The sequence below is a fragment of the Streptomyces sp. NPDC058145 genome (assembly GCF_042884245.1).
Lineage (GTDB): Bacteria > Actinomycetota > Actinomycetes > Streptomycetales > Streptomycetaceae > Streptomyces.
This window is the reverse complement of sequence record NZ_JBHVUH010000008.1, coordinates 392,895-438,022: the sequence shown is the minus strand read 5'-3', so window position 1 is coordinate 438,022 and position 45,128 is coordinate 392,895. Positions and strand designations below refer to the sequence as shown.

At 73.3% G+C, this 45,128-nt stretch carries 34 protein-coding genes (1 of these 34 only partly in view); 16 read left to right on the top strand and 18 right to left on the bottom strand.

Annotated elements, in window-relative coordinates; all coding sequences use genetic code 11:
- Positions 1 to 415 precede the first annotated feature (415 nt).
- Together ACFVVO_RS20945 and ptsP are read left to right on the top strand one after the other, a co-directional pair.
- Positions 416 to 865 carry a PTS glucose transporter subunit IIA gene (locus tag ACFVVO_RS20945; RefSeq protein ID WP_390056873.1) on the top strand — a complete coding sequence of 150 codons (450 nt, stop codon included), beginning with the start codon at positions 416 to 418 and terminating at the stop codon, positions 863 to 865.
- Positions 866 to 941: 76 nt separating this feature from the next.
- On the top strand, positions 942 to 2,612 hold the full coding sequence (ptsP, locus tag ACFVVO_RS20940; RefSeq protein ID WP_390056872.1) for a phosphoenolpyruvate--protein phosphotransferase: 1,671 nt from the start codon (positions 942 to 944) through the stop codon (positions 2,610 to 2,612).
- A 70-nt stretch (positions 2,613 to 2,682) separates the two neighbouring features.
- On the opposite strand, the gene ACFVVO_RS20935 is transcribed toward ptsP, so the two are convergent.
- Together ACFVVO_RS20935 and ACFVVO_RS20930 are read right to left on the bottom strand one after the other, a co-directional pair.
- Positions 2,683 to 3,576 (bottom strand): hypothetical protein, encoded by an 894-nt coding sequence (locus tag ACFVVO_RS20935; protein ID WP_390056870.1) that lies wholly within the window; start codon positions 3,574 to 3,576, stop codon positions 2,683 to 2,685.
- A gap of 160 nt (positions 3,577 to 3,736) precedes the next feature.
- Positions 3,737 to 5,704: an acetoacetate--CoA ligase gene (locus ACFVVO_RS20930; RefSeq protein WP_390056869.1), complete on the bottom strand. Its 1,968-nt coding sequence runs from the start codon at positions 5,702 to 5,704 to the stop codon at positions 3,737 to 3,739.
- Positions 5,705 to 5,918: 214 nt separating this feature from the next.
- On the opposite strand from ACFVVO_RS20930, the gene ACFVVO_RS20925 reads away from it, so the two are divergent.
- Positions 5,919 to 8,279, top strand: a complete 2,361-nt coding sequence (locus ACFVVO_RS20925; protein ID WP_390056867.1) for a TIM-barrel domain-containing protein — start codon at positions 5,919 to 5,921, stop codon at positions 8,277 to 8,279.
- Positions 8,280 to 8,288: 9 nt separating this feature from the next.
- Here the strand turns inward: ACFVVO_RS20925 and ACFVVO_RS20920 are convergent, their stop codons facing one another.
- Positions 8,289 to 8,825 carry an NUDIX domain-containing protein gene (locus ACFVVO_RS20920; protein ID WP_390056866.1) on the bottom strand — a complete coding sequence of 179 codons (537 nt, stop codon included), beginning with the start codon at positions 8,823 to 8,825 and terminating at the stop codon, positions 8,289 to 8,291.
- Between the two features lie 201 nt (positions 8,826 to 9,026).
- Between ACFVVO_RS20920 and ACFVVO_RS20915 the strand changes: the two genes are divergently transcribed.
- The 3 genes from ACFVVO_RS20915 to glpK all read left to right on the top strand — a co-directional run bounded on the left by ACFVVO_RS20915 (position 9,027) and on the right by glpK (position 13,397).
- A complete protein-coding gene (locus ACFVVO_RS20915; protein ID WP_390056864.1) occupies positions 9,027 to 10,676 on the top strand; it encodes an EAL domain-containing protein in 1,650 nt (549 codons plus the stop codon).
- 364 nt (positions 10,677 to 11,040) lie between these two features.
- Positions 11,041 to 11,790 (top strand): MIP/aquaporin family protein, encoded by a 750-nt coding sequence (locus tag ACFVVO_RS20910; protein ID WP_390056862.1) that lies wholly within the window; start codon positions 11,041 to 11,043, stop codon positions 11,788 to 11,790.
- A gap of 86 nt (positions 11,791 to 11,876) precedes the next feature.
- Positions 11,877 to 13,397: a glycerol kinase GlpK gene (gene glpK / locus ACFVVO_RS20905; protein ID WP_390056860.1), complete on the top strand. Its 1,521-nt coding sequence runs from the start codon at positions 11,877 to 11,879 to the stop codon at positions 13,395 to 13,397.
- 128 nt (positions 13,398 to 13,525) lie between these two features.
- Here the strand turns inward: glpK and ACFVVO_RS20900 are convergent, their stop codons facing one another.
- From ACFVVO_RS20900 to ACFVVO_RS20880, 5 genes are read right to left on the bottom strand one after another with little or no spacing between them, the layout of a single operon-like run.
- Positions 13,526 to 14,131: an ATP/GTP-binding protein gene (locus ACFVVO_RS20900; protein WP_390056859.1), complete on the bottom strand. Its 606-nt coding sequence runs from the start codon at positions 14,129 to 14,131 to the stop codon at positions 13,526 to 13,528.
- Positions 14,112 to 17,750 carry a hydantoinase B/oxoprolinase family protein gene (locus ACFVVO_RS20895; RefSeq protein ID WP_390056857.1) on the bottom strand — a complete coding sequence of 1,213 codons (3,639 nt, stop codon included), beginning with the start codon at positions 17,748 to 17,750 and terminating at the stop codon, positions 14,112 to 14,114. Before ACFVVO_RS20895 ends, ACFVVO_RS20900 begins: the two co-directional genes overlap by 20 nt.
- 24 nt (positions 17,751 to 17,774) lie before the next feature.
- Complete coding sequence (locus ACFVVO_RS20890; RefSeq protein WP_390056855.1) at positions 17,775 to 18,170, bottom strand: DUF742 domain-containing protein; 396 nt, start codon at positions 18,168 to 18,170, stop codon at positions 17,775 to 17,777.
- Positions 18,171 to 18,179: 9 nt separating this feature from the next.
- The gene (locus tag ACFVVO_RS20885) at positions 18,180 to 18,614 is read right to left on the bottom strand and encodes a roadblock/LC7 domain-containing protein (protein ID WP_390056854.1); all 435 of its coding nucleotides are present in this window, start codon (positions 18,612 to 18,614) and stop codon (positions 18,180 to 18,182) included.
- The gene (locus ACFVVO_RS20880; RefSeq protein ID WP_390056852.1) at positions 18,611 to 21,445 is read right to left on the bottom strand and encodes a nitrate- and nitrite sensing domain-containing protein; all 2,835 of its coding nucleotides are present in this window, start codon (positions 21,443 to 21,445) and stop codon (positions 18,611 to 18,613) included. Before ACFVVO_RS20880 ends, ACFVVO_RS20885 begins: the two co-directional genes overlap by 4 nt.
- A gap of 399 nt (positions 21,446 to 21,844) precedes the next feature.
- On the opposite strand from ACFVVO_RS20880, the gene ACFVVO_RS20875 reads away from it, so the two are divergent.
- Complete coding sequence (locus ACFVVO_RS20875) at positions 21,845 to 22,393, top strand: hypothetical protein (RefSeq protein WP_390056851.1); 549 nt, start codon at positions 21,845 to 21,847, stop codon at positions 22,391 to 22,393.
- Positions 22,394 to 22,456: 63 nt separating this feature from the next.
- On the opposite strand, the gene ACFVVO_RS20870 is transcribed toward ACFVVO_RS20875, so the two are convergent.
- From ACFVVO_RS20870 to ACFVVO_RS20855, 4 genes are all read right to left on the bottom strand, one after another.
- Complete coding sequence (locus ACFVVO_RS20870) at positions 22,457 to 27,127, bottom strand: hypothetical protein (protein WP_390056850.1); 4,671 nt, start codon at positions 27,125 to 27,127, stop codon at positions 22,457 to 22,459.
- A 37-nt stretch (positions 27,128 to 27,164) separates the two neighbouring features.
- Positions 27,165 to 28,043, bottom strand: a complete 879-nt coding sequence (locus ACFVVO_RS20865; protein WP_390056849.1) for a hypothetical protein — start codon at positions 28,041 to 28,043, stop codon at positions 27,165 to 27,167.
- Between the two features lie 31 nt (positions 28,044 to 28,074).
- Positions 28,075 to 29,601 (bottom strand): hypothetical protein, encoded by a 1,527-nt coding sequence (locus ACFVVO_RS20860; RefSeq protein WP_390056847.1) that lies wholly within the window; start codon positions 29,599 to 29,601, stop codon positions 28,075 to 28,077.
- Positions 29,602 to 29,737: 136 nt separating this feature from the next.
- Complete coding sequence (locus tag ACFVVO_RS20855) at positions 29,738 to 30,439, bottom strand: GntR family transcriptional regulator (protein ID WP_390056845.1); 702 nt, start codon at positions 30,437 to 30,439, stop codon at positions 29,738 to 29,740.
- Between the two features lie 148 nt (positions 30,440 to 30,587).
- Here ACFVVO_RS20855 and ACFVVO_RS20850 point away from each other — a divergent pair, with 148 nt between their 5' ends.
- From ACFVVO_RS20850 to ACFVVO_RS20830, 5 genes are all read left to right on the top strand, one after another.
- Entirely contained in the window at positions 30,588 to 31,907 is a 1,320-nt protein-coding gene (locus ACFVVO_RS20850) for an MFS transporter (protein ID WP_390056844.1), read from the top strand.
- Between the two features lie 5 nt (positions 31,908 to 31,912).
- Complete coding sequence (locus ACFVVO_RS20845) at positions 31,913 to 32,743, top strand: putative hydro-lyase (protein ID WP_390056842.1); 831 nt, start codon at positions 31,913 to 31,915, stop codon at positions 32,741 to 32,743.
- Between the two features lie 74 nt (positions 32,744 to 32,817).
- Complete coding sequence (locus ACFVVO_RS20840) at positions 32,818 to 33,576, top strand: LamB/YcsF family protein (RefSeq protein WP_390056840.1); 759 nt, start codon at positions 32,818 to 32,820, stop codon at positions 33,574 to 33,576.
- Positions 33,577 to 33,581: 5 nt separating this feature from the next.
- Positions 33,582 to 34,199: a 5-oxoprolinase subunit PxpB gene (gene pxpB, locus ACFVVO_RS20835; RefSeq protein ID WP_390056891.1), complete on the top strand. Its 618-nt coding sequence runs from the start codon at positions 33,582 to 33,584 to the stop codon at positions 34,197 to 34,199.
- 40 nt (positions 34,200 to 34,239) lie between these two features.
- Entirely contained in the window at positions 34,240 to 35,109 is an 870-nt protein-coding gene (locus ACFVVO_RS20830) for a biotin-dependent carboxyltransferase family protein (protein ID WP_390056839.1), read from the top strand.
- On the opposite strand, the gene ACFVVO_RS20825 is transcribed toward ACFVVO_RS20830, so the two are convergent.
- The 5 genes from ACFVVO_RS20825 to ACFVVO_RS20805 form a co-directional block, all read right to left on the bottom strand.
- The gene (locus tag ACFVVO_RS20825) at positions 35,010 to 35,978 is read right to left on the bottom strand and encodes an SGNH/GDSL hydrolase family protein (RefSeq protein WP_390056838.1); all 969 of its coding nucleotides are present in this window, start codon (positions 35,976 to 35,978) and stop codon (positions 35,010 to 35,012) included. The two genes, ACFVVO_RS20830 and ACFVVO_RS20825, sit on opposite strands and share 100 nt — an antisense overlap.
- On the bottom strand, positions 35,975 to 37,156 hold the full coding sequence (locus tag ACFVVO_RS20820) for a glycosyltransferase (protein WP_390056836.1): 1,182 nt from the start codon (positions 37,154 to 37,156) through the stop codon (positions 35,975 to 35,977). The genes ACFVVO_RS20825 and ACFVVO_RS20820 overlap by 4 nt, the downstream gene beginning before the upstream one ends.
- The gene (locus tag ACFVVO_RS20815; RefSeq protein ID WP_390056834.1) at positions 37,153 to 38,283 is read right to left on the bottom strand and encodes a glycosyltransferase family 4 protein; all 1,131 of its coding nucleotides are present in this window, start codon (positions 38,281 to 38,283) and stop codon (positions 37,153 to 37,155) included. The genes ACFVVO_RS20820 and ACFVVO_RS20815 overlap by 4 nt, the downstream gene beginning before the upstream one ends.
- Positions 38,284 to 38,555: 272 nt before the next feature.
- Positions 38,556 to 39,974, bottom strand: a complete 1,419-nt coding sequence (locus ACFVVO_RS20810) for a HEAT repeat domain-containing protein (RefSeq protein WP_390056833.1) — start codon at positions 39,972 to 39,974, stop codon at positions 38,556 to 38,558.
- A gap of 300 nt (positions 39,975 to 40,274) precedes the next feature.
- Entirely contained in the window at positions 40,275 to 40,667 is a 393-nt protein-coding gene (locus ACFVVO_RS20805) for an ankyrin repeat domain-containing protein (RefSeq protein ID WP_390056831.1), read from the bottom strand.
- A gap of 264 nt (positions 40,668 to 40,931) precedes the next feature.
- Here ACFVVO_RS20805 and ACFVVO_RS20800 point away from each other — a divergent pair, with 264 nt between their 5' ends.
- Positions 40,932 to 41,126, top strand: a complete 195-nt coding sequence (locus tag ACFVVO_RS20800; RefSeq protein WP_199209749.1) for a hypothetical protein — start codon at positions 40,932 to 40,934, stop codon at positions 41,124 to 41,126.
- A gap of 41 nt (positions 41,127 to 41,167) precedes the next feature.
- A complete protein-coding gene (locus tag ACFVVO_RS20795) occupies positions 41,168 to 42,760 on the top strand; it encodes a hypothetical protein (protein ID WP_390056829.1) in 1,593 nt (530 codons plus the stop codon).
- A gap of 60 nt (positions 42,761 to 42,820) precedes the next feature.
- Here the strand turns inward: ACFVVO_RS20795 and ACFVVO_RS20790 are convergent, their stop codons facing one another.
- Positions 42,821 to 44,326 carry a PLP-dependent aminotransferase family protein gene (locus ACFVVO_RS20790; RefSeq protein WP_390056828.1) on the bottom strand — a complete coding sequence of 502 codons (1,506 nt, stop codon included), beginning with the start codon at positions 44,324 to 44,326 and terminating at the stop codon, positions 42,821 to 42,823.
- Between the two features lie 102 nt (positions 44,327 to 44,428).
- On the opposite strand from ACFVVO_RS20790, the gene ACFVVO_RS20785 reads away from it, so the two are divergent.
- Together ACFVVO_RS20785 and ACFVVO_RS20780 are read left to right on the top strand one after the other, a co-directional pair.
- Positions 44,429 to 45,082: a YitT family protein gene (locus ACFVVO_RS20785; RefSeq protein ID WP_390056826.1), complete on the top strand. Its 654-nt coding sequence runs from the start codon at positions 44,429 to 44,431 to the stop codon at positions 45,080 to 45,082.
- Positions 45,079 to 45,128, top strand: partial view of a glycerophosphodiester phosphodiesterase gene (locus ACFVVO_RS20780; protein WP_390056825.1) — the start only. Its footprint extends 727 nt past the window's final position; the window shows 50 of its 777 coding nt (coding positions 1-50); its start codon is at positions 45,079 to 45,081; its stop codon lies beyond the right edge, outside the window. Before ACFVVO_RS20785 ends, ACFVVO_RS20780 begins: the two co-directional genes overlap by 4 nt.

Here is a 45,128-nt window from a genome sequence, read left to right as displayed (position 1 = left end):
CTGGCGTTGATTTTTGGCACGCTGTTGAGTTCTCAAGGAACGGTCGCTTCCTTTGTACTCACCCTCTCGGGCTTTCCTCCGGGCGCTTCCCTTCGGTGTTCCAAACTCTATCAGTGTTTTTCCGACTCTCTGACCACCCTCCGCGGACATGCGGAAGGGATCCCGAGAGAGGATCTGACCAGTTTGGTTGCTGCCGGGCCGCGACACTTTCGCGCCGCACCGCCCCAAGCAGGAGTACGACAGTACACGGGGCCGCGAACGGCATGCAAATCGATGGTGTTGGTGGTCTAGACCACTAGCTGGTAGGTTCCGTACGGAACCGTCACTTCCTTTGGCATACGCTGCTGCTCAGCGCGCCGTTTACGGGACAGGCAGTGACGGCCCCACCCGCAGCTCCACTCCTGGGAGGCTTCCCATGACCACCGTGACGTCCCCTCTCGCCGGTCGGGTTATCGGACTGGCCGAAGTGCCGGATCCGGTCTTCTCCGGGGCCATGGTCGGCCCGGGTACCGCGATCGACCCCGTGCGTGAGCCCTCCGAAGCCGTGGCGCCGGTGGACGGCGTCATCGTCTCCCTGCACCCGCACGCCTTCGTCGTTGTCGACGGAACCGGGCACGGTGTGCTCACCCATCTCGGCATCGACACCGTTCAGCTCAACGGCGAGGGGTTCGAGCTGCTCGTCGGCAAGGGCGACACCGTGACGCGTGGACAGAGCATCGTGCGCTGGGACCCCGCCGCGGTCGAGGCGGCCGGCAAGTCCCCCGTGTGCCCCGTCGTGGCCCTCGAGGCCACCGCCGAGTCCCTCTCCGAACTGCGGGACAGCGGTGACGTGAAGGCCGGCGACAGCCTCTTCTCCTGGAACTGACGGCAGGGCCGCCGTCCGGCGGCGTACTGGACGACCACCGCGGCGGCGGTCCCGCCGCACTATCGGAGACGGTGAGATGGAGACAACGCTGCGAGGCGTCGGCGTGAGCCACGGTGTGGCGATCGGCGAGGTACGGCACATGGGAACGGCGGTGCTCGAGCCGCCTGCCAAGCAAATACCCGCGGACGAGGCGGGACGCGAGCAGGGACGGGCGCGCCAGGCGGTGGATGCCGTGGCGGCCGATCTGATGGCGCGCGGCAACCTGGCCGGCGGCGAAGCCCAGGCGGTGCTCGAGGCGCAGGCCATGATGGCCCAGGATCCCGAGCTGATGGCGGACGTGGAGCGGCGGATCGCCGTCGGCAGCACGGCCGAGCGTGCCGTGTACGACGCGTTCGCCTCGTACCGCGAGCTGCTGGCCGGGGCCGGGGAGTACCTCGCCGGGCGCGTGGCCGACCTGGACGACGTGCGGAACCGTATCGTCGCCCGGCTGCTGGGCGTGCCGATGCCGGGTGTCCCGGACAGTGACCGGCCCTATGTGCTGGTGGCGCGCGATCTGGCGCCGGCGGACACGGCGCTCCTCGACCCCACTCTCGTCCTCGGTTTCGTGACGGAGGAGGGCGGGCCGACCAGTCACAGCGCCATCCTGGCCCGTGCCCTGGGCGTTCCGGCCGTCGTGGCGCTGCCGGGCGCCGGAGAACTGGCCGAGGGGACGGTGGTCGCCGTCGACGGCAGCACCGGTGACATCTTCGTGAACCCGAGCGCCGAGAAGAGGGCGCAGATGGAGTCGGCGGCCGCCGAGCGCAAGGCCGCGCTCGCGGCTTCCACCGGTCCGGGCGCCACGGCCGACGGGCACAAAATGCCGCTGCTGGCCAATGTCGGCGGGCCCGCGGACGTGCCGGCCGCCGTGGAGGCCGGGGCCGAGGGGGTCGGTCTGTTCCGCACGGAGTTCCTTTTCCTGGACGACAGCAAGAACGCGCCGTCCGAGGACAAGCAGGTGGAGGCCTACCGGCAGGTGCTGGAGGCGTTCCCCGAGGGCCGGGTGGTCGTGCGGGTGCTGGACGCGGGCGCGGACAAGCCGCTGGAGTTCCTGACCCCGGCGGACGAGCCGAACCCTGCGCTGGGCGTGCGGGGTCTGCGGACGCTGCTCGACCACCCCGACGTCCTGCGCACCCAGCTGACCGCGCTGGCCAGGGCCGCGGAGGGGCTGCCGGTGTACCTCGAGGTCATGGCGCCCATGGTGGCGGACCGTGCGGATGCCAAGGCGTTCGCGGACGCCTGCCGCGAGGCGGGGCTCCGGGCGAAGTTCGGCGCGATGGTGGAGATCCCGTCCGCCGCGCTGCGGGCGCGTTCGATCCTTCAGGAGGTCGAGTTCCTCTCGCTCGGGACCAATGACCTCGCGCAGTACACCTTCGCGGCGGACCGCCAGGTGGGTGCGGTGTCGCGGCTCCAGGACCCGTGGCAGCCGGCGCTGCTCGATCTGGTGGCACTGTCCGCCGAGGCGGCCAGGGCCGAGGGCAAGAGCTGCGGGGTGTGCGGCGAGGCCGCGTCCGATCCGGTGCTGGCCTGTGTGCTGACCGGTCTGGGTGTCACCTCCCTGTCCATGGGCGCGGCGTCGCTTCCCTACGTCCGGGCGACTCTGGCGAAGTACACGCTGGCGCAGTGCGAGCGGGCCGCCGCCGCCGCGCGGGCGGCGGACAGCGCCGCTGAGGCACGCAGCGCGGCGCAGGCGGTGCTGTCCGGGGAGTAGTCGATCCCGGCTCGCACCGGATGGCCGGTTCAGGGGCGTCCCACCTTCGGGTGGGACGCCCCTGCCGCGTTCAGTGGCGGTGTTCCGGTGGCGTGTCCTCCTGTCCGAGGTCGGGCGGCGCGCAGTAGTCGACGTCCGGTTCGGGGCTGATGAGGTCGCCGGATTCGGCGTCCGTGCAGTAGGCGTCGAAGACCTCGGCGGCGCTCAGGGGTACGAGATCGCCTCCGCGCAGTCGCCAGCCGTGCACGCGGTCGGCCGTACCGGGAGAGCTGACGCGCATGACCAGGCCGCCGGGGCTGTTGGTGGCGAGGCCGAGGGCGAGGACGCTGGTGAATTCGAGGGCTTCAGCCTCGTCGAGTTCGGTGGTGCCCGCGGTGCCCTGGTCGGAGTGGAGGACGGCGACGAGGGTTTCCGCCGGCGCCGAGACGCTGCAGACGAGGTGGCGGTCGCCGGGCGGGGCGGTGTCGAGGATGCGGACGACGAGGTCGGACGCGCGGGTGAAGGCGGCGCGGCCGATGTCCTCGCCGCAGGTGGCGCAGGGGCCGAGGCGGGTCAGGATGATGGTGGCGTACTCCCAGGTGGCCTGTCGTACGGCTTCGTCGACGAGGTCGGGCAGGAGCGCGGTGAGAGGACGGCCGTCGTAGGGGACGGTGGGGCCGGTGGCCGCCAGTTGCGCGGTGAACCGGGCACGGCTGGCGGATGCTTCCGGGTCGAGGCCGGTTTCCGCGCAGAACGCGGCGTAGTCCTCGGGGTCGAACAGGGCCAGTGTGGTGTGTCCGCCCTGGGCCGCCCGGCTTTTCAGCAGGGATTCCACCTGTCGCAGGTAGGTGGTGTGGTCGTCGAAGACGAAGCTGCGGTAGCGCCGCATGACGCTGAAGTCGTGTTCGTCGGTGAGCAGGCCGATGGTGCCGACGATCTCGCGGCGCAGGACGCGTCGCATCGTCTGCTGGTCGGTGTGCGCCATGTTTCCCCCAAGTGCGCGGTCGATCAATGCTCACTCACAGTAACCGGGGGCACTGACAACGGGCTGTGGCGGAGGCGTTCGGCCAGAGGTCGACCGCGCGTGCGGCCCGGACTTCGCCACCGTGACGGGGCGGGTCCGAGGCCGTTCGCGGAGGGTGGGGTCAGGCGCGCTCGCGGGCCAGTTCCTCGTAGAAGCCCAGCAGCGTGAGGTTGTCGATGGAGCCGGGGTTGACGGCCTTCTCCAGCGGAGTGCCCTGGAGAAGGCGCTTGACCGGGACCTCGATGCGCTTGCCGGTGAGAGTGTGCGGGATGCCGGGGACGGCGATGACCTCGTCGGGCACGTGGCGCGGCGAGAGCTGTTCGCGGATGGCCTGCTTGATGCGGTTCAGGAGCGCCTCGTCGAGCACGGCGCCCGGTGCCAGGTGCACGAAGAGCGGCATCCAGTAGCCCCCGTCGGGCTGCTCGATGCCGATGACGAGGGACTCCTTGATTTCGGGCAGCCGTTCGACCACTTCGTAGATGTCGGCCGAACCCATGCGTACGCCCTGCCGGTTGAGGGTGGAGTCGGAGCGGCCGTGGATGATCACTGATCCGCGCGAGGTGAGGGTGATCCAGTCGCCGTGCCGCCAGACGCCCGGGTAGGTGTCGAAGTAGCTGTCGTGGTAGCGGCTGCCGTCGGGGTCGTTCCAAAAGTGGATCGGCATGGACGGCATGGGGTTGGTGACGACCAGCTCGCCCACCTCGTCGACGAGGGGTTTGCCGCCGGGGTCCCAGGACTGCAGGTCGGTGCCGAGGCCGGGCGCCTGAAGTTCGCCGGTGTACACCGGCAGGGTCGGTACGGCTCCCGCGAAGCAGGAGCAGACGTCCGTGCCACCGCTGACGGAGGCGATCCACAGGTCGTCGCGGACCTCGTCGTGCAGCCAGCGGAACCCGTCCGGCGGCAGTGGCGAGCCCGTGGTGGCGACGCACTGCACACGGGAGAGGTCGAAGTCGCGGGAGGGGTGGACGCCCGCCTTGCGGCAGGCCATGACGTATGCGGCGGAGGTGCCGTAGAGCGTGGCTCCGGTGCGCTCGGCGACGCGCCACTGGGCGCCGGTGTCCGGGTAGCCGGGGCTGCCGTCGTACAGGACGATCGTCGTGCCCGTGAGCAGGCCGGAGACGAGGAAGTTCCACATCATCCAGCCGGTCGAGGTGTACCAGAAGAAACGGTCCTCGGGGCCGAGGTCGCAGTGCAGGCCGAGCTGCTTGAGGTGCTCCACCAGGATGCCGCCCTGGGACTGCACGATGGCCTTGGGCAGGCCCGTGGTTCCGGAGGAGTACAGGACCCACAGCGGATGACCGAACGGGACCTGTTCGAAGACGGGCGCGGTGTCGGCGGCCGTCAGTGCCGACCACTCCAGGGCGCCCTCGGGTGCTTCGGTGCCGAGGAGCGGGATGTGGACGACGGCGCGCAGGGTGGGCAGCTCCCGGCGCAGTTCGGCCACGGTCTCGCGGCGGTCGTGCTCCTTGCCGCCGTAGCGGTAGCCGTCGACGGTGAACAGGACGACGGGTTCGACCTGCTGGAAGCGGTCGAGGACACTGCGGGCGCCGAAGTCGGGGGCGCAGGAGGTCCACACGGCGCCCACGGCGGCCGTGGCCAGGAGGGCGGCCACGGCCTCGGGGATGTTCGGGAGGTACCCGCTGACCCGGTCGCCGGGGCGGACGCCGAGGGCGCGGAGTTCGGCGGCGAGGGAGCCGACCTGGCGGCTCAGTTCGGCCCAGGTCACCGGGCGCGGTTCATGGGTCTCGTCGACGTACAGGAGCGCCGGCTCGTCGGGGCGGCCGGCCGCGGCGCGCAGTGCGTGCTCGGCGTAGTTGAGGGTGGCTCCGGGGAACCACTCGGCGCCGGGCATGGAGCGGTCGCCGAGCACGCGCGCGTACGGGGTGGAGAAACTGACGTCGAACCAGTCGGTGACGGCTCTCCAGAACGTGTCCAGCTGCTCCACGGACCACTGGTGCAACGCGGGATAGCCGCCCTCGGCCGGGGCACCGTGGTGCTCGGCGGCCCATGCCTGGAACTCGGTGATGCGTGCCTGGGCGATCCGCTCGGGATCGGGCTGCCAGAGCGGCTGAGGGTTCGCTGTCGACATGGGGCGGCTCCCGGGCTGTGCGCGTCGTGTGCGTCCGTCCGCGCACGGGCTGGGGTGTGCGCGTGACGCGGCTGACAGGGACGATGCCATGTGATCGACTTCTGCACCAGGGCGGCCCCCACATACTCCGTGTCGTGAAGATGTGGTCCGGACACGGGTGAACGGCAGTTGAACGACACGCGCGCGTGGGGCGGTCAGTGGCAGGGTGAGCAGCATGGACGGTCGTGACCTGGTGCGTTCGGTGAGTGTTGTCGGTTCGGGGCGGGCGGCTCAGGGGTTGCGTACCGTGCGCGCGGCGTGGCGCAGACGGCGGATCGACGCCGCCGGGCTGCCCCGGCGGGGGGCCGAGCGCGCGCGGGTCCCTGGGCGGGTGCGGGGGGCGGAGCCGGGGCCGGGGGGCGGTCTGATCCGGTTCGGCCGGTCCGAGCTGCGGATCACCGTGACGGTCAGCGGGGCCGTGTTCTGGGGCTGGGACGGGGCGGCTCCGGAGCCGTCGTACGCGCTCGCCGGGGCGTGTCCGGAGCCCGATCCGCGGGCCGTGCTGGAGCCGGACAAGGACGGCGGCTGGCGGGTGGTGGCCGAGCGGGTGACGGTCGTGGTCTCGCGGCACGGGGCGCTGGAGGTGTGCACCCCGGGCGGTGTGGTGCTGCGGCGGGAGATGCCGCCGCGGTGGTGGGAGCCGGCCGGTGGGGGCACGGCGCGGTGGATGCAGCGGTCCGAGGTGGCGGCGGACGCCCGGTTCTTCGGTCTGGGCGGGCGCGCGGGCGGCCCGCGGCTGCGCGACGGCACCTACCGGCTGTGGAACACCGATCCGGGCCGTGCGTTCGGCCCCGAGGACGATCCGCTGTACGTGACCATGCCGGTGCAGCTGGTCGTCGCGGACGCCGCGACCCATCTGGTGTTCCACGACACCACGTGGGACGGCATGGTGAGCCTGCGGGAGGGCGAGGAGGGCGCCGGGTCCGGACACGACCGGGCGGGACGCTGTGAGCTGCGCATGGACGGGGGGCCGCTGCGCTGCTGGGTAATAGTGGGCACGCCCGCGCGCGTGCTGCTCACCTGGGCATCACTGACCGGGGCTCCCGCGCTGCCGCCCGCGTGGGCGCTCGGCCACCAGCACGCGCGGTGGGGCTTCGGCGGTGAGCAGGAGGTGCGCCGCATCGTCGCGGGATACCAGGAGCGCGATCTGCCGCTGGATGCCGTGCACCTGGACATCGACCACTACGACGGCCATCAGGTGTTCACCGTCGACCAGGAGCGTTTCCCCAAGTTGCCGGTGCTCGCGGAGGAGCTGCGCCGGGACGGTGTCCGGCTGGTGTCGATCGTCGACCCGGCGGTGAAGGCCGTGCCGGGCGGTGCCGTGTACGACAGCGGTTCGGCCCTGGACGCGTTCGTGCGGGACGGCGCGGGGCGGACGGTCCGGGGCGAGGTGTGGGCCGGTGAGTCGGTCTTCCCGGACTTCACGCACGCGCACGTGCGCAAGTGGTGGGGCGGGTTGTACGAGGAGCGGCTGGGACAGGGCTTCGCGGGGTTCTGGCACGACATGAACGAGCCGACGTCGTTCAGCGCCTTCGGTGAGACGACGCTGCCGCGTTCGGCCCGGCACGCCGTCGAGGGACGCGGTGGCGACCATCGCGAGGCGCACAACGTGTACGCCCTCTGCATGGCCAGGGCGGGCTACGAGGGACTGCGCGAGCTGTCGCCCCAGGAGCGGCCGTTCCTGTTCTCACGGTCCGGCTGGGCGGGCATGCAGCGCTACGGCGGCACCTGGTCCGGAGACGTGGCGACGGGCTGGCCGGGGCTGCGGGCCTCGCTGTCACTGGTGCTGGGGCTGGGGCTGTGCGGGGTGCCCTACTCGGGGCCGGACGTGGGCGGCTTCGACGGCAGTCCGTCGCCGGAGCTGTATCTGCGCTGGTTCCAGCTCGGCGCGTACCTGCCGTTGTTCCGGACCCACGCCGGTCTGCGCGCGGGGCGCAGGGAGCCGTGGGAGTTCGGTGCAGAGGTGCTGGGGCACGCCCGTGCGGCACTGCTCGAACGGCGGCGTCTGCTGCCGTACTTCGTGACGCTGGCGCACCTGGGGCGGCGCACCGGCGCGCCCTATGCGCGGCCGTTGTGGTGGGGGACGCCCGAGGACCGCGCGCTGCGCGACTGTGAGGACGCGTTCCTGCTCGGGGACCAGCTGCTGGTGGCGCCGGTTCTCGACCCCGGCGCCGGCCGGCGTGCGGTGCGGCTGCCGCGGGGCCGCTGGTACGACACGGTGACGGAGGAGGCGTTCGAGGGTCCCGGGCAGGTCTTCCTGGACACGCCGCTGTCCCGGATTCCGGTGCTCGCGCGCGCGGGGGCGGTCGTTCCCGTTCGGGGCGAGGACGGCGGACTCGAGCTGGAGGTGTGGGCGCCCGCCCCAGGGCGTACCGGGGGCGGGCTGGTCGTCCAGGACGCGGGCGACGGCTGGGACGAACCGGAGATCGAGCACTATGCGGCCCGCCTGCGGGGCCGGCGGGTGGTGGTGACCTGGGAGCGGGAGGACGGCGCGGCGGAGCCGCCCCACCCGGTGCGGGTACGGGGACTCGGCTGAGCGGGCGGCTCAGATGTAGCGGCCCTCGAACCAGCCCCGTACGGCAAGGGTGTGCAGCGGGAAGGCGAGTTCCTCGGGTCTGCGCAGCAGGTGCCAGCCCTCGGTCTCGTCCGTGGCGCTGGACGGCGGAAGTCCTTCGGCCGGGCGTTCGGGCAGGAGCCCGAACAGCAGCAGGTGCCCGTCGGGTGAGCTCATGGCGTCCACGAGGCGGACGTCACGGGCGGCGGCGTCGAGGCCCGTCTCCTCCTTGAGCTCGCGCACGACGGCCTGTTTCCAGTCCTCCCGGTCGTCGACGTAGCCACCGGGAAGCGCCGTGCCTCCGCGCGCGGGGGCGACGGTACGGGTGATGACGACCAGGGCCGTGCCGCTGGTGTCGTAGACGGGCTGGAGCGCGACGGCGACCGGAAGCGGGTTGCGGTAGGCCACGGTGCCGCAGGAGGGGCAGGTGCGCGGCCAGCCCGTCACGCCCTCGCCGTAGGGCGCTCCGCAGCTGGAACAGTGGGATCCAGGCGCGGAGTTGGCGGTTGAATGCTGATTTTCGGACACGCGCGGACTGTATCCGATCAGAGGAGGGTCTTCTTCCGGCACTGGCGAACAGGGACCCGACGTGGCACGAGGGAGCCCGGTCGGAACGTCACAGGCGCGCTCCCACCGGACGTTCTCCACGCTCCGTGATCGCCCGGGAATGCTGCGTGAACGTCTCATGAACTGCGCCTGGGCGCATTCCGGCAGCGCCATCATGCTCCCGTGCACTCCTGGACGGATACTCTCCGCTTCGCCTTCCAGCCGGTGGTCAATCTGCGGACCGGCGCTGTCACCGCACTGGAGGTACTCGCCCGCCCGGAGACGGGCGACGTCCTGGCCGAGGCCCGCCGTGACCCCGAACTCGACAGCAGGCTGGCCGTGCTGGCGCTCCGCGCGGCGACCCGCAAGGAGACGCTGCTGCCGCTGCACCTCAACGTGTTCGCCGCCACCCTGGCCGACCTCGGGGGCCTCGCCCGGCTGCACGAGGCCGTCCGCGCGGCGGGGCGGATGCCCTGGGAGGTGACCCTCGACATCGTGCCGCCCTGCACCCATGTGCCGCAGCGGGCGCTGCTGGAGGCGGTGGGCGCGCTGCGTGAGCAGGGGTTCCGGATCAGCGCGGACGGCATCGGGGACGGGGACGTACCTCTGCGGCTGCTCACCGACCTCTCCCCCGACCTGGTCAAGCTCGATGCCTCGCTGCTGGCCCGGCCGGCCGCTGTGCGGGCGATGCGGACCCTGTGCGAGCAACTGGGCGCCCTGGTGACGGTGGAGGGCGTGGAGACCGAACTGCAGTGCGCGGCCGCGCTGTCGGCCGGTGCGCAACTCGCCCAGGGCGAGCTGTTCGCGCCGCCGGCCCGGATTCCGGCGGCGGACGTGTACGTTCCGCCCCGCTCCCCCGCGGTCGTGACCCAGCCCCGGTCGGGGCCGCTGGTGCGGGAGTTCGTGCGACCCGCCGCCGTTCTGCCGGTGACCGCTTCGGCAGGGCAGGTCCGGGCGCTGCTGACCGGTTCACCGGACGTCTCGGGGGTGTTGCTCGTGGACCAGGCCGGGGTGCCCGTCCGTTCGGTGCACCGCTCGCGCTTCCTGCTGTCGATGTCCGGCCGGTACGGGCACGCCCTGTACGCGGACCGGCCCGCGCACAAGCTGGGCGACGCGCCGCGCGCGGTCGGCGCGGATGCCACCGCCTGGGAGGTGCTGGACATCGTGGCGATCGGCGGCAGCGCCCGCACCTCGGACGATGTGGCCGTCGTCGACCACCGTGGCCGGTGCGTGGGCGTGGTACGGCTCGCGGACCTCGTTCGGGCGCTGGCCGAGACCCGGGTGGAAGAGGCGGCGGGCCTGAACCCGCTGACCCGGCTGCCCGGTTCGGACGCGATCACGGGTGAGGTGGACCGGCGGATCGCCGAGGGCCGGGCGTTCGCGCTCAGCTGGCTGGACATCGACCACTTCAAGCAGGTCAACGACAGTGCCGGATTCGCCGCGGGCGACGAGCTGATCCGCTCGGTGGGCCGGGCACTGCAGGAGGCCGCGGCGGGGCACGCGCGCGTGGGCCACATCGGCGGGGACGACTTCCTGGTGCTGGCCGAGGAGGCGGCGCTCGAACCGCTGGCCACCGCCGTGCTCGACGCTCCCTGGTCGGCGGGCGGCCGCCTGGTCACGCTGTCCCTCTCGACCGTGGTGTGCCGGCCCGGGAGCGTGTTCGACCATCGGCAGGCCGCCGCACACCTCGCGCCGGTGAAGAAGGCCGCGAAGGCCCTGGACGGGACGAGTTGGGTGCTCGCGCGCGCGGGACTGCCCGGGCAGGAGATCCGGCGCGGCCGCGGGGCGGCACCGGCCCGGGCGGGCTGCGCGACGGCCGAGCCGCTCGGGTGAACCGCCCGTTCGTATACGGCCGTTCGAGCGCCCACCTGCGGGAAGGAGGCCGCCGGAGCCTCCATCCGGGCAACCGCTGTCATCGTTGCCGTCGGCGACCTTGACGGCCTCCCGGTGCCGGTGAACACTTCCCGGTGTCAGCCGACATCGCCGTACATTCATGGCGTATTCAGGCACTGCGCCATGGGTCTTTTCCCTGCCCCTCGGCCTGCCCCTGAGGGCGATACGGCTGCGACGGCACGCTCGTCACGGACGCCGGGCGGGGCGCGGGGCCCTCCCTGCCTTCGGCTGAAGTCGCCAAAGGAACCGTTCCTGCACGGAGAGCCGGGGCCGTTCGCCCCAGGCCGGCGTCAAGGGAGCCGCCATGAGCAACGGAGACATATTCGTCGGCGAAGTCATCGGTACCGCGATCCTGATCCTGTTCGGTGCCGGTGTCTGCGCCGCCGTCACCCTCAGATACTCCAAGGCGCGCGCCTCGGGGTGGGTGGTCATCGCGTTCGGCTGGGGATTCGGCGTGCTCGCGGGCGCCTACACCGCCGCGCCCCTGTCCGGCGGGCACCTCAATCCCGCGGTCACCATCGGCATCGCCGTGGACACCGGAAAGTGGGACAAGGTCTGGGTCTATCTGCTGGGCCAGATCGTCGGCGCGATGCTCGGCGCCGTCCTCGCCTACCTGGTGTATCTCGCGCAGTTCCAGGCCAATGTCCGCGAGGAGGGCACGACGGAGGGAACCGCCGACGAACCGGTGGCGACGCTGGGCATCTTCTCGACCATCCCGGAGATCAGGAATCCGGTCGCCAACCTCATTACCGAGATCATCGCGACGATGTCGCTCGTGCTGCCCATCCTCGCCTTCGGGCTCACCAAGGGGCTCGGCGAGTCCGGCACGACGGTCCTGATCGTCTCGCTGCTCGTCGTCGGTATCGGGCTCTCCCTCGGCGGCCCCACCGGATACGCCATCAACCCGGCCCGCGACCTCGGCCCGCGCATCGTGCACACCTTCCTGCCGATCCCGAACAAGGGCGCGTCCGACTGGGGTTACTCCTGGATCCCGGTCGTCGGCCCGCTGATCGGCGGCGCGCTCGCGGGCCTCGTCTACAACGTCGCCTTCTGACCGGGCGACCCGACCGCGCACCGACCGCGCGGACCCGGCCACGAAGGCCCGATCCAGCGACCCGACCCAGCGACCCAGGGACAGCCATGACGGACACCGCCGAGAAGTACGTCGCCGCCATCGATCAGGGCACCACGTCCAGCCGCTGCATCATCTTCGACCACGGTGGCGCGATCGTCGCCGTGGACCAGCGCGAGCACCGCCAGATATTCCCCAAGCCGGGCTGGGTGGAGCACGACGCCACCGAGATCTGGTCCAAGGTGCAGGCCGTGGTGGCCGGGGCGCTGGCCAGGGCCGGGCTGCGCGCCGACCGGCTCAGCGCGCTCGGCATCACCAACCAGCGGGAGACCACGGTCCTGTGGGACCGCGCCACGGGCAAGCCCGTGCACAACGCGATCGTCTGGCAGGACACCCGTACCGCCGCCCTGTGCCGCGAACTGGGCGGCACCGACGGGCAGGACCGCTTCCGGGAGCCGACCGGACTCCCGCTGGCCAGCTACTTCTCCGGGCCGAAGGCGGCCTGGCTGCTGGACAACGTGCCCGGCCTCAGGGAGCGTGCCGAGCGCGGTGAGATCGCCTTCGGCACCATCGACTCGTGGCTGATCTGGAACCTCACCGGCGGCCCGGACGGCGGCCGGCACGTCACGGACGTCACGAACGCCGGCCGCACCATGCTGATGAACCTGAACACGCTCCAGTGGGACCCCGCCATCCTCTCCGCGATGAACGTGCCCGAGGCGGTCCTGCCGGAGATCAGGTCGTCCGCCGAGGTGTACGGCACCGCCGTCGGCCCACTCGCCGGGGTCCCCGTGGCCTCGGCGCTCGGCGACCAGCAGGCGGCCGTGTTCGGGCAGGCCTGCTACGACGTCGGCACCGCGAAGAACACCTACGGCACCGGCAGCTTCCTCCTTCTCAACACCGGCGACCGGCCGGTGGCGTCCAAGAACGGCCTGCTGACGACGATGGGCTACAAGATCGGCGGGGAGGCGCCGGTGTACTGCCTGGAGGGGTCCATAGCGATAACGGGTGCGCTGGTCCAGTGGTTCCGGGACCAGCTCGGCATCATCCGCGACGCCGACGAGATCGAGACCCTGGCGGCGAGCGTCGAGGACAACGGCGGCGCCTACATCGTGCCCGCCTTCTCCGGACTGTTCGCGCCCTACTGGCGCTCCGACGCGCGCGGTGTCGTCACCGGTCTGACCCGCTACGTCACCAAGGCCCACCTCGCGCGCGCGGTGCTGGAGGCGACGAGCTGGCAGACGCGGGAGGTCGTGGACGCCATGTACCAGGACTCCGGGGTGCGGATCACGACCCTGAAGGTCGACGGCGGCATGACGAAGAACAACCTGCTCATGCAGCACCAGGCCGATGTGCTCGGTGTTCCGGTGATCCGGCCGCGGGTGTCCGAGACCACCTGCCTGGGGGCCGCCTACGCGGCCGGTCTGGCGACGGGCGTGTGGAACGACCTCGACGAGCTGAAGTCGCACTGGCAACGGGACGCCGAGTGGACCCCCGCGATGGAGGCGCCGGTACGCGACCGTGAGTACCGCAACTGGCGCAGGGCGGTGGAGAAGAGCTTCGGCTGGCTCGAGGAGGACGACGTGTAGGGGCGAGGGAGCCCGGCACGCGCGCGTGCGAGGTGCGTGAATCCCTCACGCGCGCGTCGGGTGTCCGCGGGGACCGCGGCCCGTACCCCTGTCGGCGGGGGTACGGGCCGTGCCATGGGCCGGGGGGATCAGGGGGCGAGGGCCTGGCGACGGCCTGCCGCGTACTCCATCGCGTGCTGGACGACGCCGATGAGCACCTCCTTGACCGCCTCCCGGTCACGTGCGTCGCACAGCACGACCGGCACCTGCTCGTCCAGGTCGAGGGCCTGCCGCACGGACTCCGCGGGGTAACGGGCCGCTCCCTCGAAGCAGTTGACACCGACGACGAAGGGGATCGAACGCCGTTCGAAGTAGTCGACGGCGGCGAAGCAGTCCTCCAGGCGGCGCGTGTCCGCGAGGACCACGGCACCGAGCGCGCCCTCGGACAGCTCGTCCCACATGAACCAGAACCGTTCCTGTCCGGGTGTCCCGAACAGGTAGAGCACGAGATCCTCACGCAGGGTGATGCGGCCGAAGTCCATGGCCACGGTGGTCGTGTGCTTCCCCTCCACCCCGCTGGTGTCGTCGACCGGACGCCCGGCCTCGGTGAGCAGTTCCTCGGTGCGCAGCGGCCTGATCTCGCTGACCGCGCCGACGAGTGTCGTCTTGCCCACGCCGAAGCCGCCGGCCACGAGGATCTTGAGCGTGACGGGCTCGACCGGGGGCTTGCCGCGTTCAGAACGCCCGAAGATCATCCGTCTCTTCTCCTGCTTGATCGTGTTCGGGCGACGGTCGGCCGTAGCCGCCGCCACCAGGGGTTTCGATGACGAGAACATCGCCCGGACCCACGTCCGCCGAGCCGCTCCCACCGAAATCGGTGACCGTGCCGTCGGCCCGTTCCACCCGGTTGGCGCCGAGCTCGCCGGGTGCTCCGCCGGCCATGCCGTACGGCGGCACGCGGCGGTGCTGCGACAGCATGGAGACGGTCATGGGTTCCAGGAAGCGGATCCGGCGCACGGCGCCGTCGCCGCCGCGCCGGCGCCCCGAGCCGCCGCTGCCCCGCCGGACGGTGAACTCCTCGAGCCGGACGGGGAGCCGCCATTCCAGCACTTCGGGGTCGGTGAGCCGCGAGTTGGTCATGTGGGTCTGGACGACGTCGGCGCCGGGGAAGCCGTCGCCGGCGCCGGATCCGGAGGCGACGGTCTCGTAGTACTGGTGGCGTTCGTTGCCGAAGGTGACGTTGTTCATGGTCCCGGAGCCCTCGGCCTGCACGCCGAGCGCGGCGTAGAGGGCACCGGTGACGGCCTGGGACGTCTCCACGTTGCCCGCGACGACGGCGGCGGGCGGCTCGGGGGCGAGCATCGAGCCGGGCGGTACGACGATGTCCAGCGGGCGCAGACAGCCGTCGTTGAGCGGGATCTCGTCGGCGACCAGGGTGCGGAAGACGTACAGGACGGCCGCGTTGACCACCGAGGAGGGGGCGTTGAAGTTGGTGGCAAGCTGAGCGGAGGTGCCGGTGAAGTCGATGGTCGCGCGCCGCTCGGCACGGTCGACGCGCACACGGACGCGGATGACGGCGCCGGAGTCCGTCTCGTAGGCGTACTCCCCGTCGTCCAGGGCGTCGATGACCCGGCGGACCGCCTCCTCCGCGTTGTCCTGGACGTGCCGCATGTAGGCCTGGACGACGTCGAGGCCGAACTCCTCGATCATGCGGCGGACCTCGTCGACGCCCTTGCGGTTGGCGGCGATCTGCGCGCGCAGGTCGGCGAGGTTGGTGCGGACGTTGCGGGAGGGGTGGGGGGCCTCGGTGAGCAGGCGACGGGTCTCCTCCTCGCGGAAGCGGCCGTCCTGGGCGAGCAGCCAGTTGTCGAAGAGGACGCCTTCCTCGTCGATGGTCCGGCTGTGGGCGGGCATGGAGCCGGGGGCGATGCCGCCGATCTCGGCGTGGTGGCCGCGGGAGGCGACGTAGAAGAGGATCTCCGGCTCACTCCGCGTGGCCGTCGCGTCGTCGGTGTCGAAGACCGGGGTGATCACGGTGACGTCGGGCAGGTGGGTGCCGCCATGGTAGGGGTCGTTGACGGCGTAGGTGTCGCCAGGGCGCATCGAGGTGCCGCGGCGACGGATGACCTCCTTGACGCTGGTGCCCATGGAGCCCAGGTGGACGGGGATGTGGGGCGCGTTGGCCACCAAATTCCCGAGGGGGTCGAACAGGGCGCAGGAGAAGTCCAGCCGCTCCTTGATGTTGACGGACTGGGCCGTGGACTCCAGCCGGGCGCCCATCTGTTCGGCGATCGACATGAAGAGGTTGTTGAAGACCTCGAGCAGAACAGGGTCCACTTTCGTGTCGAGTTCGGAACTCTCCGTAATCGCCGTGCGTTCCATGACCAGCTGCCCGTCGTCTCCGGCCGCGGCCCGCCAGCCGTCGTCGACGACGGTCGTCGCGCCGGGCTCGGTGACGATCGCGGGTCCGGTGACCGCCTCGCCGGGAGGAAGGGCCTCCCGGCGGTGGAGGGGTACGTCGTGCCAGGCGCCGCCGGTGTGCAGGCGGACGGTTCGCGGTGCGGCGCGATGGCCCTCGTAAGGGGCGAGGGCGGACAGATCGGGGGGTGCGGTGATGCCGGTGGCTTCGACGGAGAGCGCTTCGACGACGATCGGGCGGTCCAGGGTGAAGGAGTACGTGGCGCGATGACGTTCTTCGAAGGCGTGCGTCATGGTGCCGGGCTCGGTCAGCGCGACGGTGAGGGTGGTGTCGGTGCCGTCGTAGCGGAGCTGGGCGCGGCGGGTGACCTCGATGCGGTCCTCAGGGACGTCCTCGGCGCGCAGTTCGGCGCGAGCGGCGCTCTCCAGGGCGTCGGCCGTCTCGCGGACGCCGGGCATCGAGGCGGCTTCCAGGGGCGCCTCGACTGACTGTTCGCGCATGGCTGTGGTGTCGGCGAGGCCGATGCCGAGCGCGGAGAGCACACCGGCCATGGGGGGTACGAGGATGGTGCGGATGCCCAGGGAGTCGGCGACCCGGCACGCGTGCTGGCCGCCCGCTCCGCCGAAGGTGGTCAGGGCGTAGCGGGTGACGTCGTGGCCCTTCTGGACGGAGATCCGTTTCACGGCGTTGGCGATGTTGGCGACGGCGATCCGCAGGTAGCCCTCGGCCACCTGCTCGGGTGTGCGGTCGTCGCCGGTCCGCTCGCGGATCTCGTGTGCGAGGGCGGTGAAGCGGTCGCGGACGACGGCGGCGTCGAGGGGCTGGTCGCCGTCCGGGCCGAACACCGCGGGGAAGTGGGCGGGCGGGATGCGGCCGAGCATCACGTTGGCGTCGGTGACGGTGAGCGGGCCGCCGGCGCGGTAGCAGGCGGGTCCGGGGGCGGCGCCGGCCGAGTCGGGTCCGACGCGGTAGCGGGAGCCGTCGAAGTGGAGCACGGAGCCGCCGCCTGCGGCGACGGTGTGGATGTCCAGCATCGGGGCGCGCAGCCGGACGCCGGCGATCTGGCTGGTGAAGACGCGTTCGTACGCGCCGACGAAGTGCGAGACGTCGGTGGAGGTGCCGCCCATGTCGAAGCCGATGACGCGGTCGAAGCCGGCCCGCTGCGACATGCGGGCCATGCCCACGATGCCGCCTGCCGGTCCGGAGAGGACGGCGTCCTTGCCGCGGAACTGTCCGGCCTCGGTGAGTCCGCCGTTGGACTGCATGAACATCAGTCGCACGCCGTGCAGTTCGTCGGCGACGTGCCGAACGTAGCGGCGCAGCACCGGGGACAGGTAGGCGTCGACGACGGCGGTGTCACCGCGCGGGACGAGTTTCATCAGCGGGCTGGTCTCGCTGGACAGCGAGATCTGCGGGAATCCGGTGCGCGCGACGAGGTCGCCGATGGCGCGTTCGTGGGCGGGGTGCAGATGGCTGTGCAGGCAGACTACGGCCACCGCGCGGATCCCGTCGTCGTACGCCTGCCGAAGCGGTCCCGCGAGCGCGTCGAGGTCGGGAGAGCGCAACACGGTTCCGTCGGCGGCCATGCGTTCGTCGGCCTCGATGACCCGCTCGTACAGCAGCCCGGGCAACTGGATGTGGCGGGCGAAGATGGCGGGGCGGTTCTGGTAGGCGATGCGCAGGGCGTCGCGGAAGCCACGGGTGATCACCAGAACCGTGCGCTCGCCCTTGCGTTCCAGCAGTGCGTTGGTGGCGACGGTGGTGCCCATGCGCACGGCGTCGACGGGCTCCCGGGAGCCGTGCAGCAGTTCCCGGACGCCCGCGACCGCCGCGTCGGCGTACCGTTCGGGGTTGTCGGACAGCAGCTTGTGCGTGAGCAGCCGGCCGTCCGGGCGACGCGCCACGATGTCGGTGAAGGTGCCGCCTCGGTCGACCCAGAACTGCCAGCCTGTCACGTCGTTACTCCGCTTCCGCGCCGGTCACAGCGCCCGGAGGCCGTTGATCACGTCGCGCAGAATATCCTCGTCCGGCAGCTCGGCCGGGGGCACCGGACGGGTCACATGGACGAGTTCCGCGTGCACGAGGTCCCCGATCAGGACGCGCACGACGCCGATGGCCAGGTTCAGTTCCGCGGCGATCTCGGCGACGGACTGCGGTGCTCCGGCGCAGAGCCCGACGATCTCCACGTGCTCGGGGGCGAGCGTCGGGTCCGTCTCCGGGTCCTCCGCGCCTGGCTCGGTGACGACCACAGCGATCAGATCGAGGCGGTGCTGGCCCGCACTCGTGGTGCGGCCGCGTGTCATGGCGTACGGACGGACGACCGGTCCGGCCTCGTCGTCGAACCAGTGGCTGCTTCCCTGACCGTCTCCGCTCATGTCATCCCACTACCCGTCCGCGGGCAGATTGGTGCGCGGTGCGGTGACCAGGTGCACGCCGACCCGCTTGACCAGCAGTGTCATCTCGTAGGCGACCTGCCCGACGTCGGAATCGGCGTCGGAGAGGACGGCGAGGCAGCTGCCGTCGCCGGCGGCGGTGACGAACAGGAAGGCGTCGTCGAGTTCGACCACGGTCTGCCGGACGCTGCCCGCCTCGAAGTGGCGGCCCACGCCCTTGGCGAGGCTGTGGAAGCCGGAGGCGACCGCGGCCAGGTGTTCGCTGTCCTCCCGGGTCAGGTCCTTGGACACCCCCGTGGGCAGGCCGTCGCCGGAGAGCACGACGGCCTTGCGGATGCTGGCGACCCGGTCGATGAGCTCGTCGAGGAGCCAGTTCAGCTCGCCCTTGTTCGGCTCCGTGTGGCCGGTGGCCTTCGGTGCGGTCATCGACCGTCCCCCTTAGTCGTTCCTTGTGCTGTGCCGTTGCGTGTGTCGTCGCCCGAGGCGTTCTCCTCACGGCCGCGCTGCCAGCCGCGCTGCAGCGAGGCCATCCGGTTGCGGACCTCGTCGGCGTCGCGGTCGGCCGGCTCCTTGGCGCGCTCGGGGCGCCGTGCGGGTTCCTGCTTCAGTTGCGGGGCCAGGTTGGCCTGCCGTACGCGCCGGGGCAGCGGCCCGGTGCCGGACGCGGGCTCCGGGGCCGGGTCGCCCGTGGGCGGGGTGCCCTCGCCGGGGCCGTGGCCGGAAGCGGCCAGCGGAGGCCGGGTCCGTCGGGGCAGCGCCGGGACCTCGGGGGTCTGTTCCGCGCCGTCGCCCGGGGGGACCGTGTGCTCGTCCGCGCGCTCGGGGAGCGCCGGCGTCCGCCGGGCCGCCGCGCCCCGCCGGCGGGCGGGCAGCGGGGCCGGTCCCATGGCGTCGGGGCGGCGCGGGCCGGGCGCGGGCTGGTCGTCGGGGTCGCCGCGCCGGGCGCGCTGTTCGACGACGGGCCGGCCGTGCGAGCTGACCAGCTTGGGCGTCTGGCGCCGCGGCAGCGGTACGGGGCCGACGGTGCGGTCGGGTTCCGGGCTGTCGGCGACGCGCGGGGGGACCGGCTGATGCGGCTCGTCCGACAGGGCGATCCGCCGCTCGTCTGCGTGGTCGCGGGTGCGGCGGGGGCGGAACAGGCCGCCGCGCTCGCTCTCCTCGTCCGTCAGGGCACCCGGGAAGTCGTTGATGGCGTCCAGGTCCACCGGTGCCTCCAGCTCGACCGGCCCGTCCAGCAGGGAGGTCGGCAGGCCGGGGAGCTGTGCGGGGGCCTGGGACCGGGCGGGGCCGAGGCCCACCGCCTGTCCGGTCTCCTTCGCGGGGCGGTCTCGGTCGAGGCGGAAGCCGATGCCGTTGGTGTCCGGGACGTCGTCGGACAGCAGCAGGTCGGGCATGAAGACGACGGCGGTGGTGCCGCCGTAGGGGGACGGTTGCAGGGAGACCCGGACGTTCTGGCGCTGGGCGAGGCGGCTGACCACGAACAGGCCGAGCCGGTCCGTGTCCGAGAGCTCGAACTCGGGTGTCTCGGCGAGCCGGAGATTGGCGTCCAGCAGGGACTCGGCGGTCATGCCGAGGCCCCGGTCGTGGATCTCCAGGGTGAAGCCGTTGGCGACCCTCTCACCGAGGACCTGGACGGCGGTGTGCGGCGGCGAGAAGACCGTGGCGTTCTCGAGGAGTTCGGCCACCAGATGCGTGACGTCGGCGACGGCCGGGCCGGTGACGGCGACCCGCGGCAGGCGTCGGACCTCGATGCGCTCGTAGTCCTCCACCTCGGCGACCGCGGCCCGGACGATGTCCATGAGCTGCACGGGGCGGCGCCACTGCCGCGACGGTGCCGCGCCGGAGAGGATCACCAGTCCCTCGGCGTGCCGGCGCATACGGGTGGTGAGGTGGTCCAGTCGGAAGAGGTCGGCGAGTTCGTCGGTGTCCTCGGTCCTGCGCTCCATGGTGTCGAGCAGGGTGAGCTGCTTGTGCAGCAGGACCTGGCTGCGGCGGGCGAGGTTGACGAACACATCGGAGACGCCGGACCGCAGTTCGGCCTGTTTGACCGCGGCCTCGACGGCGGCGCGCTGGAGGGTGTTGAGGGCCTGGCCGACCTCACCGATCTCGTTCTTGCCGTACTCCAGCCGTGGCACCTCGGTCTCCACGTCGACCTGTTCACCGGCGGAGAGTCGGCGCATCACGCTGGGCAGCCGCACGCCGGACGCCTCGTGCGCCTCCAGGCGCAGCTTGCGCAGGTCCCGCACGAGGCCGCGGCCGACGCGCACGGACAGGACCACGGACAGGAGCAGGGCGACCAGGCCGAGGACGCCAGCGACGGCCGCCTGCAGGATCACGCCGACGGCCACGGGCCGCATCCGGTCCTGGAACCGGTCGCCGGCCTGGTCGTCGAGGGCGCCGAGTTCGTCGAGGACGCTCGCCGCGGTGGAGTCCCAGCTCCGGGCGGTGACGCCGCGCGGGGTTCCGGGACCGGTGCCTGTGACGGACTGCTCGGTCACCAGCAGCGGGGCCGTGGTGGCGTTCTCCCAGAAGCGCTCGTACCGGTCGCGTTCCGAGGCGGGGAGCAGCGGCAGGCTGATGTCGTAGAGCAGGCCGCGCTGGGCGACGAGGTCGGAGATGTCGCGGGTCTCGTCGCGGGAGACCTTGCCCACCACCAGCGCGGAGCCGAGCAACGCGTCCTCGCGGGAGAGGAGTTCGCGGGCGCGGGTGAGGTTGACGAGGGCGCGGGCCTGCTCGGTCATCTCGACGCTGTCGATGCCGTCGAGGGAGGCCAGCAAGGTGTAGCAGGGGTCGACGAGGCGGTTGTAGCGGTCGAAGGCCTGGGCGCGGCTGACCGTGCGCGCCTCGACGCCGCGGCGCAGGGAGTCGAGGCCGTCGAAGGCGTCCAGGACCGCGGTCAGGCGCTCGTTGTCGTCCCCGTCCATGCCGTCGAGGACGTCCCGGTCCCGGGCGTGCTCGCGGATCCTGGCGAGGGAGCGGTCGGTCGCGGTGCGGGTGCGGTGGAGCGCCGAGAGGGCGTCGGCCGCGCGCGGGTCGGCGAGGTAGACGAGGGTCTGGCGGCGTTCCTGCTGCAGGCCGCGGGCGGCGTCCTCGGTGGGATAGCCGATGTCCTGCACGATGTCGGACACGCTGAAGAGCCGGGTGACCTCACGACCCGTGAGTACCGTGGCGAAGCCCCAGACGGCGGTCAGGGACACCAGCGGCACGAGAAGCAGCGCCACGATCTTCCGGCGGATCGACTTCCCGCGAAAGCGCATGGCCTCCCCCAGCTCGACCCCCGCCGGTCGGGGGTACACATGTGCGTCAACAAACGGCGCGAGCCTACTACCGCCACGCAGTTAACTCGAAGGCGCGTGTGGCGTGCGAACTTCCGCACCGGAGGCGAGAGATGGCGAGTTGTCCGGGCATTGCGGGACTTTGCGCCCGAGGTGCGGGACCCGGGACGGAACCGGCCGGAGCAGTACGGACAACTGGTTGGCTGGAATTTTTCGCTGATGGGAATCTTCGCGGCTCGTTGCTCGTCTGTCCTCATGGGAAATGGGGGCGGAATCGGACACAGGAGCCGCATCCCGCATCCCGGTGGCGTAAACATGCGCAAGCCGGGCAGCCACTGGGAGTCGGCGTCTTCGGACATCGGGGCAAGGGGCCTGCCGGCGGTGGGGAGTGACACGGTGATGGGCACGGCGGAGCGGCGCGGAGCGACCGTGGAGAGCGTGGCGGAGCGCTCGTCGGTGCGGCGGCACCTGGAAGCGTCGGATCGCGACATTCCGGCGCGTGAGCGCGCCGGGGAGTCCACCGGCGAATTTTGGCAGCGGGAGCGACAGTTGTGGGTCGAGGAGCCCGCCCGGCGGCGCCGGATGCCCGACCCGGTGCGTACGGCGGCAGTGCGGGCGGTGCTGATCACCTCGGTGACGCTGATCCAGGCCATGGTGGCGTTCCTGTGCACGATGGCCGGGTCCTGGCTGGCCTTCCCGATGGTGATCAGCAGTGTGGTCAGCACGATCGTCGCCACCTGGGGTGTGGCCGACGTCTGGGTGACCCGTCAGGTGTGGAACCAGCGGTACGGCGTCGTCTCCGAGCCGAGCAGCACGGCTCGGGCGCTGCGCCGGGAGCGCCGGGCCCGCCGGCGTCATGAGCGGACCACCCTGCGGGAGCAGGCGCGGATACGCCGGCGGGGCGGCACCGGGCAGCTGTCCCACTCCTGACGGAGCCGGCCGGACGGGAGGGGCCGGCCCAGCCGGCCCCCGGCACAGTCCCGCACCCCGCGATCAGGGGGTCGCGGAGGCCGGCCGTTTGAACATGCGGGTTGCCGTGATCTCGCTGCGCACCGCCTCCCCGGCCCGCGGCTGCTGCGGCAGACCGGGCCGGAGGTGCTCCTCGACGCTGATGTACTTCAGGCCCGCCCTGAGGTCGGCGTCGTTGCGGAGCCGGATCACCAGCGGGAACTCGGCCAGCGCGGTCGTGTCGAACAGGCCGGTGGTGTACAGCAGTTGCACGCCCAGCGCGTCGGACACCGCCCGCTGGAGTTCCAGCAGGTAGGTGGCGTTCGCGCGGCCGATCGGGTTGTCGAGGAACAGCGTCCCCGCGTGCCGGTGCTTGTCACGGCCCCGGTCGTTGGAGCGCAGGGCGGCCATCGTGCAGTACAGGGCGATGGCGGCGGTGAGGAGCTGTCCGCCGGAGAACACGTCGCCCATCTGACCGACGGGGACGCGTTCGGCACGCAGCACGGCGTCCGGCTTGAGGATCTCCACGGCCACGCCCTTCGGCTGCAGCGCGGCCGCGACTCCGCGCAGCAGCAGCGACATGCCGTCGCGCCGCAGGTCGGAGTTCTTCTTCACGGCCGCGCGCGTGGCCTCGTCGATGACCTCGCCGAGCCGTTCGGTGAGCGACGCCTGGTCGGGTTCCTCGAAACGGATGCGCAGGAACTCCTGCCCGGACCACTCGCCGAGCCCTTCCGGGAGACGGGAGAGCCGCTGGGCGGAGCGCAGGGTGGCGAGGGCCGACTCGACCAGCCCCCGGAGCCGGTCGACGATCGAGTCCCGGTTGCGCTCCAACTGGGCCAGTTCGTCGGTGAGGACGCGCAGGCGGGGCGCGAAGGCGGCCGCCCACTTCTGGGCGTGCTCGGGCAGCGCGGAGGCGGGCAGCTCGCGGATCTGCTGCCGGGCGGGGGTGCGGACCTGCTCGTAGCGCGTGGAGTTGGCGTGCCGCACGAGCACGTCGCTCGCCTCGCGGACGGCCGCCTCGGCGGCGGACAGGTCGCCGGCGCAGCCGCGCAGGGAGCGGCGGGCCTCGGCGGCCGAGTGCCGGGCCTCCTCCAGGCTGCCGGGGTAGGGCTCCGTCTCCTCCTGCTCCTCGTCGGCGGTGTGCTCGCGCAGCAGGTCGCGGAGCATCGCGGCGATCTCGTCGAAGCCGCCGACGGCGTCCTCCGCGGCCCGGTGGGCCTCCAGCAGCTCGGCGTGCGCGTCCCGGGCCTCGGTCAGCGCCTCGGTGCGGGCGGCGAGTTCGGCCGTGGCGGTGCGCAGCAGGGCCTGGGCGTGCTCGGCGTCGCGCGGGGTGAGTTCCCCGGACAGCTCGGTGTGCGCCTCGCCGTCCTCGGGGGCGTGCCGCTCGGCCTCCCCCCGCAGCCGGCCGAGCTGCTCGCTCGCGGTGGACATACGGGTCTCCAGGAGCTGCACCAGCTCCTCCGCGCGCGCGGCGGCCGCCTGCCGGGAGGGGCCGTCGGAACCGTCCGGCGACTGGAGCAGCTGCTCGGCACGGGTGCGGACCTTGTTGCTGAGGCGGTCCAAGTCGGTGCGGGCGGCGCTCTCGTCGCTCTCCGCGCGGGCCTGCTCGGCCCGCAGGTCGGCGCCGACGCCGACCTTCTCGTACACCTGGGAGGCGGCTCGGTAGGCCTCGCGCAGGGCGGGCAGGGATGCCTTCGAGGCGTCGGCGTCCGCCGCCGGTACGTCGTCGGGGGCGCCCGCGATCTCGGAACGCTCGGCGCGCAGCGCACGCGTGGTGCGGCGGGCGTCGTCGGCGGCCCGCTGGGCGGCGCGGCGATCCTCGTCGGCGGCGCGGGCGCGTTCCAGGCAGGCCTGGGCGCGGGCCTCCGACTCGGCCGCCTCGTCGGCGAGTTCGCGGAGCCTGACCTGCCAGCCGGCGCGCTCGCGCAGCCGGAAGGCGAGCCCTGCGAGGGCGTCGGCGGCGCGCCGGGCCCGCTGCGCGGCCTCTTGCCGCTCGTCGCGGACCTGCGTGGCCTCGGCGGCGGTCTCGTCGGCCTCCGCGCGCGCGGTGCGTGCCTCGGCGAGTTCGGCCTCGCTCTCCTCGGCGAACGCGCGTGCCTCCTGGGCCGCCTCGCCCAGCTCGGTGAGCCGCCCGGCCGGGCAGCCGGTGCGCCAGGAGGCGAGGCGGGCCGCCAGCTCGCGGTCCCGGCCGAGCCGGGCGGCGAGCGCGCGGATCTCCTCGTCGCGCTCGCCCGCCCGCGCGCGCAGGGCCTGCCGCTCCTCGTCCGCCGCGTGCTCGTCGTGCATGGCGGGGTTGGGCGGCACCAGGAAGACGTCGCCGGGTGCGGTGCCGGGCGCCGGGGTCGGGGCCAGCAGGGCCGCGGCCGTGCCGACCGCCACTGCGGAGCGGGGCAGCAGGGCGGCGTCGCCGAGCGCCTCACGGGCACGCGCGTGCGTGTCGGGGTCGGTGATGATCACACCGTCGACCAGTTCGGGGCGGGCGGCGAGCACGCGAGCGTGGTCGGCGGGGTCGACGGCCTGCGCGAGGTAGCGCCATCCGGGCAGCGCGGGGATGCCGTGCTCGCCGAGGAACTCGACGGTGGCCAGCACGTCCGGTCCGGGCGGCAGCAACCCGCCGTCGCCCAGGGCGCCGAGGATGCGGGCGTCGTCGGCGGCGGCCGTGCGAAGGTCGAACAGGTGCCGTTCGGCGGTCGACACGGCGTCGTCGAGGAGTTCGCGCAACTCGTCGGCGAAGCGGTCGAGTTCCTCGGGGCCCAGCGGGCCCTCGGTACGAGAACGGGTGGCTGCCGCCGGGTCGCCCGCCCGCATCGACGGGTCGGCGGCCTCGGTCCTGGGCGCGGGCACCCCGGCCACCCCGGTCCGGGCCGACCCGGCCGGCAGGCTCAGCAGTTCGGCGAGCCGGTCCTCGGCGGCGAGGGTCTCGGCGAGGCGCCGCTCGGCGTCGTGGGCGCGTTCTGCCGCGGTCGCGGCGTCCGCCGCGCGGGCCGCCGTCAGCTCGGCGCGTGCCTCGGCGGAGGCCGCCTCGCGCGCGTGCGCGGTGGCCTTGCGGGCGGCCTCACGGGCCGCGTCCCAGGCCGCGACTGCGGTCTTCTCGGCGTCGCTCGCGGCGAGCGCGGCGCGGGCCGGGTCGGCGTCCGGCGCGCTGTCGTCGAGCCAGCCGGCGCGGACCGCCTCGGCCGTCTCCTGCTCGACCTCGGCGAGGCGCTGACGCAGGTGCCCGGCCTCGCTGCGGGCACGCTGGCCCTCGGTGGCGGCGGCGGTGGAGTCGCGGTAGCCGCTCTCACCGACCTCCTGCAGGGCCGCTGAGCGCTCCTCCCCCTCGTTGGCGAGGCTCTCGGCGCTCTCGGCGGCCGCGTGCAGGGCCCGTACGAGGTCCACGGCGGCCTTCGCGCGGGCGGCGAGGGCGGGGGCCGCGTCCCGCTCGGCCTCCTGGATGGCGGCGGACACGCGCGCGATCCGGTCGGCGGCGGCGCGGTGCCGCAGCACGGCCTCGGCGGCCTGCCACGCGGAGTGCAGGGTGCGTGCGTCGGCCAGCTCGCGCTTCTGCGCGGCGGCGGCCTTCTCGGCGGCGGCGAGCGCCAGGGACGCGTGGCGGTAGGCGAGTTCGGCGGCGATGAGCGAGCTGCGCTCGCGCGCCCCCTCGGAGTGCGTGACGGCGTAGGCGGCGGCCGTGACGCGCTGCGCCAGATCGGCGGCGCGCACCCGCTCTCGCACGGCCCGTGCGGACAGCCGCCGGGCCAGGGTGCGGGTACGGCGTTCGGCGCCGGAGTGGACGTCACGCGCGCGCGAGCGCGTCTCGGCGGCCTCGACGATCCTCCCGAGCAGGTCGACGGAGCCCGCGGTGAAGTCCCGCTCCGCGATCAGCTCGGCCCGCCGGCCGAGTTTGTTGCCGAAGCCGCTGACCAGGTCGGCGAGGCCGTCGGTGTCGCGGGTGTCGGTGACCGCGCGCAGCAGCAGGTCGGTGAAGTCGGAGTCCTTCTTGACCGCGAAGAGACCCGCCGCCTCGCCCTCGTCGGCGTTCATCTCCCGCTGGTAGCGGAAGAGTTCGGGGTCGAGGCCGAGGTCGCCGAGGTGCTCGATCCAGCGGTCGTGGATCTCCTCCCAGTGCACCTCCAGGTGGGGGTAGGCCTTGCCGGCCTCGGTGAGGGCGTCGCGGAAGCCCTTCATGGTGCGGCGCCGGCCCTGGGCGCCCGAGCTGCCCTCGACGGGCGGCCGCACCGCGGTGGACTCGGCGACGGGCAGGTTGTCCAGGCTGAGGCCGGGGCCTGGCCGGAAGGAGTACCAGGCCTCGGCGAACTTCCGCGGATCGCTGGAGACCTGGCGTCCGCGCCACTCGCTGACCTTGCCGACGACGACGCACTCGCCGGTCTGCACATGCTGCCACTCCAGCGCCACGTGCCCGCAGTCGTCGGCGAGCAGGAACTTGCGCAGCACGCCGGAGCTGGCGCCGCCCAGGGTGTTGCGGTGGCCGGGCAGCATCACCGAGAAGATCAGCTTGAGCAGGACGGACTTGCCGCCGCCGTTCTCCAGGAAGAGCACGCCCGCGGGCGCGGGCCGGCGCGGCGGGCCGGACGGCTCCTCCGCGAAGAACTCCGCCTGCGTGGGGGCGGGGTCGGGCACGGGCTCGCCCACGCCCCGCAGGTCGAGCACGGTGTCGGCATAGCGCGCACCGGCCGGCCCGATGGAGTAGAGGCGGATCCGGGACAGCTCGTACATGGCGGACTCTCGTAAGTCTGGTCAGGAATGCGGTGGATCAGGAGTGGAACGGCAGCCCGGCGTCGGCCACCAGGTCCAGGTCTTCGGTGTCCTCGGCGGCCAGCAGGCTGGCCGAGCCGTCGGTGACCGGGACGACACCCAGCTCCAGCAGCTCGGCCATCGCGGCGCCGCCGGCCAGGTCGCGCACCTGGAGCTGGTAGCGCGCCGTGGTGCGGTAGGTGCCGCCGTGGTCGTCCCCGGTGCGCTGGAGGAAGCCGGAGTCGGTGAGGAAGGCCGCCGCCTTGGCGACGATGCCCGTGGTCGAGGCGGCCGGCCGGCGCGCGTCCTTGGTGGCGCCGGTCGCGCTGCGCCGGGCCCAGATCCGCCAGGCGGCCTCCAGACCGGGCGCGTCGGTGGCCGGGTCGGTGTTCTCGCCGCGTTCCTCGGCCCGTTCCTCCAGACGGCGGCAGGCCTGCCGGACGAAGGCGTCGACGCCGTTGACGGTGATCCGGCCGATGTAGGAGTCGTCGGCAAGGTCCTCCGGGCGCGGGAACGCCAGTGCGGCGACGGCCAGGTGGGCCAGCCCGTGCAGGAAGCGGTCCCCGGAGTCGGCGGCGGTGCGACGCGCGTAGTCGCCCATGCGGACGGCGAACACCGAGTCCTCGGCGGCGGTCACGGCCATTCCCGCGCGCGGGGACACCTCGAGCACGATCAGGCCGAGGCCGGCGGCGACGGCGTCCGCGAGCCGCGCGAACGCCGGTTCCTCGCGGTAGCGGCGCAGCAGATCGGTGTACTCCTGGTCGCGTGCGGGCTGCAGTTTGGGCTGCAGCCCGAAGGCGACGAGCCGCGCCGCGTCGGCGGCGTCGGCGGGGGTGACGGCGGCGGACGCCGACGGGGCCGGGGCCTCCGTGTCACTCCACTCGACGTGCTCGGTCACGGTCTGGGCTCCTTGTCGCGGTCTCGCTCACTCATGCTGCTTCCGTCCGGTCGGCGGCCATTCCCGCCGCGTCCAGCAGCGCCGTTCCGACGATCAGGTCGGCCCCGCCGAACTCGGGATCGTCCAGCTCCGTCCCGTCGTCGACGGCGAACAGCAGCTTCTGTTCGCCCTGCCGGTAGGCGGTGCCGACCGCGGGGCTGGCCGCGTGCACGGCCAGCAGCGCGACCAGGTAGGGCAGTTCGGGGTCCTGCCCGCGTGCCTCGGCCAGCAGTCCGGACAGCCTGCGCGGGGCGTCCGCCGGCAGGTCCAGCAGTTCCATGGCGGCGGCTAGCTGTTCCTCGCTGAACCGGCTGTCGTCCGGTGTCGCGATCAGGTCGGGCTCAGGCATCTCCGCGCCCAGGTGCTCCCGTTCCACCGGCGGCGTCAGCAGGATGTCCACGAGGTCGCCGACCCGCACCGACACCGGGGTGCGCAGGCCGGTGGCGTTGGCGAAGAACGCGTCCGTGATCCGGACCGCCCGCTCCAGCGGCAGCGGCAGCGCCGGCGCGAGGAGGTGGCCGTACAGGTCGGTCCCCGAGGTGGACGCCGCCGGGGCGAACGCCTGTCTGTCCTGTTCGGCGCGGAACAGCGGGCCCGCCTCCAGCAGCCGGGACTGCAGCTGGGTGTGCCGGCGGATGCAGTCCTTGACGATGTCCACCAGCTCTGCGGCGCGGCGCTTGTTCCCGGCGTCCTCGGTCTCGTCGCGGGCCTTGCGGATGTTGGTGAGGATCGCGTTCTCGTGCCGGTAGCGGTCGGCCACGTGGTCGAGGGCCTCGGCGATCATGTCGGGCACGGCGTTGAGCCAGTCGACCGCGCGGACGTTGCGCCGGGTGGCATCCAGGGCGCGGCGCAGGGTCTCCGAGTACTGCACGGTGCGGTAGCGGGCCTGCTCGGCGGCGAGCTGGGCGTCGGCGAGGCGCCCCCGGTTGATCAGCACCTCGAGCTTGACCTCGGCGGCGATCTGCGCGCTGGTGACGTCGGTGTCCAGGGCGCCGACGAGGACGTTGACGGCTTCGTCGGTCGTGCGCAGGTAGACCGTGCCGCCGGGGCCGGGGACCTCTTCGATCAGCTTGAAGTCGTAGTCACGGCGGACGTAGGTGCCGTCCGGCGCGAACGTGCCGTACACCGCGCGGAAGCCGCGGTCCACGCTGCCGACGTTGATCAGGTTCTCCAGGACCCAGCGGGCCACGCGCTCGTGCTCGGCGGTGGGCCGGTGCGGGGCCTGGGCGGCGATGCGCGGGACGAGCCGGGCCACGATCTGCTCGTGGTCGGCGCCCGTGTCGAAGTCCATGTTCAGCGTGACCAGGTCGATGGCGGCCAGGGCCACCTCGGCCATGCCGTACACCGAGTACTCGCCGGCCAGGTTGGCCTTGCGCGCGTCGAGGTCGTGCAGCGGCGCCGTGCAGGCGAGCGCGCGAAGCCGCCGCGCCAGCCCCTCGTCGGCGGCCGGGCCCGGCGCCGGGCGCGGCCCCGCGCTGAGCTGGGGCGGAACGCTGTCCGTCGATGCAGGCGAAGTCACGGTGCACAGACTAGGTCCTCGGTCTGACAACGACCCAAACGACGCAGAAGCGACGGCCGTCACGGGCGCTCGACAGGCGCCGGGGGCCGGGGGCCGGCTCCACGGGTACCTGAGTGGTCTCGACGGGCACCCGGTGTCAGGAGGAGGCGTCCTCGCCGACCCGGCGCCGGTACACCTCCACGACCCGCTCCAGCGAGTCGGCGAGGTAGGTCCGCAGCAGCCGCTCGGCCTCGCGCCGGTCCCCGGCCTGCAGGGCCTGCAGGATCTGTCGGTTGCGGGCGAGGTACGGCTCGTGCAGCCGGCGCGGGTGGTCGACGACGTGGAAGGCGAGCCGCAGCTCGGCGAAGACGCTGCGCATCAGTTCGTCGGTGCGTTCGCTGCCGGCCAGCGCCACCAGTTCGCGGTGGAAGTGGATGTTGGCCGTACCCAGTGCTTTCCAGTCATTCTCGTGGGTGGCGAGCTGCCCCTCGGTGACGGCGGCGGCCAGGCCGTCGAGCACGTACGGCGGCTCGCCGAGGCCGCGCACGACGGCACACTCGACGAGGGCGCGGATGCGGTAGATGTCCTCGACGTCCTCCACGGTCAGGACCCGGACGAAGACACCGCGGTTGAGTTCATGGACGAGCAGACGCTCATGGGTGAGCAGCCGGAACGCCTCACGCAGGGTGTTGCGGGAGACCCCGAGGGCGCCGCCGATGGCGTCCTCGGACAGGCGGGTGCCCGGCGGGAAATAGCCCTCGGCGACACGGCTCCGGAGGATGTCGGAGACCCGTTCGGCGGTGCTGGTGCGCCCCAGGAGGGCGCGATCGCCGGCCAGTCCCGTCAGCTGCTCTGCCATGCCCGGAATTCAATCGCAGTCGTGGGGACGAGACAACAGGGGTATTGAAGGATCGTTGAACGATCCTCTACGGTGCTCGGCACGGCACAACCTCCGCACGGCACGGCTCAGTTCACCGCACCCTCCGTCCCCTCTCTGCGAGGTGCCCATGAGCACGACTCCTCCGCCCCGGTCCGTGACACCGGACCTGCGACCGGCAACGGGTGAACGCGCCGCCGAGGACGGCGCGTTCGGCTGGCTGCGGGCCCTCGGCCCGCGCGGCCGGCAGGCGTTCGCCGGAGCTTTCGGCGGATATGCCCTGGATTCCTACGACTACTTCACGCTGCCGCTGAGCATGGTGGCGCTCGCGGCGTACTTCGGTCTGGACAGCGGACAGACCGGCCTGTTCACCACCGTCACGCTGGTGGTCTCCGCGATCGGCGGGGCCGTGGCGGGGGTGGTCGCGGACCGGGTGGGCCGGGTCCGGGCACTGATGATCACGGTGATCACGTACGCCGTCTTCACCGTGGCCTGCGGCTTCGCGCCCAACTACGAGACACTGCTGGCCTTCCGCGCCCTGCAGGGTCTCGGCTTCGGCGGCGAGTGGGCGGTCGGCGCCATCCTGGTCGCCGAGTACGCGAGCGCCAGGCACCGGGGCCGTACCCTCGGCGCGATCCAGAGCTCCTGGGCGGTCGGCTGGGCGCTGGCTGCGGTCGCCTACACGCTGGTCTTCTCCTTCGCCGGTGACGACCTGGCCTGGCGGATCATGTTCTGGACCGGGGCGCTGCCCGCGCTGCTCGTGGTGTGGCTGCGCCGCCGGGTGCACGACGCGCCCGAGGCGACGGCGGCCCGCGAACAGAGCCCGCGGCGCGGCTCGTTCGCGGCGATCTTCCGGCCGGCCACGGACGGCGATCCGGGTCTGCTGCGCACGACGGTCTTCGCGAGCCTGCTGTCCACGGGCGTGCAGGGCGGTTACTACACACTGGCGACCTGGGTGCCGACGTACCTGAAGAGCGAGCGCGGCCTGTCCGTGGTGGGCACCGGCGGCTATCTGACCCTCCTGATCTCCGGGGCCTTCCTCGGCTACCTGACCGGCGGATACCTCACCGACCGGCTCGGCCGGCGCCGCAACATCTGGCTGTTCGCGCTGCTCTCGGCGGTCTGCGTGCTGGCCTACGCCAACATCCCGCACGGTGCCGACACCCTGCTGCTGGTGCTCGGTTTCCCGCTCGGCTTCTGCATGTCGGCGATCTTCAGCGGCTTCGGCTCCTATCTGAGCGAGCTGTACCCGACTGCGGTGCGCGGCACCGGTCAGGGCTTCACGTACAACACCGGCCGCGCGGTGGGCGCGATCTTCCCGACCCTGGTGGGCTTCCTGGCCGACAGCTGGGGCGTGGGCGGCGCGCTGGTCTTCGGCGCGGTCGGCTACGGCCTGGCGGCGCTCGCCCTGCTCGGGCTGCCGGAGACGCGCGGGAAGGAGCTGGCGTGACGCGGGTGAACCGTACTTCCGACCGGCCCGTGACCCTCGTCGACGAGCACGCGCACGCGTGGAGCCCGGAGACCGCGCGGGCCCGCTTCCGGGAGGGCCTTTCCGGATCCACGGCGGGTGTGGCGGCCGGGCACACCCAGGCCAACCTCATCGCGGTGCCGGCGGACTGGGCCTACGACATGCTGCTGTTCTGCCAGCGCAACCCCAAGCCCTGTCCCGTGCTGGACGTCACCGACGCGGGTTCCGTCACGACCGTGCTCGCCCCGGGCTCGGATCTGCGCACCGACCTGCCGCGCTACCGGGTGTGGCAGGACGGCGAACTGGCCGAGGAGCCCACGGACGTGCGCGCGTACTGGCGGGACGACCTGGTGTCGTTCCTGCTGGGCTGCAGTTTCACCTTCGAATGGGCGCTGGCCGGGGCGGGCGTCCCGATCCGGCACGTCGAACAGGGCCGCAACGTGCCGATGTACGTGACCGGCAGGCAGTGCCGCCCGGCGGGCCGGCTGCGCGGGCCGATGGTGGTGTCCATGCGTCCGGTGCCGCCGCAGCACCTGCGCACCGCGATCCGGGAGAGCGGCCTGCTGCCGGCCGTGCACGGCGGCCCGGTGCACTGCGGTGATCCCGCGGCCCTCGGCGTCGAGGACCTCGGCCGGCCCGACTTCGGCGACCCGGTGGACGCCGCACCCGACGACATCCCGGTGTTCTGGGCCTGCGGGGTGACCCCGCAGGCGGCGGTGATGGCCTCCCGGCCGCCGTTCGCCATCACCCACGCACCGGGCCAGATGTTCCTGACCGACGCGCGGGACGAGCAGTACCGCGTGGTCGGCGTCGACTGACGCCGGCGAGCGGCACACCCGGCACGAAAACCCGGGCAGCACCCGACACGAGGACCGGAAAGACACGAGGGACCATGACCGCGATCGATCTGAACGCCGACCTGGGCGAGGGATTCGGCCGCTGGCGGCTGACCGACGACGAGCGACTGCTGACCGTCGTCACCAGCGCCAACGTGGCCTGCGGGTTCCACGCCGGCGACGCGGCCACCATGCGCCGGGTGTGCGAGCTGGCCGCCGCGCGCGGGGTGACGATCGGCGCGCAGGTCTCCTACCGGGACCTCGCCGGGTTCGGGCGGCGCGCGATGGACGTGCCGCCCGCCGAGCTGGCGGCCGAAGTCGCCTACCAGATCGGCGCCCTGGAGGTGTTCGCCCGGGCGGCGGGCGCGCGCGTGGCGTACGTCAAGCCGCACGGCGCGCTCTACAACCGGGTGGTGCACGACGAGGACCAGGCCGCGGCGGTGGTCGACGGCGTGCTGCTGGCGGACGCCTCGCTGCCGGTCCTGGGCCTGCCCGGCTCGCGGTTGCTGGAGCTGGCCGGGAAGGCGGGCCTGCCCGCCGTCACGGAGGCGTTCGCCGACCGTGCCTACACCGACGCGGGCACGCTGGTGCCGCGCGACCGGGACGGCGCCGTGGTGAGCGATCCGGAGGCCGTCGTGGAGCGCTCGGTGGGTCTCGCGCGCTCCGGCTCGGTCATCGCGCACTCCGGCGCGCGGATCCAGGTGCGCGCCCGCTCGTTGTGCCTGCACGGTGACACGGCCGGCGCGGTGGATCTGGCCCGCCGGGTGCGCGAGCGGCTGGTGGCGGCGGGCGTCCGGGTGGAGGCCTTCGCATGAGCCGCGTGACGGCGCTCCCCGTCGGTGACGACGCCCTGCTGGTCGAGGTCGCCTCCGGCGCGCAGGCGCGGGCCCTGCACGCGGAGTTGCTGCGACGCCGAGCGGAGGGTTCGCTGACCGTCCGCGAGATCGTTCCGGCGGCCCGTACGGTCCTGCTCGACGGCCTTGCCGACCCGGCCCGCCTGGCATCCGAACTGGCCTCTTGCGAAGCGCCCGCCACTCTCCCGCACGCGCGCGAGCCGGTCGAACTTCCCGTGCGCTACGACGGGCCGGACCTCGCGGAGGTCGCCGCCCACTGGCGGGTGTCCGTGCGCGAGGTCGTGCGGATCCACACGAACACCGAGTTCACGGTGGCCTTCTGCGGGTTCGCGCCCGGCTTCGGCTACCTCACCGGGCTGCCCGCCCGCTACGACGTCCCGCGCCGGGTCACCCCGCGCACGGCGGTACCGGCCGGTGCCGTGGCGCTGGCGGGGCCGTACACGGGTGTCTACCCGCGCTCCTCACCGGGCGGCTGGCAGCTGATCGGCACCACGGAGGCGGTGCTGTGGGACCACGCGCGCGTACCGGCCGCGTTGCTCTCACCGGGCGCGCGGGTGCGTTTCACGCCGGTGGGGGACGCGTGACGCCGTACGCACGGGTGTGCCCGGCGCCCGGGGAGGACGCATGACCGACCGAGCGCTGGTCGTGGTGCGGGCCGGGGCGCTGACCACGGTGCAGGACCGCGGTCGGCCCGGGTACGCCCACCTCGGCGTGCCCCGCTCCGGGGCGCTCGATCCGCGCGTGGCGGCACTCGTCAACCGGCTGGCCGGCAATCCGGTGGACGCGGCGGTCCTGGAGACCACGGTCAACGGCTGTGCACTGCGCCCGCGTTCGACGGTGACCGTAGCCGTCGGGGGCGCGCCGTGCCCGGTCACGGTGGCCGGCCGGCCGGCCGCCTGGGGCGCCCCGGTCGCCGTGCCCGCCGGTGCACTGCTGGAGGTGGGCACGGCCGTGGCCGGGTTGCGCGCCTATGTGGCCGTGTCCGGCGGCATCGCCGTGGAGCCGGTCCTCGGCAGCCGCTCCCGCGACCTGCTGTCCGGCCTCGGTCCGGCGCCCCTCACGGACGGCGCGGTGCTGCCGCTGGGCGCCCCGCCAGGCCCTCCCGCGCGCGTGGACGCCGTCCCGCAGCCGGGGCCGCCGGCCGAACTGGTGCTCCGGGTGACGATGGGCCCGCGCGACGACTGGTTCACGGCAGACGCGCTGCGGGCGCTGACCACGCGCGCGTACCGGGTGTCCCCGGCGAGCAACCGCATCGGACTGCGCACCGAGGGGCCCGCCCTGGAGCGGGCCCGCGGCGGCGAGCTCCCCAGCGAGGGCATGGTGCTCGGCGCGGTCCAGGTCCCGCCGGACGGCCGCCCGGTGGTGTTCCTGGCCGACCATCCGACCACCGGGGGCTACCCGGTGGTCGCCGTGGTGCGCGCGGCCGACCTCCCGGCGGCCGCGCAGGCGGTCCCGGGCACCCCGGTGCGGTTCGTGGCGGTGCGGCGCCGCTGAGCCCCGGCGCCGGTCGGGCCGCCCTCGCCGCGCCGGGCGGGGGGCAGGGCGGCCAGCGCCTGTGACACCGCGGCGGACGCGCGCAGGTCCAGGCGGCCGGTGGTGCCCCGCGCACGGTGCCGCGCCTCGTCCGCCGCCAGCCGCAGCAGTTGCGGCAGCAGATCGGTGCAGCGCCGGGCCACCCAGCCGGTCCCGGCGGTGGCGAGCCACCACAGGCTCGCCGCACGGGTCGGGGCCGGGAACTCCGGTTCGGTGGACGGCGGTGCCCCGGTGGCGAGGCCCGCCGCGGCGAGCAGGTCGTGGAAGCGGACGGCGAGCTGCCGGTGGCCGAGCTCGCCCGGGTGCAGCCGGTCCGCGCTCCACAGGGCACGGTCGGTGAGCCAGGCGCCCTCCGAGGCGTGCAGGTGGACCGCCCCGTACCGGTCGGACAGCGCGTGCACGATGGTGTTGACGGCCCGCTGCCGGCGGGCCAGCGGGCGGGCCAGGGCGCCCGGGAGTCCCAGCAGCGCGCCGGGGTCGGGCAGACAGGCGGTGAGCAGCGTGGCGCCCTGGCCGGTGAAGGCCGCGTACACCTGGTCGAGCCGGACGGCCACGGCGTCGACGTCGAAGGTGTGGCGCAGCGTGTCGTTGACGCCGACGACCACGGAGACCAGGTCCGGGCGCAGCGCGAGCCCGGCCGGGGTCTGCGATTCGCGCACGTCGTGCGTCCGCGCCCCGCTGACGGCCAGGTTCGTGAACTCCGTCCGGCCGGGGACCTCGGTGAGGGCGGCGGCGAGCAGGGCGGCCCAGCCCCGCCAGGAGTCCCCGAGCGGGTCACCCACGCCCTCCGTCAGCGAGTCGCCCAGCGCCACGAAGCGGACGGGTCTCATGCCGCGCCCTCCCGGGTGGCGGGACGGGGCGGAGCGTCCGCACGCCCGGGCACCTCCGCGTCGTGCGCGGCGAGGAAGGCCTCCACCGCCGCGCCCCAGCCGAAGCACTCCGCACGCGCGCGTGCCGCCTCCCTCCGCTCGGGCTCGGAGCGCCCCAGCAGCGCTTCCACGGCGTCCGCGAAGGCCTCGCCCCGGTCGGCCGCCGCCGCTCCCGCGGACCCGAGCACCTCGGGCAGCGCCGAGGACGCGCTCGCCACCACGGGCGTCCCGCACGCCATGGCCTCCAGCGCGGCCAGCCCGAAGGTCTCGGCGGGCCCGGGCGCCAGGCACACGTCGGCGGACGCCTGGAGCGTGCCGAGGTCGGCCCGGTCCGCGACATGGCCCAGGAAGGTGACCGGGAGCCCGCGTTCGCGCGCCCGGTGCTCCAGCCGCGCCCGCAGCGGCCCGTCCCCGGCCACCACCAGCACCGCCCGCCGGCCGCGCCGCAGCAGGGACTCCAGGGCGTCCAGGGCGGTTCCGGGCCGCTTCTCCACGGACAGCCGCGAGCACATGACGAGCAGCGCCTCGCCACCGCGCGCGTGGAGAGCCCGGAGCCCGGGGTCACGCAGTGCGGGGTGCCGCTCCGTCAGGTCGACACCCAGCGGGGCGCGTACGACGTTGCGCGCGCCGATGCGCACGAACTCGCGCTCGGCGAACTCCGTGGTGCACACCACGCGCGCGTAGACGTGCGCGGTGCGGGTGTTGAGGGCGTCGGCGGTCCGCCGGGCCAGGTGCTCCGGCAGGCCCCAGGTGCGCAGCACGCCGTCGGCGGTCTCGTGGGAGACCATCACGGCGGGTACGCGCGCGCGGCGCGCCCAGCGGCCGGTCCAGCGCAGGGTGGTCCGGTCGGAGACCTCCAGGCGGTCCGGGGCCAGTCGCTCCAGGAGTGCGGCCAAGCGCCGTCTGTCGGCCAGGACGCGGTAGCCGCCCGTGCCGGGCAGCACCGGTCCGGGCAGGGTGATGACCCGGCCCTGCTCCGTGTCGCGGTCGGTGTGCCGGTCGCCCGGCACCACCAGCACCGGTTCGTGGCCCGCTGCGCGGAAGCCCTTGCCCAGTTCCCGCAGTGCGGTGCGCAGGCCCCCGGAGGCCGGGGTGACGAAGTTGGCGAGGCGGACGATGCGCAGGGGTGTGCCGGTCATGCCGCCACCGCCGTCTTCCGGGCGGCCAGCACGTCCTCGTAGTGCGCGATCAGCCGGTCGCCGACGGCGGCCCAGGTGCGCCCCTGGACCGTCGCCCGCCCGGCGGCGCCGTACGCGGCCCGCAGCCCCGCGTCGGCGGCCAGGGCGCGCACGGCCTCCCGTACGGCGACCGCGTCGCGCGGGGGGACGAGGAGGCCGGTGCGCCCGTGGGCGACCAGGTCGAGCGGCCCGCCGGCGGCGGGGGCCACCACGGGCACGCCGCTGGCCATGGCCTCCTGGACGGTCTGGCAGAAGGTCTCGAAGGGGCCGGTGTGCGCGAACAGGTCCAGCGAGGCGAAGATCCTGGCGAGGTCGTCACCGGTGCGGCGGCCCAGGAAGACCGCACCCGGCAGGGCCTCGGTCAGGTGGGCGCGACTGGGTCCGTCGCCGACCACCACGACCCGCACGCCCTCCAGCCCGCAGACACCGGCCAGGAGGTCGACCTGCTTCTCGGGGGCGAGCCTGCCGACGTAGCCGACGATCACCTCGCCGTTCGGGGCGAGTTCACGGCGCAGCGCCTCGTCCCGGTGGTCCGGCCGGAAACGGACGGTGTCCACACCGCGCGGCCACAGCCGGACCCGGGGCACACCGTGTGCCTCGAGGTCGCGCAGGGCGGCGCTGGACGGGGCGAGGGTGCGGTCGGCGGCGGTGTGCACGGAGCGGATCCGGCGCCAGGCGGCCGACTCGCCGGCCCCCATGTAGGTACGGGCGTATCCGGCCAGGTCGGTCTGGTAGACGGCGACGGCGGGTATGCCGAGCCGGGCGGCGGCCGCCATGCCCCGGACGCCGAGGACGAAGGGGCCGGCCAGGTGGACCAGGTCGGCACGGTGCCCGGTGAGCGCGGCGGCGAGCCGCCGGCTGGGCAGGGCCACCCGGACCTGCGGGTAGCCGGGCAGTGGGAGGGAGGGGACGCGGACGACGGGACACGGCTCCGCCAGGGCGTCGGCCGTGGTGCCGGGTGCGGTGGCCGGGGCGACGACGAGCGGGTGGTGACCGCGGTCCACGAGGTGGCGGGCGGTCTGGAGCGCGCAGTGGGCGACGCCGTTCACGTCGGGGGGAAAGGATTCGGTCACGATGACGACACGCATACTGCCGTTGTCGCCGGGCTGGACGTGGCCGCGTCAACGTCGATCTTTCCGGCCGGGGAACGTCCCATGAGCGTTGGACCGCGCACCCGCGCGGGCCGGACGGCCGCCATTCCCGCCTGTCCCGCGGGTCATCCGGTGTTCACGCGCGGGCGGTTTCCCGCCCGTGCGACGTGCGTACGACGGCGGCCTGCGGACCCGCCGCGCGCGTCCCCCGCACGCCTGGCCGGTGCCTGCCGGACCCCCGGTGTGACCCGGGGCGCGAGGGGCCCGGGTCACATGGTCTGCGCGTCGGGTCCGAAGCGGCTGCGGACCGCCGTCTGCACCTCGTCCTCCTCGGCCGGGTCGGCGGCGAGGCGGCGGAGCCTTTCGACGACGCGGATGTCGCCGGTCTCGGCGTGCCGGGCGGCGATCTCCCGGGTGGTCTCCTCGCAGTCCCACAGGCACTCGACGGCGAAGCCGGTGGCGAAGGAGGGATCGGTGGCGGCCAGTGCGCGGGCGGCCCTGCCGCGCAGATGGGAGGAGGCCGTCTCGCGGTAGACGTGGCGCAGCACCGGGGCCGCGCAGGCGATGCCGAGGCGTCCGGTGCCGTCGACCAGGGTCCACAGGGTGGGCGCGTCGGGCCCCTCGCCGCGTACGGCCTCGCGCAGGGCGCCGAGGACGAGGTCGCTGTCCTGGGCCCCGCCGAGGCAGGCGAGCATGCGGCCGGCTGCGGCCCCGAGGACGTCGGGGCGCTGGGCCCAGCCGCGGGCGCGCTGAACGGCGGCGATACTGCGCATCCGTTCGAAGGCGTCGACGGCGGCCTCCACGACGACCGACGTTCCGTCCGCGACCGCGGCCTCGATCAGTGCGAGGGCGTCGGGGTCGTTGCTGTCGGCCAGGTAGCGCAGGGCCGTGCAACGGGCTCCGTCGGTGCCGGTCCGGGCGGCCTGGAGGATCTCCGGCCGGTCGTCGGGACCGGCCACGGCGACCAGGCAGCGGGCGGCCGGCACATGGAGGGCGGCGCCGCGTTCGATGCCCTGCTGGGCCCACTCGAAGACGGCTCGCACGCTCCAGCCCGGACGTGGCCCGGTGGGCCGCATCTGGCGCTGCCAGCGGTCGAAACAGCCGGTCTCCTGGGCGGCACGCACGCGCGTGGCGATCGACGCGCGCGGATCCTCGGCCCACAGCCGCCAGGGCCTGGGTTCGAAGGCGTCACGGACGGCGGCGGCCAGCTCGGCCTCGCCCTCCGGGTCGGTGGCGAAGCGGGCCAGGACCGGGGCGGCGAGGGCGCGCAGGCCCGCGTCGTCGTCCCGGAGGGCCAGCTCGTCCAGGGCCCAGGCCCAGTTGGAGCCGTGGGCGGCGTACCTGCGCAGCAGTTCGAGCGCGTCGCGCCTGCCGTAGGAGGCGAGGTGCCCGAGCACGGCCAGGGCGAGGCCGGTACGGGACTCCTCGGTGTCGAGGACGTCCTCGGCACCGAAGAGGTGCGCTTCGACGGCGTCCAGTTCACCGTGCAGGTCGAGGTAGAGCCGGGCGTAGTAGAGGGAGCGGTTCTCCACCTGCCAGTCGTGGCGGGGGTCGCGCAGCACACAGTGGTTCAGGGCCGCGAGCGCCTCGGCGCGTGGGGCGGTGAGCGCGTGCAGCGTGCCGTCGCCGCGGCCCCGCTGGAGCAGGCCGAGCAGCGTACCGCTGGGCGCTATGACCGGATCGAACATGGGAAACAGCCTCACATCAAGCGTCGACGCAACCGGGAAACACGCATTACCTGGCCGCGTGACACAACGTCGGAGCGCCCGCCGTCTCTTGCTTGCTGTAGACCATCTCTCTCTGCCTCTCGTCGGTGGCCCATGCGGACCGCGTCACGGTCCGCGCGGTGCGGCATCACCTGCCCAGCCATCGCGTCCGTGAATCACGTCGTCATGATGACCCGCGCTGTGAGCTGCCGCGACCGTATTTCCGGCGGCCTTGTACCGCCTCCCCCGTTGTCCGTGTCGTGCCTGGTCAGAACGGCCGCGTCAGTGCGCGCCGAACAGCTCCAGGAGTTCTGCCTTGCCGAACATGCGTGCCGTGTCGACGGCCGAGGGGGTGCCCGCGGCCGGGTCGGCGCCGCCCTCCAGAAGGGCTCTGATCACTTCCGTCTCACCCTTGAACACGGCTCCCGCGAGCGGGGTCTGTCCCCGGTCGTTGATCCGGTCGGCCTCGGCGCCCCGGGCGAGCAGGGCGCGCACCGCGTCGGCGTGACCGTGGTACGCGGCGAGCATCACCAGGGAGTCGCCACGGTCGTTGGTGAGGTTGGCCGGCACGCCGGCGTCGATATACGCCGCGAGCTCGTCCGTACGCCCCTGCCGGGCCAGATCGAAGATCTTGGTCGCCAGCTCCACGACCTCGGGGTCGGGAACGTCACTCATCGGCGTGACCGCCTCTCATTACAACCGTTCAGGTGAATCGCAAGGGTACTGGCTCGCGCCTCACATGACCCGAAGTGCCCGAGGTAAAGATCACCCCAGGCCCCGGCGGACGCAAGCGCCCTGTTCAAGCGGCCCGTCGACGGCTCCTCCAGTCAAGGGAAAAACACCGTAATTCACCCAGTTGCACCTTTTGTAGTATAGATACATCCTGTGATCCTGGAAGTACTCACGGTGACTGTCCCCCTCGACACCAGGAGGTCTCGAATGATCCTCTCCATGTCCGGCGTCGTCCTGCTCGGCATCGTCGTCTTCCTCTTCTTCCGCAAGGACGGGCTCAAGGGCTCGCACGCCTGCGTCTCGGCCCTGTTCGGCTTCTACCTCTCCAGCACGGCCATCGCTCCCAGCATCAAGGCAGGCGGCGAGAGCCTGGCGAGCCTGCTGGGCGGCATCAAGTTCTGACGCCTGAACATCCCGCCCGTACGCACCAACAGGAGACAGCAGTGGCCCGGCGCCCTCTTCCCCGCATTCTGAGCAAAGACAGCGCGCAGATCGCCCGGACGCAGATCGCCCGGAGCCGGGAACTGGCCCGGACGGCGGCCGACAGCGCCACCGATGTCCTCCACCCCCTGATCACGATCTCGCGCGGGCTGCGTCGGCTGGCCTCGGCCGGGCGGCGCAGGTGGGCCGAGACCCCCAAGGACAAGCGCGGGCCGCTGCTGTTCCTGGCGGCCTCCGTGGTCCTGGTCGTGGCGCTGATGCCGTACGGACCGCTGCTCGCCGTCATCACCGTGATGGCGGCGGCGGCCTGGCAGGGCCGCGACCGCACACCACCGGCGCCCGACGGGCCCGACGAGGCACAGGCCGAGCGCCTCCAGTCGCTCTACGAAGCCCTCGTGCCGTACTTCTCCGGTGCCGAGGACCCGGCGCCGCTGTACGCGCACGGCGGGGAGTGGGCGAAGGCCTTCGAGGCACACGAGTTCGACGACGACGGGCGCGTCGCCCATCTCGTCATCCGCTATCCCGCGTACTTCCCGGACGGCGAGGCCGCGGCCCGCGCGCGGATCGAGCACCTGCTCGCCGCGAAGGCCGGGCGGGGCCGCGAGTACCACTTCGGGTGGGACGAGGAGGGCAACCGGCTCACCGTGTCCGTGCTCGCTCCACTGCCCGCCGGCATCGCCGCCCAGCGGTTCGTCACCGCACCCGGCGAGACCGTCCTCGGGTTCACCGACCCGAGCGAGGTCCAGCGCACGCTGCCGCTCTCCTACGAAGAGGAACAGCGCGACGTGCCGCCGGTCGTCTGGCGCACCGGCATCCGCTCCACCGAGCCGCATCTGCTGGCCATGGGCCACCCCGGCAGCGGTACCTCGACCCTGCTGCGCTCGATCGCCCTGCAGGCCCTCCAGTACGGCGACGTGCTCGTCGTCGACGGGGGCGGCACCGGCGAGTACGCGTGCCTGATCGGCCGGGACGGCGTGCTGGCCGTGGAGTGCGCGCCGGCCGGGGCGCTGGCCAGCCTGGAGTGGGCCGCGCAGGAGACCGAACGGCGGCTCACCGCCGTCAACCGCGCCCGGCAGGCGGGCGACCCGCCGCCCGAGGACACCCGGCGCCCCCTGTGGATCCTGCTGGACCGGCCGACCGTCTTCACCCACCTCGCGGAGGCGGACCACCGCAGGGATCCGCAGACGTTCCTGCAGGTGCCGCTGCGGCACGGGCGCGCCGCGAACGTGACCGTGGTGGTGGCCGACCAGTTCGACAGCGCGGAGTCGCTGAGCGAGGCGGTACGGCAGCACACGCGCGCTCGTGTCGTGCTGGGGCCTGCGGCGCCGCAGCAGGTGGAGGCGGTGCTGGGGATGCCTCCGCACACGAGTCCGCCGGCCCAGGTGCCGCCGGGGCGCGGGTACGCACGGCTGGGGACGGGGCCGGTGCATCGGCTTCAGGTGCCGGCGACGCCGGATCCCTACGACGACGCGACGAGCGATGCGGACCGGCAGGCGGTGATGGGGTTGTTGCCGCCCCGTACCGCGCCTGTGGACGCCGAGGCGGTGGAGGCGGAGCCGGTGGCTGCGGAGGCTGTTGTCGTCGAGAGTTCGTGAGGTGCCGTCAGCCAGGGCGGGTCGTGGGCGTTTCGCTCACCCGCGCTTGCGGGGTGCTTCCTACGCCACGAAGGTCCGGGGGGTCTCCGCGTCGCCTGTTGCGCCTGTTTTCACCAGGCGGGATGCGGCTGCCAGGCGGGCTGCCGCTTCTTCCGCCACCGCTCCGCCCACCGTGAACGGGAGACGTACGTAGCCCTCGAAGGCGCCGTCGACGCCGAAGCGGGGGCCCGAGGGGACCCGGACGCCGACCCGCTCCCCCGCCTCGGCCAGCCTCGAACCGGAGAGGCCGCCCGCGCGGACCCACAGGGTCAGGCCTCCCCTCGGGACCTCGAACTCCCAGTCGGGAAGTTCCCGGCGCAGCGCGGCCACCAGGGCGTCGCGGTTCTCGCGGGCCTGGGCCCGGCGCAGCGCGACGGCCTGTTCCCAGCCGCCGGTGCTGAACAGCCAGTTCACCGCCACCTGTTCCAGCACGGGGGTGCCGAGGTCGGCGTACGCGCGCGCGGCGACCAGGCTGCGGATGACGTCCGGGGCCGCGCGTACCCAGCCGATGCGCAGGCCCGCCCAGAAGGCCTTGCTGGCCGAGCCGACCGTGATGACGGTGGAGCCGGCCGGGTCGAAGCCGCAGACCGGGCGCGGCATCCCGGCGTCGTACTCCTCGTCGAGCCACAGCTCGGTCATCGTCTCGTCGGCGACGAGGACGGTGCCCGCCGAGCGGGCCGCGTCCACCAGCCCGCGCCGCTGGTCCTCGTCGGCGAGCGCGCCGGTCGGGTTGTGGAAGTCGGCGACGACGTAGGCGAGCCGGGGCGCCGCCTCGCGCAGGACCTGCCGCCAGCGGTCCAGGTCCCATCCGGCCAGCCCCTCGGCCATGGCGACGGGCACGAGCCGCGCGCCCGCCTCCCGCATGAGCTGGAGGATGTTGGCGTACGACGGCGACTCGACGGCGATGCGCTCGCCGCGGCCCGCGAAGAGATGACAGATCGCGTCCATGGCGCCCATCGCGCCGGTCGTCACCATGATCTGCTCGGGCATGGTGGGGATCCCGCGCGCGGTGTAGCGCTCGGCGATCATCGAGCGCAGGGCGGGCAGCCCGGCCGGGTAGTCGCCGTGCGTGTGGGCGTAGGGCGGCAGTTCCTCCAGGGCACCCTGGACGGCACGGGTGAGCCAGGGCTCCGGGGCCGGGAGTGAGGCACAGCCCAGGTCGATGACGGAGCCGAGGGCCTCGGGCGGCAGGGGCTCCAGGCCTCGCGCGGGCAGCGGGTTGCCGGCCGGCACGGCCGTCCAGCTGCCGGCTCCGCGCCGGGACTCGAGGAAGCCCTCGGCACGCAGCGCCTCGTAGGCGGCGGCGACCGTGGTGCGGCTGACGGTGAGGGCGACGGCCAGTTCACGCTCGGCGGGGAGGCGGGCGGCCACGGGGACCCGGCCCTCGAGGACCAGCAGCCGGATGCCGTCGGCCAGGGCGCGGTAGGCGGGCGGGCGGCGGCTGCCGGGGCCCGCCGGACGGTCCTGCTGTGACGTCAGCAGCCGGGCGAGCTGGGCGGCACCCACCGCAGAGGTCCAATGCGCCATACCGATCAGTCCACCTTTCCCGGATTGGCCATGGATGGGATGTCCTCCCAAGCAACAGAGTGACATGCGTCAGTCCACCGCCACCACCCAGGGGGGTATGTCGTGTCCACCTCCGGCCGTCTCGGACGACGGCTGATCCAGTTGTACGCGGGACTCGCGCTGTACGGCGCGAGTTCGGCGCTGCTCGTGGCGGCGGGCCTGGGCCTCGAGCCCTGGAACGTGCTGCACCAGGGGCTCGCGGAACTCACCGGGCTGACCATCGGCGTGGTCTCGATCGCCGTGGGGGCGGTGGTGCTGCTGCTGTGGATCCCGCTGCGTCAGCGGCCCGGCCTCGGCACCGTCTCCAACGTCTTCGTGGTCGGCCTCGCCATGGACGGCACGCTCGCCCTCCTGCCGGACGTGCACGCTCTCGCCGTACGCGTCCCGCTGCTGGTGGCGGGCATCGTGCTCAACGGCGCGGCGACCGGCCTGTACATCGCGGCGAGCTTCGGCCCGGGCCCGCGCGACGGGCTGATGACGGGGCTGCACCGGCGCACCGGCCGCTCGATCCGGCTGATGCGGACGGTGGTCGAGGTCACCGTGGTGGTCACCGGGTTCGCCCTGGGCGGCACCATCGGGATCGGGACCGTGCTCTACGCGGTGTCCATCGGCCCGCTGGCGCAGCTCTTCCTGAGGGTGTTCGCCGCCCCGACGGCACCGGGCGGCGGCACCGTCGTTGCCGCGGTGACACCCGATGGGGCGATACTGCGTCCGTGACCCTCACGACGCCGCCCTTGCGCCACCCGTACCTGGATCATCCTGG

Excerpts from the sequence above, each read along its gene's own strand:
- glpK (WP_390056860.1), top strand. The coding sequence starts at position 11,877 with ATGACGGACACCGCCGAGAAGTACGTCGCCGCCATCGATCAGGGCACC.
- ACFVVO_RS20870 (WP_390056850.1), bottom strand. The coding sequence starts at position 27,127 with ATGTACGAGCTGTCCCGGATCCGCCTCTACTCCATCGGGCCGGCCGGT.
- ACFVVO_RS20935 (WP_390056870.1), bottom strand. The coding sequence starts at position 3,576 with ATGGCGCACACCGACCAGCAGACGATGCGACGCGTCCTGCGCCGCGAG.
- ACFVVO_RS20850 (WP_390056844.1), top strand. The coding sequence starts at position 30,588 with ATGAGCACGACTCCTCCGCCCCGGTCCGTGACACCGGACCTGCGACCG.
- ACFVVO_RS20885 (WP_390056854.1), bottom strand. The coding sequence starts at position 18,614 with ATGACCGCACCGAAGGCCACCGGCCACACGGAGCCGAACAAGGGCGAG.
- ACFVVO_RS20945 (WP_390056873.1), top strand. The coding sequence starts at position 416 with ATGACCACCGTGACGTCCCCTCTCGCCGGTCGGGTTATCGGACTGGCC.
- ACFVVO_RS20880 (WP_390056852.1), bottom strand. The coding sequence starts at position 21,445 with ATGCGCTTTCGCGGGAAGTCGATCCGCCGGAAGATCGTGGCGCTGCTT.
- ACFVVO_RS20805 (WP_390056831.1), bottom strand. The coding sequence starts at position 40,667 with ATGAGTGACGTTCCCGACCCCGAGGTCGTGGAGCTGGCGACCAAGATC.
- ACFVVO_RS20900 (WP_390056859.1), bottom strand. The coding sequence starts at position 14,131 with ATGATCTTCGGGCGTTCTGAACGCGGCAAGCCCCCGGTCGAGCCCGTC.
- ACFVVO_RS20825 (WP_390056838.1), bottom strand. The coding sequence starts at position 35,978 with ATGAGACCCGTCCGCTTCGTGGCGCTGGGCGACTCGCTGACGGAGGGC.
- ACFVVO_RS20810 (WP_390056833.1), bottom strand. The coding sequence starts at position 39,974 with ATGTTCGATCCGGTCATAGCGCCCAGCGGTACGCTGCTCGGCCTGCTC.
- ACFVVO_RS20790 (WP_390056828.1), bottom strand. The coding sequence starts at position 44,326 with ATGGCGCATTGGACCTCTGCGGTGGGTGCCGCCCAGCTCGCCCGGCTG.
- ACFVVO_RS20830 (WP_390056839.1), top strand. The coding sequence starts at position 34,240 with ATGACCGACCGAGCGCTGGTCGTGGTGCGGGCCGGGGCGCTGACCACG.
- ACFVVO_RS20820 (WP_390056836.1), bottom strand. The coding sequence starts at position 37,156 with ATGACCGGCACACCCCTGCGCATCGTCCGCCTCGCCAACTTCGTCACC.
- ACFVVO_RS20815 (WP_390056834.1), bottom strand. The coding sequence starts at position 38,283 with ATGCGTGTCGTCATCGTGACCGAATCCTTTCCCCCCGACGTGAACGGC.
- ACFVVO_RS20925 (WP_390056867.1), top strand. The coding sequence starts at position 5,919 with ATGGACGGTCGTGACCTGGTGCGTTCGGTGAGTGTTGTCGGTTCGGGG.
- ACFVVO_RS20930 (WP_390056869.1), bottom strand. The coding sequence starts at position 5,704 with ATGTCGACAGCGAACCCTCAGCCGCTCTGGCAGCCCGATCCCGAGCGG.
- ACFVVO_RS20840 (WP_390056840.1), top strand. The coding sequence starts at position 32,818 with ATGACCGCGATCGATCTGAACGCCGACCTGGGCGAGGGATTCGGCCGC.
- ACFVVO_RS20910 (WP_390056862.1), top strand. The coding sequence starts at position 11,041 with ATGAGCAACGGAGACATATTCGTCGGCGAAGTCATCGGTACCGCGATC.
- ACFVVO_RS20800 (WP_199209749.1), top strand. The coding sequence starts at position 40,932 with ATGATCCTCTCCATGTCCGGCGTCGTCCTGCTCGGCATCGTCGTCTTC.
- ptsP (WP_390056872.1), top strand. The coding sequence starts at position 942 with ATGGAGACAACGCTGCGAGGCGTCGGCGTGAGCCACGGTGTGGCGATC.
- ACFVVO_RS20855 (WP_390056845.1), bottom strand. The coding sequence starts at position 30,439 with ATGGCAGAGCAGCTGACGGGACTGGCCGGCGATCGCGCCCTCCTGGGG.
- ACFVVO_RS20890 (WP_390056855.1), bottom strand. The coding sequence starts at position 18,170 with ATGAGCGGAGACGGTCAGGGAAGCAGCCACTGGTTCGACGACGAGGCC.